This window comes from Acinetobacter sp. DMC2 (assembly GCF_056314305.1).
The window spans coordinates 1-41,402 of record NZ_JBQUYP010000012.1; the positions used below are offsets into that span (position 1 = coordinate 1).

The 41,402-nt window shown below is 39.8% G+C and carries 38 protein-coding genes and 2 pseudogenes; 7 read left to right on the forward strand and 33 right to left on the reverse strand.

Annotation, left to right across the window (positions count from 1 at the left end; all coding sequences use genetic code 11):
* Positions 1-220: pseudogene (locus tag ACT53H_RS18520) on the forward strand (acetyl-CoA C-acyltransferase); the annotation flags it as partial.
* A gap of 10 nt (positions 221-230) precedes the next feature.
* The gene (gene pcaD, locus ACT53H_RS18525) at positions 231-1,010 is read left to right on the forward strand and encodes a 3-oxoadipate enol-lactonase (protein WP_476009835.1); all 780 of its coding nucleotides are present in this window, start codon (positions 231-233) and stop codon (positions 1,008-1,010) included.
* 65 nt (positions 1,011-1,075) lie between these two features.
* On the opposite strand, the gene ACT53H_RS18530 is transcribed toward pcaD (ACT53H_RS18525), so the two are convergent.
* The 14 genes from ACT53H_RS18530 to ACT53H_RS18595 all read right to left on the reverse strand — a co-directional run bounded on the left by ACT53H_RS18530 (position 1,076) and on the right by ACT53H_RS18595 (position 17,041).
* The gene (locus ACT53H_RS18530; RefSeq protein WP_476009836.1) at positions 1,076-2,563 is read right to left on the reverse strand and encodes an NAD-dependent phenylacetaldehyde dehydrogenase; all 1,488 of its coding nucleotides are present in this window, start codon (positions 2,561-2,563) and stop codon (positions 1,076-1,078) included.
* Between the two features lie 43 nt (positions 2,564-2,606).
* Positions 2,607-4,214, reverse strand: a complete 1,608-nt coding sequence (locus ACT53H_RS18535; protein WP_476009837.1) for a GMC family oxidoreductase — start codon at positions 4,212-4,214, stop codon at positions 2,607-2,609.
* A 66-nt stretch (positions 4,215-4,280) separates the two neighbouring features.
* Positions 4,281-5,498 carry a hypothetical protein gene (locus ACT53H_RS18540; RefSeq protein WP_476009853.1) on the reverse strand — a complete coding sequence of 406 codons (1,218 nt, stop codon included), beginning with the start codon at positions 5,496-5,498 and terminating at the stop codon, positions 4,281-4,283.
* Between the two features lie 144 nt (positions 5,499-5,642).
* Complete coding sequence (tynA, locus tag ACT53H_RS18545) at positions 5,643-7,958, reverse strand: primary-amine oxidase (RefSeq protein ID WP_476009838.1); 2,316 nt, start codon at positions 7,956-7,958, stop codon at positions 5,643-5,645.
* 209 nt (positions 7,959-8,167) lie between these two features.
* Positions 8,168-9,082: a transcriptional regulator FeaR gene (gene feaR / locus ACT53H_RS18550; protein ID WP_004708584.1), complete on the reverse strand. Its 915-nt coding sequence runs from the start codon at positions 9,080-9,082 to the stop codon at positions 8,168-8,170.
* A gap of 198 nt (positions 9,083-9,280) precedes the next feature.
* Positions 9,281-10,237: a p-hydroxyphenylacetate 3-hydroxylase reductase component gene (locus ACT53H_RS18555; protein ID WP_416703706.1), complete on the reverse strand. Its 957-nt coding sequence runs from the start codon at positions 10,235-10,237 to the stop codon at positions 9,281-9,283.
* A gap of 45 nt (positions 10,238-10,282) precedes the next feature.
* Positions 10,283-11,236: a PDR/VanB family oxidoreductase gene (locus ACT53H_RS18560; protein WP_476009839.1), complete on the reverse strand. Its 954-nt coding sequence runs from the start codon at positions 11,234-11,236 to the stop codon at positions 10,283-10,285.
* Between the two features lie 34 nt (positions 11,237-11,270).
* A complete protein-coding gene (locus ACT53H_RS18565) occupies positions 11,271-12,008 on the reverse strand; it encodes an SDR family NAD(P)-dependent oxidoreductase (protein ID WP_312824721.1) in 738 nt (245 codons plus the stop codon).
* Between the two features lie 10 nt (positions 12,009-12,018).
* A complete protein-coding gene (locus tag ACT53H_RS18570) occupies positions 12,019-12,504 on the reverse strand; it encodes an aromatic-ring-hydroxylating dioxygenase subunit beta (RefSeq protein WP_009392089.1) in 486 nt (161 codons plus the stop codon).
* Positions 12,505-12,514: 10 nt separating this feature from the next.
* Entirely contained in the window at positions 12,515-13,792 is a 1,278-nt protein-coding gene (locus tag ACT53H_RS18575) for an aromatic ring-hydroxylating oxygenase subunit alpha (protein ID WP_476009840.1), read from the reverse strand.
* Between the two features lie 29 nt (positions 13,793-13,821).
* Positions 13,822-14,349, reverse strand: a complete 528-nt coding sequence (locus tag ACT53H_RS18580; protein WP_476009841.1) for a nuclear transport factor 2 family protein — start codon at positions 14,347-14,349, stop codon at positions 13,822-13,824.
* Positions 14,350-14,359: 10 nt separating this feature from the next.
* A complete protein-coding gene (locus tag ACT53H_RS18585; RefSeq protein ID WP_032068917.1) occupies positions 14,360-14,719 on the reverse strand; it encodes a hypothetical protein in 360 nt (119 codons plus the stop codon).
* 27 nt (positions 14,720-14,746) lie between these two features.
* The gene (locus tag ACT53H_RS18590; protein ID WP_238611589.1) at positions 14,747-15,895 is read right to left on the reverse strand and encodes an acyl-CoA dehydrogenase family protein; all 1,149 of its coding nucleotides are present in this window, start codon (positions 15,893-15,895) and stop codon (positions 14,747-14,749) included.
* A 36-nt stretch (positions 15,896-15,931) separates the two neighbouring features.
* Entirely contained in the window at positions 15,932-17,041 is a 1,110-nt protein-coding gene (locus tag ACT53H_RS18595) for an amidase (protein ID WP_476009842.1), read from the reverse strand.
* 149 nt (positions 17,042-17,190) lie between these two features.
* Here ACT53H_RS18595 and ACT53H_RS18600 point away from each other — a divergent pair, with 149 nt between their 5' ends.
* The 3 genes from ACT53H_RS18600 to ACT53H_RS18610 all read left to right on the forward strand — a co-directional run bounded on the left by ACT53H_RS18600 (position 17,191) and on the right by ACT53H_RS18610 (position 20,789).
* Positions 17,191-17,658, forward strand: coding sequence for a MarR family winged helix-turn-helix transcriptional regulator (locus ACT53H_RS18600; protein WP_009392094.1), 468 nt, complete (start codon positions 17,191-17,193; stop codon positions 17,656-17,658).
* A gap of 416 nt (positions 17,659-18,074) precedes the next feature.
* Positions 18,075-19,424, forward strand: coding sequence for a spinster family MFS transporter (locus tag ACT53H_RS18605; RefSeq protein WP_476009843.1), 1,350 nt, complete (start codon positions 18,075-18,077; stop codon positions 19,422-19,424).
* A gap of 108 nt (positions 19,425-19,532) precedes the next feature.
* Positions 19,533-20,789, forward strand: a complete 1,257-nt coding sequence (locus ACT53H_RS18610) for an OprD family outer membrane porin (protein WP_476009844.1) — start codon at positions 19,533-19,535, stop codon at positions 20,787-20,789.
* Positions 20,790-20,825: 36 nt separating this feature from the next.
* Here the strand turns inward: ACT53H_RS18610 and ACT53H_RS18615 are convergent, their stop codons facing one another.
* From ACT53H_RS18615 to ACT53H_RS18630, 4 genes are read right to left on the reverse strand one after another with little or no spacing between them, the layout of a single operon-like run.
* Positions 20,826-21,569 (reverse strand): SDR family oxidoreductase, encoded by a 744-nt coding sequence (locus ACT53H_RS18615; protein WP_476009845.1) that lies wholly within the window; start codon positions 21,567-21,569, stop codon positions 20,826-20,828.
* 15 nt (positions 21,570-21,584) lie between these two features.
* Positions 21,585-22,283 (reverse strand): histidine phosphatase family protein, encoded by a 699-nt coding sequence (locus ACT53H_RS18620; protein ID WP_476009846.1) that lies wholly within the window; start codon positions 22,281-22,283, stop codon positions 21,585-21,587.
* Entirely contained in the window at positions 22,280-23,401 is a 1,122-nt protein-coding gene (locus tag ACT53H_RS18625; RefSeq protein WP_476009847.1) for a phosphotransferase family protein, read from the reverse strand. Before ACT53H_RS18625 ends, ACT53H_RS18620 begins: the two co-directional genes overlap by 4 nt.
* 17 nt (positions 23,402-23,418) lie before the next feature.
* Positions 23,419-24,663, reverse strand: coding sequence for an acyl-CoA dehydrogenase family protein (locus tag ACT53H_RS18630; RefSeq protein WP_476009848.1), 1,245 nt, complete (start codon positions 24,661-24,663; stop codon positions 23,419-23,421).
* An 88-nt stretch (positions 24,664-24,751) separates the two neighbouring features.
* On the opposite strand from ACT53H_RS18630, the gene ACT53H_RS18635 reads away from it, so the two are divergent.
* A complete protein-coding gene (locus tag ACT53H_RS18635) occupies positions 24,752-25,672 on the forward strand; it encodes a LysR family transcriptional regulator (RefSeq protein ID WP_151743692.1) in 921 nt (306 codons plus the stop codon).
* 43 nt (positions 25,673-25,715) lie between these two features.
* Positions 25,716-26,528 (forward strand): IclR family transcriptional regulator PcaU, encoded by an 813-nt coding sequence (gene pcaU / locus ACT53H_RS18640; RefSeq protein WP_003652006.1) that lies wholly within the window; start codon positions 25,716-25,718, stop codon positions 26,526-26,528.
* 94 nt (positions 26,529-26,622) lie between these two features.
* Here the strand turns inward: pcaU and ACT53H_RS18645 are convergent, their stop codons facing one another.
* The 15 genes and pseudogenes from ACT53H_RS18645 to ACT53H_RS18715 form a co-directional block, all read right to left on the reverse strand.
* Entirely contained in the window at positions 26,623-27,489 is an 867-nt protein-coding gene (locus tag ACT53H_RS18645) for an MBL fold metallo-hydrolase (protein WP_353157215.1), read from the reverse strand.
* Positions 27,490-27,493: 4 nt separating this feature from the next.
* A complete protein-coding gene (locus ACT53H_RS18650) occupies positions 27,494-27,907 on the reverse strand; it encodes a DUF6691 family protein (protein ID WP_034596192.1) in 414 nt (137 codons plus the stop codon).
* 4 nt (positions 27,908-27,911) lie between these two features.
* Positions 27,912-28,325, reverse strand: coding sequence for a YeeE/YedE family protein (locus ACT53H_RS18655; protein WP_004792036.1), 414 nt, complete (start codon positions 28,323-28,325; stop codon positions 27,912-27,914).
* A gap of 135 nt (positions 28,326-28,460) precedes the next feature.
* Positions 28,461-28,919: a DUF6438 domain-containing protein gene (locus ACT53H_RS18660; RefSeq protein ID WP_080645698.1), complete on the reverse strand. Its 459-nt coding sequence runs from the start codon at positions 28,917-28,919 to the stop codon at positions 28,461-28,463.
* 651 nt (positions 28,920-29,570) lie between these two features.
* The gene (locus tag ACT53H_RS18665; protein ID WP_476009849.1) at positions 29,571-32,000 is read right to left on the reverse strand and encodes a glucose/quinate/shikimate family membrane-bound PQQ-dependent dehydrogenase; all 2,430 of its coding nucleotides are present in this window, start codon (positions 31,998-32,000) and stop codon (positions 29,571-29,573) included.
* A gap of 81 nt (positions 32,001-32,081) precedes the next feature.
* A complete protein-coding gene (locus ACT53H_RS18670) occupies positions 32,082-33,401 on the reverse strand; it encodes a carbohydrate porin (RefSeq protein WP_353157222.1) in 1,320 nt (439 codons plus the stop codon).
* A 69-nt stretch (positions 33,402-33,470) separates the two neighbouring features.
* Positions 33,471-34,925 (reverse strand): right-handed parallel beta-helix repeat-containing protein, encoded by a 1,455-nt coding sequence (locus tag ACT53H_RS18675; RefSeq protein ID WP_476009850.1) that lies wholly within the window; start codon positions 34,923-34,925, stop codon positions 33,471-33,473.
* A gap of 19 nt (positions 34,926-34,944) precedes the next feature.
* On the reverse strand, positions 34,945-35,772 hold the full coding sequence (aroD, locus tag ACT53H_RS18680) for a type I 3-dehydroquinate dehydratase (RefSeq protein WP_476009854.1): 828 nt from the start codon (positions 35,770-35,772) through the stop codon (positions 34,945-34,947).
* A gap of 69 nt (positions 35,773-35,841) precedes the next feature.
* Positions 35,842-36,471: a protocatechuate 3,4-dioxygenase subunit alpha gene (gene pcaG / locus ACT53H_RS18685; protein ID WP_151962971.1), complete on the reverse strand. Its 630-nt coding sequence runs from the start codon at positions 36,469-36,471 to the stop codon at positions 35,842-35,844.
* Between the two features lie 14 nt (positions 36,472-36,485).
* Entirely contained in the window at positions 36,486-37,211 is a 726-nt protein-coding gene (pcaH, locus tag ACT53H_RS18690) for a protocatechuate 3,4-dioxygenase subunit beta (RefSeq protein WP_016137964.1), read from the reverse strand.
* A 10-nt stretch (positions 37,212-37,221) separates the two neighbouring features.
* On the reverse strand, positions 37,222-37,635 hold the full coding sequence (gene pcaC / locus ACT53H_RS18695) for a 4-carboxymuconolactone decarboxylase (protein WP_004792026.1): 414 nt from the start codon (positions 37,633-37,635) through the stop codon (positions 37,222-37,224).
* 15 nt (positions 37,636-37,650) lie between these two features.
* Positions 37,651-39,006, reverse strand: a complete 1,356-nt coding sequence (gene pcaK / locus ACT53H_RS18700) for a 4-hydroxybenzoate transporter PcaK (protein WP_004792024.1) — start codon at positions 39,004-39,006, stop codon at positions 37,651-37,653.
* A 42-nt stretch (positions 39,007-39,048) separates the two neighbouring features.
* On the reverse strand, positions 39,049-39,834 hold the full coding sequence (gene pcaD / locus ACT53H_RS18705) for a 3-oxoadipate enol-lactonase (RefSeq protein WP_476009851.1): 786 nt from the start codon (positions 39,832-39,834) through the stop codon (positions 39,049-39,051).
* The gene (pcaB, locus tag ACT53H_RS18710) at positions 39,831-41,189 is read right to left on the reverse strand and encodes a 3-carboxy-cis,cis-muconate cycloisomerase (RefSeq protein WP_476009852.1); all 1,359 of its coding nucleotides are present in this window, start codon (positions 41,187-41,189) and stop codon (positions 39,831-39,833) included. The genes pcaD (ACT53H_RS18705) and pcaB overlap by 4 nt, the downstream gene beginning before the upstream one ends.
* A 2-nt stretch (positions 41,190-41,191) precedes the next feature.
* Positions 41,192-41,402 (reverse strand): annotated as a pseudogene (locus ACT53H_RS18715) (acetyl-CoA C-acyltransferase); the annotation flags it as partial.

The following is a 41,402-nucleotide window of genomic DNA, read 5'->3' on the forward strand; positions in this document are numbered from 1 at the left end:
TGTGACCCGTGATTTAGGTTTGCCAGATGATTCTGACAAGGTAAATCCAAACGGTGGTGCAATTGCATTAGGTCATCCACTTGGTGCATCAGGCGCACGCCTCGTGACTACAGCCTTAAACCAGCTTGAACAAACAGGTGGTCGTTATGCCTTGTGTTCAATGTGTATTGGTGTAGGTCAAGGCATCGCATTGATTATTGAACGTGTTGAAGCACTTTAAGGAGAAACAAATGCCATCTTTTCAATCTGCCGATGCACAAATTAACTATCAAACCTTTGGCGAGCCATCTTCCCCTGCTCTGGTGTTTTCCAACTCTTTGGGCACCAATTATGGCATGTGGCAAAAACAGTTTAATGAATTAAAAGATCAATTTTTTGTGATCTGTTATGACACACGTGGTCACGGTTCATCATCTACACCTGACGGCCCATACACTGTAGAGCAATTAGGTGAAGATGTTGTCCGTTTACTTGATCATCTAAATATTACTAAAGCTGCTTTTTGTGGTATTTCAATGGGCGGTTTAACTGGGCAATGGCTTGCAATTCACTACCCTGACCGCTTTAGTCATGTCATTGTGGCAAATACTGCCGCTAAAATTGGGCAAGAACAGGCATGGCTTGATCGTGCAAAATTAGTGCGTGAGCAAGGTTTACAACCGATCGCAGCTACAGCAGCTTCGCGATGGTTTACAGATCCCTTTATCCAAAGTCATCCTCCAATTGTCAACAACCTGTGTAACGACTTAAGTGCTGGCAGCGCAATGGGCTATGCCAATTGTTGTGAGGCTTTGGCTAAAGCGGATGTCCGTGAGCAATTAAAAGATATCAAAGTTCCAGTATTAGTAATTGCTGGAACTCAAGACCCTGTAACAACCGTTGCAGATGGACAATTTATGCAGCAACGCATTCCACAATCAAAACTTGCAGAAATAGATGCCTCTCATATTTCCAATGTAGAGCAACCAGAAGCTTTTAATAAAATCTTAAAGGATTTTTTATTAGGTTAGTTTTAATGATTCAAAAAAATGGCCTTTATAGGCCATTTTTTATATCTTATTTTTCATATTAAAAATTAATACCGAATCATGACCGATTTTAATTCGGTGTAATCTTCAATAAATGCATCTGAAAACTCTCTACCAATTCCCGAAGCTTTCACCCCACCAAAGGGAACAGATGGATCTAAGAACGTATGCATATTGACCCATAGAGTACCTGCTTCAATCTTAGGAATTAAACGCAAGGCTTTAGATAAGTCATTTGTCCAAATACTTGCAGTTAAACCAAAGCGTGACTGATTCATCAACTGAATAAGCTCTTCGTCAGTTTCAAATGACATTACCCCGACCACTGGACCAAAGGTTTCTTCTGAAAATAAAGGATCATCCGTATTTTTAAAGGAAATTAAAGTCGGTTGTACAAAATATCCGGTCTGATCTAAAGCCTCACCTCCAGCAATAATCTGGTTGTTGGCTTTTGCCATATCTAAATAATGTTTTACTTTATGAAAATGTGGCTGGTTAGAAAGTGGACCAAACATACTTCCCTCATCCATGGCCGATCCAATTTTGAAACCAGAGAGGGCTTTAGAAAGTTTTTCCACCAATTCATCGTATTTTGTATGATGTACAAAGAACCGTTCTGGGGATGCACAAACTTGGCCTTGATGTACAAAAGTTGCTTGCAATAAAGTCGGTAAAATCTCATCAATATTTGCATCGGCTAAGATAGCTATCGCATTTTTACCGCCCAACTCTAGACTAACACGGGTTAAATCGCTGCTCATCGCGAGTTTACCAATGGCAATGCCTGTTGGTACTGAACCTGTAAATGAGACTTTCTTAACGAGCGGCGACTCAATTAAATATTGCCCTGTATCACCCTTACCTGTTACTACATTAATTACACCCGCTGGAATACCTGCCTCAATGGCAAGTTCAGCTAAACGTAATAAAGATAAGCTGGCAAACTCACTTGGTTTAAGCACAATGGTACAGCCAGTTGTTAAAGCTGAACCAATTTTCCAAACACCGATCATCAGTGAAAAATTCCAAGGCACAATTCCTGCAACCACGCCAATTGGTTGTCTTAAAGTAAAGGCTGTATATTTCTCACCTTGCATAGAAGGAATAGAAGGTTGCATCGTTTGACCATTAATTTTAGTTGCCCAACCAGCAAAATATCTTAAGAAAATAACAGATTGTGCGACTTCAAGATGACGGGAAATATTGATAAGTTTTCCCGTAGACAACGTCTCGAGCTGAGCAAGTTCTTCACCATATTGCTCAATTAAATCTGCCAGCTTGTTCAGTTTAACGCCACGCTCATACGGTGTTGTTTCGGCCCAAGCATTTTGAAAAGCATGTTCAGCACTTTTTACCGCACTATCTACATCGTGTTGACTACCCATACTAATTTGAGCAACAACTTGTTCAGTCGATGGATTTACAATATCCACTTTATCTAAAAGCTCGGCAGCAACCAATTTTCCATTAATAAAATGTCCATGTTGTCGCGCCATAAATTGCTGTACGCTTTCTAAAATCTGAACTTCACTCATTTTCTTTTCCTCTTTTCATTTGTAAATATTGATATGACAGCAACTACGCGACCTGATTCAAAATAAAGTCTGCACCACGTTCTCCAATCATGATGGCAATTGCATTGGTATTACCGCTTGGAACTTGTGGGCAAATAGAACAATCCACCACACGTAAATTTTTAAAACCATGGACTTTTAGGGTCTGATCTGTGACGGAATCTTGCGGAGCATTGCCCATTTTGCAGCTACCTGCGGGGTGATAGACCGTTTTAATATTCTGGCGCATCCATTTATCAATCGCTTCAATATCATCAGGATCGATATTTGCAGGCTCAATCACTTCTTTGACAATCGCTTTCAATGCTGGTTGTTGTAATAGGCGAAGTCCAGCCTGTACCGCACGGATATTAGCGTCAATATCTTCTTGATGACCTAAATAATTAGGATCAATGACAGGTAAATCTTTAGGATCTTTACTGCTTAAACGTAAAGTCCCACGTGCTTTGGGCTGTACATGTCCGACTTTAATGGTAAGGCCATGTGCTTGAGCCACTGATTTTTCACCAGGGGTATTATCGAAATTATCCAGCACAGGTAAAAAATGAAACTGAACATCAGGCCGACCATTGTTGTTGGTGTCAATAAAACCACCACCTTCTAGAATATTGGTGGTCAATAATCCTGAACGTGTAAAACACCACTGTAAAAAGTGCCGTACGGCGGTTAAACCTTGGTCTTCACCGAGCAGACTATTATTGGTTGTTACCGTTGCATTCACCGACATATGCAAATGGTCGTGAAAATTTTCACCTACGGGTAGGTCACGAATACATTCAATGCCGAGCTCATCTAAATGCTGTTTTGGACCAATTCCCGAAAGTAATAAAACTTTAGGACTACCAATTGCACCAGCACTTAGAATGACTTCTTTTTGAGCCTGTACCGTAATCAGTGATTTTCCCCCAACGCTATAACTCACCCCAGTAACCTGATCACCTTGAGTTTCAATTTTATGGACTAAGGCATCAGTAATCACCGTGAGGTCTGGGTGGTTTTCGACTGACTTTAAATAGGTTTTTGAGGTACTCGCCCGAGAACCGTTTTGAGTAGTAGTTTGATAAAACCCTACACCCGCCTGATCCCAACCATTAATATCATTGACGTAATTCATGCCCATTTGTTGACCTGCTTTAATACAAGCAAGCGTCAAAGGATGGCGATATCGGTTTTCACTAACAGGTAAAATGCCATCTTGTCCGTGATATTCATCTGCAAGACTTTCATTTTTTTCTGCCTTCTTAAAAAAAGGCAGCACATCCTGATAGGACCACTGATTACATCCCCATTCCGTGGCCCATAAATCATAATCCTGTCGTTGGCCTCGGCAATAGATCATTCCATTGACCGAGCTTCCACCTCCCAACACTTTTCCTTGTGCAAGGATCATTTCACGATGATTACAATATTTCTGCGGAACGGTCATGTATTGCCATGATTTTTGCTGGAATACTTTAACTACCGTTGCAGGTATAGTATGAAACATACTGCTATCTCGGCTTCCTGCCTCTAATACAAGAACACGCCCTGCCTTGGCTTCTAATAGTCTTGCTGCGACTACACAGCCTGCTGAGCCAGCACCAACCACGATATAGTCATATTGTTGATTCATCTGATTTCATCCTAGTTTTATTTCTATGAATGTACCGCCAATAAATACGGTCTCCTTCGCTCTGATTTAATAGATGTATTGCAGAATCAACTGCGCATACACATTGGTCTTATCATCGTAATTTTGAGTACCGCCGCTATGGATATCCTGTTTTGGTTTATAGAGTCCTACTAGAGGAATAACGTTGAATTTTTTATTAACCGACCAGACCGAAAATACATCCAGCTCATGTCCATCCACATTGGTTAAAGACTTATTTACTTTTTTGAACTTATAGGCCAAAGCACCCAACATAAAATTTTCTTTCAAGTTCATCATGTAAGAGACTTGATGAATATCTGCATTTTTATTGAATGGACCAGCATAGTTTCCGGCAACTTCGCCTTGAAACCATGTACCAAAGCCGACGGTATTTCCATAAAACATCGGATCGTATTGGTCGGAAAAATGGCTAAAACGGTAGCCTAATGAGGGGGTATATTTTGAAGATAAAAAGTTATAGTTCAGCGCTAAGTAGCCAGCATTTTCGTGGCCATCTTTTTTATCTTGTACAACAAACTCAGTTTTAACTTGTAGCTCTGGTAAAGGTTGATAATTTAAACGTAAAGCATAATTTTTAAGATCTTTGCGCCCTGAAACTTGCTCAACATCTTCAAGGTCTAATACATTTAAGTAAGTAAATCCAACACCCTTATCTTTAAGCTGATACATCAGATCGGTTACAAAGAGTTCAGGTGAAAATTGTGCTTTATTATCCGACTTTAAATAAGCCAGTTTTAGCGTTGTATTCTCTTGCGGTTTGTATTGAAGCAAACTTGTAAAATCAAAGCTTCGACGAGCTGCCAGATAATATGCTCCGCCTCGATCAAGTGTGCCGTCCGCAGGCGTTTTACCGAGGTTTAACGCATCACCCGCAATAAAAAACCCGTCACCAATCATGATATTTTGTCGACCAATACTTAAATCATAGGTCGTTAACTCATCTTTATTGGTTCCATCTTTAAAACCAATAATCCATTCATTCACATCTGTTTTACGTTCTTTGCCATTACTATTTTGGCCTGCGTCACCATCGCCAAATGTTGCCGAGCTAATACCGCTCAAACTTGCATAGAGCTGATTGTTTTTGAAGGTATATTGCCCTTTACCGCCAGATTTAAAATGGCCTTCTTGCCAATTGATTCTTTCATCATCTAGGTTTTCGCCGTTATAGCTTTTACCGCTACTAAAAGCCCCAAAAGTTGCTTCAAAAGTCGGTTTAATTTCAAGCTCGCCTGCATGCACAGTTGAAAAAAATGAGACAAAGAGAGTCCCTCTCATAACTTGAGAAAGTAGAGTTTTCATACAAAATTCCTTTTTTGCGAATGGTCTACTAGACCCTAAGAATGGGTAATCAATAAGTTACCCATTCTTAGTTAATGTGCATTTTTAGTGATGGTCATGCTGCGTGTTTTGCTCTTCTTCACCCAAGTTCAAAGTCGGCGTATTGTCAAAAAAGTTCCACGGTTTGATCAGTGTATTCACCCACTCTGTCGGCATGATTGGCCATTCTTCTGCACGTGCCACATGGGTTGTGCCTGTTGTCATCCACACCACAAGATCTTTATTTTCAATATTTTCATTGTTGCCAATGAACTGACCTAAACCTGTGTCATGAGTCGAACGGTTTGAATATTTTCCTTCAGGATAGCGTTCGTCTGGATTGTACTGAGTCACCCAAATTTGCTTATCCATAAAGTTCAAACGTTTAAATAACCATTCATCTTTAGAAAAATTAGCACCCTTCGCCACAGGGTGTGTTCCACCTGCAAAAGGAATGAGCTGGTAAGAGACAGGATTACCTAATTTATTTTCCTTGTTGAAATTAGTCAGTAAACGAATGGTAGATGGATCAAATTTTTCAGCCGCATTCTGCTCATTGGTAATGACTTTACTGTCAATTTGCATTGTACTTGTACGCACACCGCCTCGATCATTGGTCTTCACCACAGGGTCCATATGCATGAAACTATTATTTTCGCCATCTACATCCATATCTAAGCGGAAGTTATAGATATGTTGATGTGTTGTACCCACAATATTATGGTCAATTAAGGTGCCATATTTGGTGTCTTCTTTCGCAGTACTGTCATGCATAGTACGTGCTTTAACGCCTTTAACCGCTTCAATCCCTGTAGCACCCGCATTAATCCCAATTACACCATTTTGGGCAAATACCCAGTCAAACATGTAATCGTAGTTTCCAACCGTACTAATCCAGCGCACGACAAGTTCACGGCGGGCTTCACTGGCATCTTGGTTACCAAAAATTTCGTGATGTTTATATTCAGGTCCTGCATAACGTTCAAATACAGCAATAGCATTTGGAATCACTTGTGGCTGGCCTTTGTAATCTGCAATCACGGCATCAAGTAAAACAGCGTTGTCGGGTGCATCAGTTCCCGGAAGAATAGATGAGGTAAGGGTTCCCATACCATATTCGCCAGAGTCCAAATAAGATTTGAAGTACCAACCAATATCAGGGTCGCCATATGGAACCACCATTCCACCCAAGTTCCCTTCATACATGACTTTCCGCTTCACGCCTTTATCTTTATAGGTCACTGTTGAAAGTTGTAAGCCAACACGAGAGTCTAAGGCCACATGCAAACACCAATTTCCCCAATGTATGGTTTGACCTGTAATGCTAAAGTTTTTGCCCTCAGGTTCAGAAATATTGAGTGGCTTTAGCTTACTTGCTACTGGCTTATTCGACATATAAGGTCGATTTGCCATCGGCACAGGAATAATCGCACCTTCTTCAATCTTAATAATTTTTTCTTTATCTAAATCGACTACAGCAACTAGGTTCTCAATAGGATGTGCCCAATAATTGCCATCGCCTACATCGAGATAAGCAACGACTTTTAATATATTGAGCTGTTTATCAAGTCCATCTTTGCCGCCAAAATATCCAACAGTTAGCGGTGTAGCAATCACTTTCTTCACATCACTAATGCCACGTTTGCGTAAAGCTTCCTGATATTCTTTACTCGTCTCAATTACACGCTGTACGGCTTCAAAATTATCGAGCAATACCATTCCATGAGTGTCTTTCAGTACATTCCATTTTGTGACTTGTTGAGTGTTAAGGTTAACTTCACCTTCAATCGCCTGACTCCCCTTTAATAAAATAAATGAGGCAATACGATCTTCTTTAAATTCTTTGTGATTAATAAAGTAATCCCACACTTTTGCTTTTTCTGGTTCTTTAAGCTTTAACTCGGCAAAACGCATATTTTTATAGGCGTATTTCGAGCGATTAATCACATCAAATGTTTTTTTAATTTCATCAGAGTTTAAGCTATTGAGCGGGTGAAACGTATTTTCAATTTTGAAAGTTTGATCTAACCCCGACTGGAATACTTCATTAAAAAAATCTTTTCCAATAACAGGTTTACCATCTTTGATTAATAAAGGCACGCTGAGCTTAAAAGGTTTACCATTCACCAAAACCTGATCTGAATTGGGTTTAGCTCGAACCAACATAGAACCTTTGGTGATCATATACGTATTGGTAAAATCGTCTTTAACAACTTTAGCGCCTTGCTCACTCATGCTTTGATAAAGTGAGACCATTTCAGCATGTCCACCATGAGCAAACGCTTGAGTATTGAGTCCCCAAAAGCTTGCAGCGATTGATAAGTTAAGTGCCAGTATTTTTTGTATGTCATTCAATAATCGTTGTTTACGCATTGGTTTCATCCTTTTCCTCTATCCCTGAACTATCTGCATCAGACAGTTAAAATGCACTTTCCTGTGAGTGAAATTCATTAGACCAACTTAATAGTTTTATGGTTATTAAGCTTATCTAACCTGCTCTAATGAATTTAATTTCAACACAGTTACATAGGGCTAGCTTGTTCAAGAATGACGTCGAACTTGTCTAAAAATGACATTGAGAGATGAAAGATTTAAACCGACATACCCTCTCTAAATTCTTTAGGGGAGATACCATAAGTCTTTTTAAAGATTTTTGAGAAATGAGCACCGTCCCAAAAACCCCATTTCAAGGCAACTTGGGTAATTGAGCTTTGTTTATTTCTTTTATCAAGCAAATCTGCTTTGACCTTTTCTAGGCGTTTGAGCTGTATATATTTGTTAATAGATAAATTTTCTTGAAGAAATAGACGGTAAAGATGACGCAGCGATACCCCAATATGTTCTGCAATTAATTTAGGGGTTAAATCTGGTTTTGCTAAGTTTTCTATAATATATCGTTCGGCTTTTTCCATGAGGTTATTTGAGCTATTAATATTTTTATAATTGATTGTGGGTTTGATTAAGGCGATCAGCGCATCTTCAAAAGCATTGCCATCTTCGGTTGCGTACCAAAGTTTGATGTTTTCAGCAGACATATTTTTCAAAATATTTTTGAGTAAAAAACCACTCATATTTTGAGTAATCAGTTTTCCAAAATATTCGGTACTAATATTTTCTTTAAGTAATTTTTCACGCGACAAGTGTACTGAAATCTGACTCACTAGGCCTTGCGGATACATCGAAATGGTTTCGACTGGATCTACCAACACAATATCACCTTCATTCAGGCTTAAAGTCTCATTTTTATACTCGAGCAGCATTTTCCCCGAATACTGCAAAATCAAAAAACAAAAACGATTATTCACTCGATCGATTTCATCGGCTTTTCGGACAATTTTATTGGCATTGTTTTTGATAAAAGCAATTTCGGTATCGCCCAATAAAAAACACTGAACTTCACCAATGAATAAATTACGGGTTCCGTCAAAATCGGTTTCAAAATTGCCGCACACACTTTTAATATGGTGCGTCCATGTGAGTAATGCATCGCTTACATATTGGTTCATCCTTTACCTCTCTATACATGTGCCACCGCTCAAAATTTTGCGTTTGTGGTGGTGCACTGTCTTGGCTTATTTACAATTTTGTTTTATTGATAAACAAATTGTGTGCCAAAAATTCCTTATCCTTGGAATTGTTTTGATGATAGTCAGCTAGATGTGAAGAAGCTGATAAATCAATTCAATTTATCAGCTTAATGGGACTTATGCTACTCCTGCAAAATCTCGCAGCATGGTAATAAAAATATCCTTTTGCTCATCAGAATACTTTTTAAACACTTCGTTTTGGTGGCTATCGGCAATATCAAACAAATATTGCGCCGTTTGTTTACCCTTTTCCGTTAGTGCGTATAAATTATCATGATCAACCAATAATCCTTCAAATTTTAGAATTTCAGCCGATCTTTCAACTTCCTGCATTGGCATAGCAATGTCTCGTGGTAAATCTTCTTTACTTGAAGCAGTACCACTGGCTAAAACGAGTAAGAGCCTTGATTCACTGGTACGGAACCCAGAAGCCATTTGCTTAGGAATATAGTCAGTTTGATAAGCTTTAAAAGCACGACTCATCAAATAGCAAACATTATTATATAAATGCCCATAATGTGTTTGGTCTATGCCGTTCTCTTCAGTTTGCTTAACTTGAAGGCTTGGATGCGGCATGACACAAGAATATGCGCCTTGATGGTAGACCAGTGGGCTTCGACCTTGATCATGGAAACGAACCACTTTACCAACAATAATCCAGTGGTCACCACCTTCAATCACTTGATAGCGTTCGCACTCAAACACCGCAGAACAATTTTCTAAAATGGGTGCACGTCCTGCACCGAGTTGAAAATTGGTGTCTGCAAATTTATCAATATTGCGTCTCGAAAACTTATTAGACAGCTCAATTTGCGTGCCCGATAAAATATTGACTGCAAAATGTGTCGCCTCTTCAAATACTGAAAAACTTGAAGATTTTTTATCAATGCTCCACAAAATAAGTGGTGGGTCGAGTGACACCGAGTTAAAACTATTTGCGGTTACACCGACTTTCTCACCTTGTGCATTTTGTGCAGTAACAATGGTAACGCCTGTTGCAAAATTTCCTAATGCTCGTCGGAACTGTAGTGGATCGACTGTAAACTCATCTATTTGTTGTAATACATTCATCATCTTTCTCCTAAACCTTCTCTTACATCCATATAAATCGCGAGAGCATTAGATATCTAAAACTAGTCTCGGTGTTTTAGAGCGCGAACAGCACACCAATATTTGTTCATTGCTGGCTTTTTCTTCATCAGTAAAATAAACATCTCGATGATCAGGTTCGCCTTCAATCACATCGCACATGCAAGTTCCGCATACGCCTTGCTCGCAAGACATTTCAATGTCGATGCCTTCTTTAGCCAAAGCCTGCAAAATGGTTTCGCCAGCCTCTACCATAATGATTTTTCCGCTACGCTCAGCCACCACCTCAAATGAACCTCCAGTTGTGTCGGTTTCGACTTGGAAATATTCTTTGTGGATTTGTTGCTCAGGAAAGTCGTGAGTCGTAGCAAGGTTAATCACCCAGTCCATGAAACCGACTGGACCACAAGTGTAAATATGGCTCTCAAGGTCAATATCTTTAATGGCAGATTCAAAAAACGCTCTGTGGCTTGCACCTTCGGATTTAAAATGGAAGGTTGTGTATTTTGCTAACTCACCATTTTTAATTTCATCAACAAAAGCACAGTTTTCAGCACTAGCGCCACAGTAGTGAAGTTCAAATGATTCACCTTCATGGGCAAGTTGATATGCCATTGTGATTAACGGTGTAATTCCAATTCCACCACCAATCAATACGCTGTGCTTGGCTTTTAAAAGTGGAAATAAATTCTTTGGCTCGCTGACCTGAATTTGCATGCCATCTTTGATTTCATCAAAAGCCGAGACTGATCCACCACGTGATTCAGGGTCACGCAAAATTCCGAGGCGGAACTTACCTTCGTCATTTGGATTTTGGCAAAGTGAATATTGGCGTACCATGCCATTCGGTAAGTGCACATCAATATGCGCACCCGCTTCAACTTTTGGCAATGTTGCAGAAGTTGCAGATTCAAATTCCATGACTGCAATATTTCCACCTTCAACATGGCGATTTTTAACGACAACATCATAAAGTGTAGTCATGATTCAACTCCCTTTTCATGATTAAGCAATTGGCTTAACGCATGAATAAACCACCGTTAATATCCCATGTTGCACCAGTCACAAACCCCGCATTTGGACTCGCGAGCAAGCCACAAGTTTCAGCAATAAAATGCATACTTCCTAAGGCTTTAACCGGAATATTCTGGATGAACTGTTCCATTTTTTCGTCTGGCACCACGCTATGAACGATTGGTGATTCCATTGGTCCCGGTGCAACCGCATTGACCGTCACACCTTTTGCAGCAAACTCTTTGGCAAAAATTTTGGTTAAAGTAACAATGGCACCTTTAGTTGCCGCATAGTGTGCACCTGTTGCCGTGCCACCGTTTTGCCCCGCTAAAGACGCCATATTAATGATGCGTCCATAGCCTTTCTTAGCCATATATTGGCCAATAATTTGGCAAGCTTGAAAGGTGCCGCGTTGATTGACTTGGGTCACCCAATCAAAATCGGCTGCGGTAATTTCTAATACTGGCGTTGCCTTGGTGACAGTAGCATTGTTAATCAACACATCAAGTTTAGAAAATTTCTCTTCAATCCATTGCACGGCAGCATGAAAATCTGCTTCAACCGAAATATCTAATTTCAAGGGAAACATATTTTGTGCATTTTGACTTTGTGCCTTGGCATTTTCGGCCTTTTCAAGCGTACTTGCCGACAAAATCACTTGATGGCCTTGGCTCGCAAAATATTCAGCAATCACATTACCGAGCCCAGAAGCAGCACCTGTCACTAAAACAACTTGTTTCATGTTACCGCTCCTAAAGAATGTAGCTAATACCAGCTAAGGTATCAGTTGAGTTAACCAAGTTAATGATTTTACGGTTAATCTTAAAGCCTGTAGCCGCATCACGAGTCAAATGGTAAGTAATATCTGCTGTGTAATGCTTGAGGTTTTCTTTACGAAATTCACGTAAGTTTTGAGCACAACGCAAAACGATTTCATCGTCTTGGTCTTGAATAACACGTACACGAGAAACACTACGCACGGTATTTGCTTTAGGTGCTGTAGAAATCGCTTCACCATTTTCCAGACGCTCTACACGCAAAGTACGCATATGATTATCGTCATAGGCATAATTTAAGTTGTTTTCGTAGTCCGTGAGATTTGGGTCAATCGGAATGATATAAACACCCTTTTCATTCCATAAATTAAGCCATTCACGATATTCGCTGTGATCTAACATATCTGCTTCAGCCCAGATGAAAGCAGTGACTTCATTTAATAATTGCAGATTCATATTCATTGCTCTCTCCTTAAGCCGTCATCATCTTTTTCCACTGCTGATATGCTGCACGCATACCTGTTTCAGCACTGACATCACTTTTTAAGCCATCTTCAGTTTTCACTTCGCCCGGTAAACCACGGTTCAACATGATCCATAAATCATTACCCGCATTGGCGCCGTGTTGTACGCGCTCCCAAGCTTCTGAGTCATCTGGCGTACCAAAGCCAAATGGACCTTGGAAATGTTCATGCAAACGTAAGCGATATTGGTTGGCAATTTGTGGTCCACCGTCCATGGTAATCACCGAGTGATGAATTTCTGTTTCAGCCACTGAAATTGGCTGTAAAACACGGAAGAACGCCATTGAGCATGCAATATTTGGGAATAAATTTAAGTTAAAGCCCGAACCACCGACTGCACGAACAATACGGCGTACTTCTAATTCTTCATGACCTTCGTCGCGCAAAGCTTGAGCCAAGTCTTCGAAACGTTCTTGAATTGGACGTTCCATGAGCTCTTCGTCTAAATCAACCAGTTCAGGAATCATCACCATGACACTGTGACCATTACCTAAGTCTTCAACAAAGCCTGGCTGGTTTTCGAAGTTAAAGAGTTCTTCGGTTTTTTCATCGACAGAACTTAAGAATGACTTGTGTACCAATGGGAAGTGATATGCATCAGTTGTATTTTCAAGCTGGATTTTCCAGTTACCTGGGAAGCGGAAACGGTGTTCACCTAACACTTTAATTGGATAACCTGCACCTTGTTTCATAAACAGGTCAATCCATTTTTTTGCTGGCCCAAGAAACTCTTCAAGCGGTTGAATGTCTTCTTTAAATGAAGCGAAGATCATGCCGTTATATTCTTCGACACGTAGACTCACCAATGGTAATTCAGACTTATCTAAACAATCACCGTAGCTTTCTGGAGATGGCACACCACGTAAACTACCATCAAGTGCATAACTCCAACCGTGGTACGGACATACAAAACTATTGGTTTTTCCTTTTTTATGTTCACATACGGTTGCTGCACGGTGACGGCAACGGTTTAAAAGTACATGGACTTTCTTTTTACGGTCACGCACCGCCACAACAGGCTGTTTACCGATGTTAATCGTTTTATAGCTTCCACCTTCTGGAATTTCGCTGGCATGTGCAACCCACACCCAAGTGCTATAAAAGATTTTTTCCATTTCTTCATCAAAAATTCGTTCATCTTTATAAAGAGAAGTATGAGCACGGTCACTTTGAACCAAAGCCTCGTAATCAGTGCCAATGTTATGCGTTGGGATAATACTGTTCATATCAATAGTCCTTTTAAATATGTCCTGGGTCATTCCTGGGAAGGTACCGGCAATTCGGCTTCACTGTGCCAATGCGATACGGGACGACTGAAAATATTCTGTGTTTGGAAATGTTTAATTTTCCATATTCCATCTGCTTGCTTTTGAAACTTCACATTCAGCTTTGCTGTATTCAGATGACTACGGCCATCTTTAAAGGTTGAAGTTTGCAACATGAGCCAAGAAGCATTTGCATCATTTTGATTTACATAAATTTGTTCTGAATTGACAAAGTGTGCATTCATCACAAAGTGAGATTCTTTTTGGGTATAGCTTTTAAACATGTCGTAAATCGACTGCCAAGAATCATAACGGCCAAAAGATTTGGCATATTTCTCGCCAATACCTTCCCAAATACAGTCTTGATCAAAAAGACTCATCAGCTCGTCAAGGTCTGTATTTGCATTAAGCTCGTCGCAGATCTCCATATAACGGTTCAGGCAGTTGCGAATAGCGTTGTGCGCTTCTAACTGTTCTATTAGCTCTAAGATTTCTGCAATATTCACTTTGTCAGTCATTGCGGTCGCCTTAACGTTGGATAATCAATTCGCGCCCAACACGAGCTTCAACTTTGCAATATTTCCAAAGTTTGTATGGGCCTTCACCCACTACCGTCGTTCTAAATAAGTTACAAGCGGCATGTACGGTTTCAATATCTGGAACATCGGCAAGCAAATAAGTTGTCCAAGGCCAGCCCGCACTTGGGCCAACCATACTTTGGTCATCATCAAGGTTTCCAAAAACATGCACGCCCGGTAAGTCATGAATGCCATTCCACATTTCACCAAATGCTGCCCAAACCGCTTTTGCTTCAGCAGGTTCTGCATCAAAAAAGTTCTGGTTAATACCCATGCAAAACAACACGCGTAATGGTTTTTTAGCTTCCATCTCAATATCCTTTTTAAAAATTAAAACTTATAAATAACCAGGGGTTGGCTTTAACCCGAAACTAATTGATCCTGCATTTTGTAAAGTCGCATCACCCATAAAGGCATGTTGGGTCACCACGTTGGTGTCATTTACAAAACGGCTAAATGGATTGTTGGTATAGATTGCTGTCATACCCGCGAGCATTTGCATTTTTCGGGTCACTTTGGCGCAAACTCGCGCTGCATGGGTACATGCCAGACGCATATCGCTAATCTGTTCAGCAGTGGCTTCACGCCCAGCAATAATTTCATTCCAGACAATATCCATGGTTTGATAAAACCAAGACTTTGCAGCCTGAAACTCTGCATCAGCTTGAGCAAATTCATATTGAGTCACTGGACGGTTTGCAATTTCTGACCCGCCTGTAATAGATGCTTTGCCTGGCGCTAATTTTTCAAATTCTTCTAGTGCAGCAGCTGCAACACCAATACCTACCACAGTTAATACTTGAGTCGCTAAAGACAGTGACGGATATTTAAAAAATGGCTCGCTGAGTTTTGAAGGTTCACCACGTACAAAGGTCCATTTCTTTTCGACCAATACATCTTCGACGACTAAGTCATGGCTTCCCGTACCTTTTAGGCCAACGGTGTCCCAAGTCATTTCGATTTTGGCTTTTTTGGCAGGCATAACAGCCATGCGTGGTAAGCCCTGCATTTCATTGTTTTTAAGTGGTGAAATCCCTACACCAACAATGTCGGCCCCCATGCAGCCACTTGAAAATTTCCAACGTCCACGAACCACGACACCTTCATCTGTAATTTCAGCTGGTTGTGGTGGAAAAATACCTCCGGCAAACACCACATCTGGTCCGTTTTGGTACAATTCTTTAAGTGTATCTTCAGGCAAACTTCCTAAATACGCAGGGCTCATGCCGAAACTTGCTACCCAACCGACTGAACCATCAGCTTTAGATAGGGTTTCGATCAATTCACAAAACTGTCGTGGTGAACATTCGTCACCGCCAAAACGTTTCGGAACCAATGCACGGTAAACACCGATTTGCTTAAGCTTTTCGATAATATCTTGGCTCACATATGCCTGATTATCGAATTCACCTGTACAGGCACGCTCACGTATTTCTTGGCACAAAGCATCTAAGTCAACTGCTTTGTCTTGAGAAGCAAACTCCATTTTAGACAACTTATTCATCATCTAACTCCTTGTAATTTATTGCATTGCATCAACACAAAATTTAGCTATAGCGCATAATTGCTCATCTTTTTGATGCTTTGATACGATCTGTAGGCCCACAGGTAACCCTTCACTGGTTTCAAGTGGCACTGAAATAGCTGGATGTCCTGATAAATTAAATGGTCGAACTAAACCCGTAAGATTTAAAAAAGCGACCGTGTTTTCAGCTTCAGAAACTTTCGGTGGAATTTGTGGAAGTGTCGGTAAAACCAATGCATCATATTTTTCTAGTAGTGCATCAAGTTCTTGGATCAGCTGCGTTTTCACAACTTCTGCTTGTTTCACTTGCTCTAAAGTTGTTGCGGCAGCTTTTAATAAACGACCATTTACATCAGAACCAACTAACCCTGTTTGAGTTAACTCACCAAAAGCTTGCCAATTTTCATAATTAATAATCTGCATGCCTGCATCAAAAGCAGCTTCAAAATGTTCAACTTTTTCTAAAGTGGTCTGTAAATTGGCTTTTTGAAGTGCTTGATAAATACAGTTCCAAACAACCTCATCTGCTTGTACATCCAGCACAGCGAGTTTCGGTGTGCTAATACATGGGGTAGGGTTAAAAGTTGGATCAATAATTTGCATGGCTTTTTCAATCATCTCGACTGAATTTGCAAAAGGGCCAACACAATCTAAAGAACTTGACGGTGGATAAACGCCTTTTCTGCTCACGCGACCGAAAGTTGGCTTTAATCCAAAAACTCCGCAGCACGCAGCAGGCATACGGATAGAGCCGCCCGTATCTGTACCTAAAGTAAAGTCAGCTTGTTTAGCAGCAACTGCCGCAGCCGAACCACTCGAAGAGCCGCCTGGAATAAGTTCAGGATATTTAGGATTGATGGGTGTACCAAAAGCGTGGTTAATGCCTGTAATACCAAAAGCCAACTCATGCAAATTTGTTTTCGCAATAATTTCACAGTCAGCTTTTAAAATGTTTTTAACCACCTCAGCATCATCTTGAGCAGCTTCAACATTTAATAAAGCTCGACTACCCGCAATGGTTTTTAGACCTTGAATATCAATTGTGTCCTTGACCATCACCTTGAGCTTGCCACTTCCTTTATGCACACTTTGGCTGATAATATTCATTCACTTTTCCATGTATTTTTATCTATTAATTAAAATATGAGAAAATTTAATGGAATTGTCAAGTATTTTTTATAATTTGTTCTCAAGGAAATATGCAAAATTTTGTTTATAATAGGATTACCCTTTTTTCACTAAGTTATTGCTTAGCTATGCTTGATCATTTAGAACAATTTCTTCCTAATAAAGAACCGTCGAGTATTCAAAACTTCCCTTTTTTTTGGGTTTCCCAAGTGAATGGAAAATATTCACAACTCATTGAAAAATCAATAAAAAAACTAGGCATTGATAATACACGCCGTAAAATCATTTTAAGTACTAATGCTTTGGGTGAAGCCAGTATTACCGATATCGCTAATCTTTCTACCTTAAAGTTAACGACAGCAACAAAAGCTGTATATCGATTAGTAGAAGATGGAATTGTCGAGGTCTACTCTTCTACCACCGATGAACGAATTTCGATGGTGAAATTAACGGCCAAAGGTGTTGAGCTGGTTGAACAGATTAATCAAATTAGTGTGGTCACCTTAGCAGGCATCCTGAATGCCTTTTCAGAAGATGAGCTTCACAATTTAAATCACCAGTTAAAAAAATTATTTGACCTCATGCCATCAAGTTAATTATTTGACTTGATATCGGGTTAGATACGCTCAAGAGCAGCATGGAAATAGTTCTTCCTTTCTCGCTGCTCTTTATCAAAAGACGTTTCAATATTAAAAAATAAAATAAAAATCAGTTTCTTAATTCAATAAATTATTACTATCTGTTTACTTAACATACTTTTTAGGTATTCTAACATACTCAATAAGTAATGGAATTTTACATATAAAAAGAAAATAATAATTCCATGATATTTAAAAACCCATTAACTCCTAATCGGGTTTAGACACACTCTTCCGGTCTGTACGAGACCAAACTACTCATTTCTAGCCTATTTATTATTCTTATCTAAAGGGGGAAATATCAAAAACTTCAGAGGAATAATAAAAGTTAGATATCAATTTCTTTAAGCGTTTTATACATAAGGATTAAGTGTATGAACCAAAGTAATATCGCTGTTGAAAGGACACAAAAGAAAAGCAATGCGTATGCATGGTATGTCGTCACACTTTGTATGTTGGCATATATATTTTCATTTATTGACCGCCAAATTCTGGCGCTGATGATTGAACCCATTAAAGCAGATCTCCAACTTTCAGATACACAATTTAGCCTGTTACATGGCCTTGCCTTCTCACTGTTTTACGCTGTTATGGGTTTACCCTTAGCTTATATTGCCGATCGTTTTTCACGACCAAAACTGATTTCAATTGGAATTATTGTTTGGAGTCTAGCCACGGCAACTTGTGGTTTAAGTAAAAACTTTATTCAACTTTTCTTGAGCCGTATGGCGGTCGGTGTAGGTGAAGCTGCGTTATCTCCAGCAGCTTATTCAATGTTCAGCGACATGTTTAGTAAAGACAAACTAGGACGTGCTGTCGGGATCTATTCAATTGGCGCTTTTTTAGGTGGTGGTATCGCCTTTTTAGTTGGCGGTTATGTCATTAACTTACTTAAAGGCGTAACGCTCATTGAAGTTCCACTATTAGGCGCACTCAAGGCATGGCAAATTGCCTTTTTTGTAGTAGGTTTACCCGGCATCATTATTGGTCTGCTATTTATTCTGACCGTTAAAGACCCTGCACGTAAAGGCCAACAGCTCAACCAAAATGGACAAGTTGACCAAGTTAAATTCTCACAATGTCTTCAGTTTATTAAAAAACATGCAAAAACATTTGCTTGTCATTATTTAGGTTTTACCTTTTATGCAATGGCACTCTACAGCCTGACTAGCTGGACGCCTGCATTTTATATTCGAAAGTTTCAACTCGCACCGACTGAAACAGGTTACATGCTCGGTACGATTCTGTTAATAGCAAATACATTAGGCGTGTTTTGTGCAGGTTGGCTAAACGACTGGTTTATAAAAAAAGGTCGTCAAGATGCACCGATGTTCACAGGTGTGATTGGGATTGTTGGCCTGATTATTCCAATCGCGTTTTTTACCCAAACAGATCAGCTCTGGCTTTCAGTCAGCTTATTGATTCCTGCAATGTTCTTTGCATCTTTCCCTCTAGTAATTTCGGCCACAGCATTACAAATGTTAGCCCCAAACCAATTTAGAGCACGCCTTTCTGCCCTATTCCTTTTGGTGAGTAACTTAATTGGACTCGGTATTGGTACAACATTGGTCGCAATTATCACCGATAAAGTTTTTGGTAGTCCGTTAATGGTGGGTTCTTCTTTATCTATTGTGGGTGGTTTGTCGTGTGTACTGGCTCTAATTCTGCTTTTTAAAGGCTGCAAATTCTTTAGTGAAAGCATGAAACTTGAAAAATTAAATTAATAGGTCTCACAAATTGCAAAATGTACTCTCTAACTAAACGCTTAGAGAGTACCGAAATATTCAAAATTACGTAGTGCCGAGGACTGGCATACATCTGGGAAATGGATTATGGAATTATTTCACCGTTTTAAACCACACACTTTAGCTGTTGCTACTTTATTACTTATGTGCAGCAGCTCATGGGCTGCAAATCCGAATCAGCAAACTGAAGATGAATGGAAATTCACTTTAAAAAATGCATATATCAATCGTGATTTTGATAACGATGCACTCAAAGATACCGGCAGTTGGTCTCAGGCAGCGTCATTATTTTATAAATCAAAAATGCATGACACTCCCTTAGTCATAGCAGATAAGCCAATCACGATTGGGGCTGATGCTTCTGTTCAATACGCCGTGCGCTTAAGTTCAGACAAACATGTCGCCGACACAGTTTTGCCTTTTAATAAAGAAACACAATCTCAGGCATCAGACTATTTAAAATACGGCGCGACTTTAAAACTTGGCTATGACAAAACCCTTTTAAGTGTCGGTGAACTCTGGCTCGATTTACCTGTAACGGCGGTAGATGCTAGTCGTCAGCTACTCACTTCTTATTGGGGAACTAACTTAAAGTCGCAACTTTCAGATCAGCTTTACGCAGAAATTGGCCGAGTGGAAAAAGTATCTCCACGTAATGAAGAAGACTTTAAAAAGTTTTCATTTACTGCAAATGGAATTACCAAAGAATCTGATGGCCTTAACTACATTGACCTGCGATATCAATTCACGCCGTCTTTAAAGGGTGAATATTACTTCGGTAATTTGGAAGATCTGTATAACAAGCATTATGTTGGACTTGAACATACGTGGAAGCAGCCAACTTTTGCCCTCACCTCTAAGTTTAAGTACTTTAATGCAAAAGATGACGGCAATACTTTTGATATTGATGCGCAGAACATCGGATTACTTGAAACCGTTAAAGTAAAAAACCACACCTTTGGTTTAGGTTACCAACAAATTATTGGTGAATCAGCTTACCCTCTACCAGATGGCTTCTTACCAGAAACCTATTTCATCAACTGGAACGCTACCGGATTCTTTAAAGAAGATGAAAAGTCTTACCATGTGATGTATGGCTACGACTTTAAAGACTATGTACCGGGCCTAAATGCGGTGGTGAAATATGTTTACGGCCATGACTTTAAAGCAGCCAATGGTGAAAAGAACCATGAAACTGAGTCTAATGTGATTTTAAACTATGCATTTCAGCAACCATTCTTAAAAGGTGTTGCCCTGCAATATATTCGTATTGATTACAACGTAAAACATGGCAATGACTTTGGTGAAGACCGTTTATTCGTCAATTACACCAAAAAATTCTAAATAAAAATTACCCCCTAAAATTTAGGGGGTAATTTTTTACCCTAATTTATTGACCAATCTTAAAGGCAAAACTTTCATAGCAATACTCATTGGTAACCATGGCCACTGCGGTACGTAAGCTTTCACTGGTTGTTTTTCAATGGCTTTGACCAAAGCTTTACATCCTGTTTTGGCATCTACCTCAAAGGGTAAATGTTTAGCACCTTCGTTCATTTCAGTACGAATGTAGCCTGGGAAAATGGTTGAGACTTTAATTGGTGTATCCAATAATTCAGCACGAATGCCTTCGGCCAAGTGAGCGACCGCGGCTTTACTTGCAGCATAAGTCGATAAATGTTTTGGTAGTCCGCGCATAGCACTCATGGATGACATCACCACTAAATGACCGGCATTTTGTGCTCTAAAAATTTCAACCGCTGCTTCACATTGCGCTAAAGCAGAAATAAAGTTCGTTTCAGCGGTTGCCTTATTAATTTCAAAATTACCCTTACCAATACGGCGACCATTTCCGACTCCCGCATTTACAATAATTCGGTCTAAATAACCAAATTCTTGTTTGAAGGCGCGAAATACTTCAAAAACCTGATCGTAATTGGTGACATCTAGACTTTTTGCAATCACCTTAATGCCATACTCATTTTCAAGTTCAGTTTTTAAAGTATCTAAACGGTCTAAACGGCGTGCACAAATCGCTAAGTTATAGCCTTTCGCTGCAAATTCATGAGCCATGCCCGCACCCAAACCAGAACTTGCACCTGTAATTAAAATTGTCTTTGCCATGTTTTTATCCTTTTTTTAAATCCATGTCAGTAAATCTGGACGCTCAGCTTTTATAAAATGATGTTCATTTAAACTTAAAACCTGAGCTTCATTTCCAACCAAACGTAAAGTTGTGAGGCTTGTATTGGTAATTGCCCAATTCAAAGCAAAAGTTCGATTGGGACTGAGTTCAAGCAGTTTTCCAATTGCTACAGAAATCACACCACCAGAGGTAAAAACAATTGCATAGCGAGGTTTGGTTTTTGCTAACTCATCACAAAGTTGCTGCAATGCTGTTTCGACTCTTTCTTTAAAATGTGGCCAAGACTCATCATATTCATGATGAAAATCGCCATCTGTCCATCGTCCAATGGCACCTTCGAATATTTTGGCAAGATATGCGCGAGGGTTCTGTTCTTGCGCCACGTCAGCTTTTAACAGTTCAGGCTGTTCAAAACGCGGTTCATAACGGGCAAAAACTTGTTGGTGGTTAAACTCATTCCATAAATTATTATGATGAATCACCGCATCTGGAAAGCATTCATTTAGTGCAAGCTTTGCAGTCTGCTCATGGCGCTGCATAGTTCCTGCCACCACATACGGTTGTTCTTTCAATATTTGCTTAAAATAACGGCCTAACAAATTCGCCTGAGCCTCGCCATTTTCAGACAGCTCATCATAGTTACTTTTACCAAATGATGCCTGTCCATGTCTTACCAGATAAATTGTGGTCATCTTCTTAAAATACCCTGTATTTTCTGTAGAGATTGCTGAGCAAATTCAGATTCTTGCAATTTTTGCTGTGCGATAAGTTTTAAAGCTCTGATATGTAGCGCATGAATCACGATCCAGAAATCTTTAAATGCAGGATTTCGGGTTTGTTTATGGTAATAACGGTAATAGATTTGCTGGGCAATCACTGCTAAACGGAATACCCCAAACACTTCATAAAAAGCCCAGTTTTGAGGCTCCAATCCTGTTTTTTGCAAATAATAGTCAACGACTTCTTTTCGAGAGAACATTCCCTTTAAGTGAGTCGGCTGACGGCGTGTTGATCTAAAAATCATGTTATCCGTTGGCTCAACCCAATAGGCCAAAGCACTGCCCAAATCCATTAATGGATCACCCAAGGTCGCCATTTCCCAATCGAGCACGCCAATCACTTCTGTTGGATGTTCTGGATCTAAAATCACATTATCAAAACGCCAATCATTGTGAATAATACAAGTCGTAGAATCTTGAGGGATATTATCGTTTAGCCATTTTCGAACATATTTAAATGAAGGAACGTTGATTGTACGGACTTTTTCATAGCGCTTATCCCAACCTTCAACTTGTCTACGGCAATATCCCGCACCTTTGCCTAGTTCAGCTAAAGGCGTGTTCTCATAAGGAACTTGATGTAGCTCAATCAGCTTATCAATAACATTTACGCAAAGCTCATGAACATTTTCTTCATTAAAGCCAAGCTCAGGCGGTAATTTTGCACGAGGAATAATGCCTTCAATGCGTTCCATGACATAAAAATCACAGCCAATGACCGATTCATCCTGACAAAGTGCCACCATTTTAGGAAGCACGGGATAATAAGGCGCAAGGTTTTTTTGCACCATATATTCACGGGCCATATCGTGGGCCGACTTCGCTTTTGTTCCTTTTGGAGGACGACGTAAAATTAAATCGGTATTTTCATACTTTAAACGATAAGTCCAATTCGACGCTCCACCTGTATATTGAGTAACGACGGCTGGGCCAATCAACTCAACACCTTGGCTTTTTAACCAGTTTTCAACTGCCCCAATATCAAGCTCTTCACCTTCACGTACTTCACCGCCTACATCAATTACCGACATATTCACTTCCTTTAAACTTATACTTTCTTATGACGACCGAAATAACCACGTTTGGCCAACTCTAATTTGGCAATCATGCCTTTATGTACTTCATCTGGACCATCAGCTAAACGTAAACTGCGTGCTTGAGCAAAGAAACCTGTTAATGGTGTATCTCTTGAAAGGCCCGCACCGCCATGTAACTGAATCGCCATGTCGACTACTTTTTCTAAAACACTCGGAGCCACTACTTTAATTGCAGATATTTCTGTTAAAGCAGCCATATTTCCTAAAGTATCCATTTTATAAGCAGCATACAAGGTTAAAAGTCTAGCTTGATCTATGGCTACCCGCGCATCGGCTACACGTTCGAGGTTTCCGCCAAGCTTTAAAATTTCTTTGCCAAACGCCGTTCTAGACATGCCTCTATCAATCATAAGCTCTAAAGCTTTTTCAGCAGCCCCAATACAGCGCATGCAATGGTGAATACGCCCCGGCCCTAAACGACCTTGTGCAATTTCAAAACCTTGGCCCGCTCCACCAATAAAGTTTTCAAGAGGCACTCGAACATTATTAAAGTGAACCTCACCGTGTCCATGTGGCGCATCGTAGTCACCAAACACAGGTAACATACGTTGAATTTCGACACCCGCCGTATCAATCGGTACTAAAACCATAGAATGTTGATGATGACGGTCTTTGGTTTCATCTGGAGTATGTGCCATAAAAATAATGACTTTAGCATTTGGGTCACCTAAACCAGACGACCACCACTTTTTGCCATTTAAAACAATTTCATTACCATCGATGAGCGCAGTCGCTTGCATATTGGTTGCATCGCTTGAAGCAACATCCGGTTCAGTCATACAAAAAACCGAACGGATTTTGCCGTCCAATAAAGGCTGTAGCCATTGCCGTTTTTGTTGTTCACTACCATAGCGCCATAACAATTCCATATTTCCCGTATCCGGTGCATTACAGTTAAAAACCGTAGGTGCCAATAAACTACGACCAGTTAATTCGGCTATATGAGCATATTCTTGAACAGTTAACCCAGCACCCAGCTTTTCATCGGGTAAAAACATATTCCAAAGACCGGCTTGTTTAGCTTTAGATTTCAGAGTTTCTAAGAGCTCTGGCCATTGCCATTTTTTCCAGTTTCCATCTGGATTTAACTCATGAACTTCTTCCCAAAATTTTGCTTCAACAGGTTCTATTTCTTCTAAAATAAATTTTCTAGTTCGCTCGGTGAAGTCCTGAGCTTTCTTTGAGAGTTCAAACATTCTTTTTCCTTTACATCATTATCTTGTCTTTACATCAACATAACTTGAAACTTAATATGAATGAAATGATTTTATTAAATAACACCTCATGAATAATATTCATAACCTGCATGGACTAGACTTAAGTTTTTTTCATCGAATTGATATCAATTTATATCCGCTATTCATCGCGATTTATGAGCAAAAAAGTATTTCAAATGCAGCAAGTAGTCTTAATATTACGCAGTCGGCGGCAAGTCACGCTTTGCAAAGATTACGTCAGCAGCTTGAAGATGATGTATTTATACGAGTAGGCAATAAAATGTCTGCCACTCCTTTTGCAGAACAAATTTATCCGACAGTGAAACAGGCACTTTTAACGATTCAAAATATTAGCCAGCAAAAACATGTCTTTGATCCCACAAGTTTAAAAAACTTAAAAATCGCCGTTCATGATGAGATTGAACCAATTATTCTTCCAAGGCTGGCTCAACATTTTCAGAATCTTAATTTAGATTTACAGTTTGTCAGTATGAAGCTAGATCGAAAACATATTATGGCGGACTTGGCGACGCAGCAGCTCGATTTCGTGATTGATTTGGAACAATACTTATCTCCAAAAATTACCTTTGACCATCTGGTAACAGATGAGTTTGTCATTTGCAGTCAACTTAAAGAAGTCGATTTATCTAGTTATATCAGTGGACGGCATATTGGGGTTTCTTCACGCCGTACAGGTGCTTTACTTGAAGATATTTATTTAAACCAACATCAAAAAATTTCAAGAAATGTATTCATGCGCTGTCAAAACTACTCAACAGCGTTACAAGTTTTGGGAGCTCAAGCTAACGCAATATTGACTATGCCCCGAATGATTTTGCAGCATTTATCCTATAGTTCGGAAATTCGTTTGCATTCACTCCCATTTGAGATGACCAATATCAAAATGGGGATGTTTTGGCATGAAGATTTAAGGGATAATTTAAGGCATCAATTTTTGCGACATGAAATTATTAAACTTTTTCAGTAAAGCAAATTGATCTACTAACACCTACATCGTACAAGGACCAGTCATGAGTAAAGATGAACGAATAATCCAGAATCAGGACAACAAGAAAACTATTCGTCATGAAGATTACATTGCTGGCATCGGTAAAGGCATGGCAATTTTAGATAGCTTTAGTAGCAATCAACATCGCCTAAACATTTCTATGGCCGCTGAAAAAACTGGGCTTACCCGAGCGGCAGCAAGACGCCATTTATTAACCTTAGAATATCTAGGTTATCTTGAGTCAGATGGCCACTATTACTATTTAACCCCAAAAGTCCTGAAATTTTCAGGAGCATATTTGGGCGCTGCTCAACTTCCAAAAGTATCGCAGCCTTTATTAAACTTATTAACTAATCAAACCTCTCTTATTTATTCTGTGATGGTACTTGACGGTTATGAGGCCATTACCATTGCGCGTAGTGCGGCGCACCAACAAACTGACCGTGTAAATCCATACGGCTTACACTTGGGTAATCGCTTACCTGCTCATGCGACATCGGCGGGTAAAATTTTACTGGCACATTTAAGCCAAGAAGAACAATTGGACTGGCTTCAAAAATACCCGCTACAGCGTTTAACCAAATATACGCATATTGAAAACGATAAATTTTTAGAGTTACTACAAGAGATTCGAGAACAAGATTGGTGTTATTCACGTGAAGAACATGAATTAGGCGTTCACGCACTCGCCGTACCTATTTATGGGCAAGACTTTAAAGTCGTTGCGGCTTTAAACATTGTTTCTCCAACCATGAAAACAACTGAAGAATATTTAATTCAACACATTTTGCCTTTATTGCAAGAGACTTCGCGGGATTTGAGACAAGTTCTTTAAATCTTACTTAGGCTATTTTGATAGGATAAATTTCATTATTCGCTTAGGCTATTTAGAGCATGAATACGATTCAAAATAAATGCTTAGGCTATTTCTAGAAGTAGTTGAAAGGAATTTTCAAATAACGAATGCCGTTTGATTCTGGCTCCGGAAAATTCCCACCGTTCATATTAATTTGAATTGAAGGCAGAATTAATTTTGGCATTGCCAAAGTTGCATCTCGTTCTTGACGCATTTTTATGAATGAGTCTTTGGAAACACGTCGGTTTAAATGAATGTTGCTTTGCTTTTGAGTTTTAATATCTGTTTGACAGACATATTCATCACGGCCTTCGGGTTTATAGTCATGGCATAAGAACATACGCATGTTATCAGGAAGTGTATAAAGCTTTTGTACCGAATCATAAAGTGCAGCCGCACTTCCTTTCGGAAAGTCGCATCTCGCTGAGCCATAATCGGGCATAAATAGAGTATCACCCACAAAAACAGCATCACCAATTACATAGCTGAGACAAGCTGGTGTATGTCCTGGTGTAGGAATGTTATATGCTTCTATATTCCCTATTTTAAAGTGCTCATTATCTTCAAATAGATAGTCAAAAGGCTGATTTGCATTGATTTGTTTAAAGTCAAAATTATAGATAGCCGAAAATGTTTCCTGTACAACAGAAATTTTCTTGCTAATTGCAACTGTACCGCCCAATTTAGATTTTAAATATTGGGCTGCGGTCATATGGTCGGCATGGACATGAGTTTCTAAAATCCATTGCACTTTAAAGTTTTGAGCCAAGACATAATCGACAATCAGATCAGCATTGGTTGTTTTTGTAGTTGCTGAAGCTGCATCGTAGTCAAGCACACTATCAATAATAGCGCATTGACGAGTCGCTAAATCCGCAACAACATAGCTAAAAGTATTGGTATTTTCATCAAAAAAATCTTTTACTAGAGGTTGTTGCATAGGTTTAATTTCCTTTATTTAAGACTCGGTAAATAAACATTCCCGATAACATGGCCACAATAAAATAAAGCGCTTCAAAATGTCCTAATCCAACAAGCGTTAAAGCGGGCGCTGGACATATCCCTGCTATTCCCCAGCCTATACCGAAAATAAAAGCACCAACAATTAACCTTTGGTCAATCTGTGTATTCATTGGTAATTGAATTTTCTCATTAAAAAGCGTTTTAGGGCTTTTCATCGCCTTTTGAAATGGAATAAATGCTACAGCAATCGCGCCTAGCATCACAAACATTAAGCTGATATCCCACTGCCCAAAGATATCTAAAAAACCTAATACCTTTTCAGGATTCGACATGCCCGAAATCATTAAGCCTAATGAAAACAAACCACCAAATATAAAAGCTAAAATGTTTTTCATAGGATTACCCCAATACATGACGAATGATATAAACGGTTAACATGCCAGCAAACATAAAAACTGCTGTCGCTATCATTGAGCGTTTTGATAGCCTGCTCATCCCACAAATACCATGACCACTTGTACAGCCTGATCCTAGTCGTGTACCAAAGCCAACAAGTACACCTGCTAAAATAAGTGCAAATGTATTGGCTTTAATTTCAATTTCAGGCTGATAAAAATAGCCATATATGAAAGGTGTAATGACGAGTCCGGCAATAAACCAGAATGCAGAATTTTTAAAAGTATCTTTAGTAGGATTAATGACTTGAGCAAGTAATCCACTAATTCCAGCGATACGGCCATTTATATATAAATAACCAACTGTTGCGATTCCGAGTAACAAACCACCTAAAAAGGCATAGACAATATTTGACATATAACCACTCTTAACAATATATGTTTTTATAATGTGTATTATACGCTTATTCCTTTAGAAATACTTAAAATAAAACTTTTGAGTTTATAATTCTTCTTAACAAGAAAAAGCCCCAAGGTTTTGGGGCTTTTGTCATTAAATTAGATCTTTAATGCCTAATTGTTCTGGCAGTTTTTCCATGACTTTATTTAATCTATTATTTGCAGGAGACATACAACCTGTGTAATGGCTTAATTTTGTTTCCGTGCCATTTGGTTGAATCCATGAAATGTAATAGCTAGACATATCAGTTGCTGTTTGCTGACAACCCGCAGTTTTAGATTGTGTGCCTGTTTCAGGACGATAAGCTTTTAGATCATCTGCAAGTTTTTTATAGTCTTTTACGCTACCTTGAATTTCTTTAACACCAATAGCTTTAGTGTATTGCTTGCCTTCAAAACGAATTAAACCTGTAGGTGTTACTTCTACAGAATAGATTGGGCATGCACCAAAGCATGGGCTAGAAGCATAACGAATTGTTTCTTGTGTATTCGGTGCTTGCTGAACAGAAGCACAACCCATCAAAGCTAAACCAGATAAAGTTGCAAGAACCAAAAATCTCATTACATCACCTATTATTATCAAGTAGGTTTAATTTAACAAATCATACACTTCTTGTCATTAAAGACTATTTTATGTGATTGTTTTCATAAATTTATATGTCTTAATGCTTAGACTATTTTTATAATAATCAAATATTACGATTTCAATCACATAAAAAAAGGCCCATCTTGCGATGAGCCTTAAGCCAATAAAAGCTTAAATTCCTGAAATACAAATTATTACTGGGTAGTAATAACCTGCGATGACTATTCTAACGTAATGCTATAAATTATATAAATATAATATAAATATATATTTACGCTTGTTTTTTCAGCAAAAAAATCCTACTTTTCAGGACTAAAAAGTCAATAATGTTTATTTCTAATTAAAATTCACAACTTTAAGTTAAACAAAACTTAACAAACAAAGAAGATTTATTTATAGGTAAAACATTGTGAAAAAACATCTAATCGTTCGGCTACATCTAGTGTTCAAGCATTATCAATCTGAGGAATATTTTAGGTTTTGCAATGAGTTAAAACACTTTTTTACTATTTGGTAAAGCTATCTAGTTAAAACAATAGAATTTACTCAATCATTTTAATATAAAAAATATATTAAAGTTAAAGGCAAAAGAAGAATACTCTTCTTTTGCCCATTAAGTTACTTCTCTAAACTATAAGCGATTACATAATCACCATGATCAGGTGATTGACGTGCTCCGCCCGCCGTAACAACAACAAATTGTTTACCTGTTTTCGGTGAAACATAGCTTATTGGAGTTCCTTGACTGCCTACTGGCATACGTGATTTCCACAGTTCTTTACCTGTAGATGAATCAAATGCACGTAAGTAATAATCTTGTGTTGCAGCAAAGAAAACCAAACCACCTTGAGTTGCCATCGGCCCACCAATTGTTGGCATACCGATCGGTGCTTTTAAGCCCATTTTGATGCCCATAGGTCCTGTGTCTTCAACCGTACCCAGTGGGACTTGCCATGCGACTTGACGAGTTTTCATGTCAATTGCAGTCATAGTACCGAATGGTGGTTTCTGACAAGGAATGCTTAAAGCAGACATAAAGCGGTTTTTATTCACTTTATATGGTGTACCTTTCATTGGTACAGCACCCATACCTGTATTTACTTTTTCACCGCCACTCGCCTGAATCTTAATATCTTCAGGAGTTTGCTCCATCAATTGAACCCATAAGCCAAGGCGCATATCGTTCACAAACATATAACGATGAGTCGGATCAAAAGCAATGCTACCCCAGTTCATGCCACCCAAAGAACCTGGGAAGCTTAATGAAACGTCAGTACCCGGTGCAGTAAATAGACCTTCGTAACGCATTGACTTGAAGTTAATACGGCACATAAGTTGATCAAACGGCGTTGCACCCCACATATCTGATTCAGTTAAAGTCTGATTACCAATTTGAGGCATTTCAACTGAACGTGGTTGAGTTGCACTGTATTGCTCACCCGGAATATTGGCAGGCTTAACTGGCTGTTCAATTACTTTAGTCAGTGGTTTACCAGTTACGCGGTCAAGCACAAAGAATTGACCTGATTTGGTTCCAATCACAACAGCAGGTTTAGTCGTACCATCTTTCAATGGGAAATCAACTAAACTTGGTTGCATTGGTAAATCAAAGTCCCATAAATCGTTATGAACAGTTTGATATACCCACTTTTCTTTACCTGTTGTCGCATCAAGTGCCAAAACAGAAGTATTGTATTTATGATCTAACGGATTACGGTTACCACCCCAAATGTCGACAGATGAGCTACCCATAGGTAAGAACACCGTATTCATTTGCGGATCATATGACATCGCAGCCCAAGAGTTTGCCGAACTACGTTTATAGGTTTCACCCGGTTTAAGAACATAGTTAGGATCTGGATTACGTGCATCAAACGCCCAGCGAAGTTTACCCGTAATAACGTCATAACCACGGATAACACCACCCGGCATATCTGCTGCTACGTTATCGGCAATACGGCTACCCACCACAATGGTTGTTCCAGCAATAGTCGGTGCAGAAGTCACTTCAAAACGTGGAGCTTTAGTTCCAGCTCCCAGACCTTCTAACAGATCAACCGTTCCATTTACACCAAAATCAGCACAGCGCTGACCGTTATCTGCATTCACTGCAATTAAACGACCATCTGGTGTATTGGTATATAAACGGCGTGGGCATGCTGTATTGGTTGCAACTGTGGTTACTGCATTTGCACCAGCCAAAGTTGGTTGTACAAGTGGCTTGGTTGAATCAAAGTATGCAACCCCACGGCAACGTTCCCAAGCATCAGCTTTAGAGTTCACTTCAGCTTTCCAGAGTTGTTTGCCCGAGTCAGCATCTATCGCAAAAATGTTGTTATGTGGTGTACATAAAAAAACTTTATTTCCAACTTGTAGCGGGGTCATTTGGTCTTCAGCACCATTACCACTACCTGTTGTAAAATCACCTGTTCTAAAACGCCAAGCTTCTTTTAGTTTATGAACGTTATCTCGGTTAATTTGATCGAGAGCAACAAAGCGACTACCACCCGCATCATTACCATAATTTTCCCAATTTACCTGTTTTTTAGCAGGGTCAACTGGCACTAAAGGTAACTTTTCACCTGAGCTTGCTACTGTCGGATGCGGTTGGAACATTTGATAGAACGCAATCAACATACCGACAACAACTAACCCACCCACTGCATAAGATGAAGAGGCCAAACTAGTTTGAAATTGGTAACGTCGAATTGAAGGCAAGGTAAATAACAATGCGGCAAAAAGACCAGCAGGAAACATTAACCGCGAGAATAACGGCCAGAATTCCCATCCTGCATCAACAAATGACCAAATTACGGTGCCAACAAAAACAGCCGCAAAAATCCAGACACCAAGTGTCTTTTTACGAAAAATACTAAACGCAGAAATAGTAATCAACAGTCCTGCGACTAGGAAATACCAAGACCCACCTAGAGACACCAGCTTGCCACCGCCTACGATGTAAAAAACACCAGTAGCCAATAAAACTAGGCCTAATAGAAAACACCATATTTTGAATAAGATATGAAACTTAGAATCTGACTCAGACATAGATCCTACTCCACATATACTGAACACAATAGTTCAAGCATTTGGGCCAGTTAAACCATGTCTAACCAGCCATCAATATTGTTAAAAATTGACTTTTACGCTTAAGCCCGCCACCCAAGCATCATCAACTGCTTTTACACCAGCAGGTTGATGGATATATTGAATGTTTGGACGTAACATAACGGCCGGAGACCATTGATAGGTATAGTTCAACTCAACATTTAGTTCGTCGTCTTGAATTGGAATATAGTCAGATGCAAGTGCATCGTAGTTATAATATCCACGACTTTCGTTTGTTGCGATCTGCTTATCTTTAGCGCGATCATTGACCACATAATTGGCAATACCAAAACCAATCGAGTCATTTGGACGGCTATCAAATGGCCCCTTATACCAAAGAGCAAGTTGTTGCGTACTTTGGACAAAGGTGGTCGCTTTATCGTTCACCACACCGTTCACACTGATATATAAACCACGCTTAGGGTCTTCGCCTTTATGCGTAAGTTGTTGTTGTGCATTAATCCAGAAACTTTGTTTCCCGTCATGAACTTTATCCGCAGTTTTAATATCATTCGCTTCTGCGGTTGAGTACAGCGCACCTACTTTATATTCACCCGGTAAGCCATTAAATGCAGCAAGTTTTGGTTTCCATGCAAGCTCAACGGGTATGGTTGCACCCTTCACGTTGTTCATATCCAGATTAAAACCATCACTATTTGATTCGGTTTTAATGTTATCTGGGTTTACTTCATACACACCAACACCCAGAGTCCACTCAGGGGCAAATTGATATTTAACGTTTGTCGCCCAAACACCGACTGGCGAGTTGTACCAAATTGAACCGATTGATTTTCCTAACTGCCCACCGCAAAGCAATAAATTCTGGAACTCGCATTGAGAACCATTAAAGTCTTCTGACATACCCATACGACCAAATTTGACCTGTACGGTGTTATCAGCGAAGCCTTTTTTCACCCATGCTTGAGATAAACGCCAGATTTTACCTCGACCATAAATTTCTTGAGCATTGCCTAACTGGCTAGAACGTGGGTCTTTAATACGTTCTAGCGTAAGTGCATTACCGTCACGTTTAGTCACGACTAGGCTCGCTGTTGTATCTTTCCATCCAGCAATCTTTTCTAAATCGAAGTTTGCACCTAAAGAAAGCTGCGCAGCATTTTCAAAAGTATTACTGTCGTTGTATCCACCATCTAAATTTGTGGCCGCTTGGCTCATGATAGAAGCTGTAAATTTATAGCCCTGTTGTTCTAGCTGCTGGCGTTCACCATTCCAGTCACCTAGCAACCATTGTCTGTCTTGTGACCATGGTTCATTCGCAAGCGCAAATTGGCTGCCTATTACAGCGATTGTTAACACACTCAGTTTCATTACATTTGGCATTTCAAGTCCCTTTTATCATTTCTATATTTCTATGCTGCGCCTCGGTTTGAGGCGCTTCCCTTATAGTTGTTATTTAATTTGTACGGCCGAACTAAGTTCAGACGTCGCTCCAAAGCGATCAGTGATATTCGCTGTAATTGAGGCAACTTTTACAGTCGGCTTCCAATTCGCTTTTGCATTGCCTTCGGCATCTGTAGCAACGGTAACAGCTCCTAAATATTGCTCAGCTTCTTTTGATGCAGCATTTTGATTTCCAAAGAACTCAACTTGATAGCGTTGGTTTGGTAAACCATTAATTTCTATAGCAACTGAACTTTTAGTAGCGGTTAACTTAGGTGCTTTAATGCCCTGATTCGGCTGAGCATTACAGTTTTGTTGATTTGGTTGAGTACATGTCTTTTGTTGCTTAGATGGATCAACAACTACACCGCCGCCACGAGAACCGACAAAACCTTCATGCTCAAGTGCAGGTACACCAAATACAATTGCACCTAAACGCTGATTTGGTACACATGAACCGCCAGCTTCACAGCGTTTAATATCTTTACCATTGTCCCAAATTAGATTTTTAGTCAATGTAATTTTTGCGTTTGCATCTTTTTCCGAACGAATAGCAACACCAATACGGTTACCATGCACTCTATTGCTATCAAGAATGTTGCCATCGCCTGTCATGTTGAAACCAATCGAGTTATTGGTCATTTCGTTGTAGGCAATATAGTTACGCTTACCCCAGTTAATCTGTAAGCCATCCGAGTAGTTTTCGAATTTATTACCAACTACGGCATTGTCATTACCCCACAAAATTTCAATACCTTGTGATGGCTCTGGGTTTGCTTTCGTTGAAACAAAATGGTTATTCGCAATTAAGTTAAATGCTGCACCACGGGTCAGTTCTAAGCCATCACCATTGTCTTGGAAAATGTTGTCTAAGACTTTGTTGTTATTGGTCGTGGTTGCAGTTGGGTTACCTTGTCCGTCATCACCAGTAAGCATGACACCAGCACCACCATAATTATTACTAATACGGTTATGTTGAATAAGGTTATTGCTTGAACGGTTAACCAATACACCAATACAGAAACGATGAATGTCTAAACCTTTTAAAGTGACATTGTTGACGTCACGTAGTACCAATCCGGGTAAAGTCATGGTACGGACATTTGTTCCGTATTGTTCAGGGTTTGCACCTGGGCAAGCTTTTGCCCCTTCGCCTTTAATGTAATTTGATCCATCAATTGCGATGTATTCACCCGTTTTATCCCACTGGGTACCAATAATTTTGACAGGTACTTTAATTTCAGGAAGTGCGCTATTTAATTTAATCGCATATGGTGCTTTACCTACCGCCTGAATCAAGATCTCGCTCGCTTCGCTTGAATTTGCATTGGCTTGTTCAATTGCCCAGCGTAAAGAACCTTTATTGCTATCATCCTGATAACGGTCAACAACATAAGTTTGTGCCGCTGCCATTCCTGAAACCATCAAACCTAATGCAAGAGTAGTTAAACGTAATGTATTCATTTCATCATGTCCTTATGATTTATGGGTTTGCTGGTTGAACGGTTTTTAAAATCTGTTTGAGCTTGGTTACATCAATTTGACCCGGTGCAGATGCTTCACCAATCATGCCAAAACTATAACTTCCACCCATATTGGCTGTGGCAACACGAGAAATCGTACCTAATTGCCCCATCGACATCGTTAACAATGGTTTAGTTGTTTGCTGACTTACTTTTAAAGTTGCGTTCATTAAAGTGAAAACGTCTTGTTTAGATTTTGGCATTACGGCAATTTTTAGAATATCTGCGCCCATTTGATCTTGTTTTAACAAGCGTTTTTCAATTTCATCTTGGCTTGGCGTTTTTTGGAAGTCATGATTAGACATCACCACTAACACTTTCTTTTGATGTGCTTTTTGAACAATCTCTGAAACTACTTTTTGATCACGGAACATTTCAACATCTAACCAGTCCATGAACGGATTTTTTAAATAAGCCTGATAAGTCTTGCCATAATCAGCATCACTAATTTCAAGCTGTCCACCTTCGTTTTTAGTACGAATTGTGGCAATCATCGGCTTATTGCCTAATATCTTTTTCAATTCATGACCCAAAGCAATCACTTGTTTTGTATCACTCGCAAAACTGAGTAAATCGATACGAAACTCTGCCAAATCAGCATCTGCTGTATTTGCAATGACTTGAGCTTGCGCTAAAGCTTGTTCTTTAGTTTTTGCTGTAATCGGAACAATCGTTTTAACAGCTGTAGTCGCAGGTTGTGTTTGAGTAGCTAAAGCAACAGGTTCAGCATTTACCTGTGCTGTAGAAAATGGGAGTGCAAGCAAACTTAAGCTTAATAATGTTTTCATGTTCATATCATTCATCCTTAAAAAGGCTACACGCATCCTTGAATAATCAGGTGTAGCCTTAGGTGTTTCTTAAATATCAAAAAATACTGTTTCGTTATCGCCTTGAATACGAATATCAAAGCGGTAAACAATTTCACCATTTTCTTCAAAGCGTTTTGCAATAAGAGTTTGACGACGAGGTGCCCACTCAATACTATTTAGAATTGCATCATTGCCATTTGCTTCGGCTTCATCTTCAAAATAAACACGTGTGTGAAGACCTAAGTTAATACCGCGAGCGAAAATCACTAATGCAATATGAGGTGCCTGAGTTGAACCTTTGCGACCTGCTGTAGCACCCGGTTTAATTGTATTAAAGCTCCATATACCTGTTTCAAAGTCAGCACCAGTACGGCCCCAACCCTGAAATGCAGGATCAGCTTTTTGCTCACGCGTATCTGCCTGACTTGGGTAAATACCATTCGCATCGGCTTGCCAAATTTCGATCAGCACGTCGCGCAGCGGTAAACCTAATCCGTCAAATACTTGACCTTCAAGACGAATACGCTCGCCTTTAGTTTGGTCTTGTACCAACTGGTTATTAAAGTTGTTTTCAAACACTTCAATATTTGCTTGTTGTGGCAATAAACCAATGTGGACGTAAGGACCACCTGTTTGAGATGGAGTTTCTTTTAATTCCTGAAAATTCCAGTTATTCATGCTCGTGCTCCCGATTAAGTCAAATCATTTTCGAAGTAAGTCGCTCGACGACCACGTAACGTGATGTCAAAACGGTAACAACGGCTATCAGCTTCGATAAAGTTGTTTTTATCTTCTAGTGCAATCAATGCACGACGTTGATCTTCAGAAGGAATCGTTTTTAAGATCGGGCAAGTATCAATGAGCGTATCGCCTTCAAAATAAAACTGCGAAATTAGGCGCTGAGCCCAACCATCAGCAATTAAAGAGAAGTGAATATGAGCTGGGCGCCATTCATTGATACGGTTACGCCATGGATATGGACCTGGTTTAATGGTACGGAAGATATAAAAACCATTTTCGTCAGTCAATGTACGACCACACCCACCGAAGTTAGGGTCCATTGCACCAATAAACTTATCGTTTGGATGGCGATAACGACCTGAAGCATTGGCCTGCCATACTTCTAAAAGTGCATTTTTTACAGGACGACCAAACTGGTCACGGACATAACCATGAACAATGACACGCTCACCAATTGGTAAACCATCTTTGGCATAGTTCAAAATCAAATCGTTATCTTTTGGGCCAAACAAATTTGAAGAAAAATGCGGTGAAGTAACTTCAGTTAAAGTCTCATTAATAGAAATCAATGCATTTTTTGGCGAACGTAAAACACTTGTCTTATAACCTTCTGCATATGCAGGTGGATGATCTTCTGTATTACGTTGGGCGTAAGCACCCCAGCTATGTTGTGACATCTTTATCTCCTTAATCCTGTTCTTTCGCTGCAACTGAGTTGACTTCTATTCCCAACTCTTTAAAGACTTCTTCAGCCATATGCATTGCAGCGTTTGCAGCAGGTAAACCCGCATAGAGTGAACTGTGTAAGATCAACTCTTTTAAATCGTCTTTGGTTACGCCATTGTTGAAGCAAGCACGTAAATGCATGCGCAGTTCGTCTTCACGGCCAAGTGCCAATAAAATTGCGATCGTCACTAAACTACGTGTATGACGTGGCAGGCCTGGACGAGACCACACCTCACCCCATGCGTAACGGCTAATAAAATTTTGGAAATCTTGGTTAAAGTCATTTAGGTTTTGCAAAGACCGACCAACATGCTTTTCACCCAAAACTTCAGTCCGCACTTCAATGCCTTGTTTATAGCGTTGTTCATCATTCATTGTGATAGACCTCTATTAAGTTGCATCGGTATGCGCAACAAGTGATTTAACAAATACAGCAACAGCCGCAGCAGTCGCTGGAATTAGTAATAAACTGAGAATGGCAGTAAACGACCAATCATTGCCAAGTAATACAGCCCCAATCCAAGCACCAAATACCGCGCCAAAACGCCCAATTCCGGTCATCCAAGACACACCCGTTGCACGGCACTGCGTTGGATAAAAACGAGCACTTAACGCTGGCATTGAAGATTGCGCCCCATTAATCGCGATACCTGCGCAAAGAACCAATACAGCAAGTAATGTTGAGTTTCCTAAGCTTTGACCCACAGCAATTGCGAACAGACCGGCAGCAAAGTAGAAAATGGCAATCACTCGGTTCGGGTTAAATTTGTCCATAGCCCAACCAATAAACAACGCACTCACCACACCACCAAACTGGAACAATCCACCGATAAATGCAGCACGCTCCATTGAAGCACCTGTTTCACGCATGAGGGTTGGCAACCAGCTTGTAAGCAAGTAAACAACCACTAAGCCCATGAAATAGGTCAACCAAAGTAAAAGTGTTCCTTTTGCATATGGTTTAGAAAACATAATTCCAAAAACATTTTTCTTTTGAGCTGTTTCAGTTTTCTCTTCAGGTACATGGAATGCAGTCGCATTTTGAACTTGAGTTGGCGCGATATGATTTAAGATTTTGCGTACTTTTTCAGGGTTCTTACCTTTAACAATTAAAAAGCGGTAAGACTCAGGTAATACAAAAATCACTAAAACCATTAAGATCAAAGGTGACCAGCCGCCAAGTAAAAATAGACTGTGCCAACCGTAGGTCGGGATGAGCCAACTACTAATAAAGCCACCTGTTGCCATACCTAAGTTGTAGCCACAGAACATACATGTCACCAACAGTGAACGAATGCGTGTTGGACAGTATTCAGAGAATAATGTGGTGGCATTTGGCATCGCTGCCCCCAAACCAATACCTGTCAAAAAGCGTAAAACGACAAGACTATCTAAGTTGGTTGCATAAGCAGACGCTAAAGTAAAACCACCAAACACAAGCATCGAAAAAGCTAAAACGATTTTTCGACCAAAACGGTCAGCTGTTGGGCCAGAAACCAAAGCTCCAATAATCATTCCACCAAGGGCAGCACTCATCACTGGGCCTAACTGAGAGCGATCAACGCCCCAGTCTTGAGCCAAAGCTGGAGCGATAAAACCCATTGCAGCAGTATCGATACCATCAGTAAAAATAATTAAGAAACAGATGATTGCGATCATCCATTGATATTTACTCAGTGGAGCATCATTAATTAATGCTTGAGCATCGATACTTTTATTTGGTGCAGCGTAATCCTGAGACGCCATATTTGCCTCCTTAAGGCCAATTCCTTTTAAACTACTAAGCTATTAGATTTGCTGAATAAACTTAGTCAATTCCTGAGTAAATCTTTGCGGTTGCTCAATATTAGAAAGATGAGATGCTTCCAATTTAGCAATTTGACTGTTCTTAATAGCATTCTGCATAAACTCAGCATCTACTACTGTTGTCACTGGATCTGCCGTTCCTGCAATGAGCAATATCGGAACTTGGATTTGCGTAATTTCATCTCTTAAATCAGCATGTGCTAAAGCACGACACGCATTGGCATAACCTTGTGCTGGTGTGTTTGCCAAACTTTGAATCGTCGTTTGTGCAACCACATTATGTTGATAGTCGAATTTTTCACTAAACCAACGCGTATGCGTGGTTTTAACCAATTCAGCCAGTCCATTTTGTTCTACTGATTCTGCGCGACTCAACCACGCCTCAGCCTGTCCAATTTTTGCCGCTGAATTTGCGACAGTAATGCTTAGAAAGCGCTCTGGGTAATGGATAGCTAACCAAAGCCCTGTAATTCCGCCCATTGAAATGCCACAAAAATGAGCTTTTTCAATATCTAAGGCATCTAAAATATCGACTACATCTTCACCTAAATTTTGTAAAGATGTTTCAGCGATCACATCACTTTCGCCATGACCACGTGTGTCGTATGTAATGACATTAAAATGACTTTTAAGCTCATCTACTTGTGGCTGCCACATTCCATGATCTGTTCCTAACGAGTTAGATAACACAAGTGCTGGAGCATCTTTTAATCCGTCGGTATATACAGCGAGCTGTTTACCTTGTCGATTGGTTATAAGCTGTTTCACTTTATGTCTCCTCCTTGTGCTTCTTGCAGAACAGCATCAATTTGAGCTTGAATGTTGCCCAAATAGTTTTCTGCTTTAAATATTTCCAAAATTTCTGTTTGACTAAAATGTTCTTTTACTTCATCTAACTGACTAACAACTTCAGATAAATGCTGGTTTTGTGCTACTGCTGTTTTACAAGCCGCTTCAACGACATGATGTGCATTTAAACGTCCAATTTTTGGAGCAAGCGCCATCATGACAGCTTCCGCCATAATCAACCCGTTGGTACATTCAAGATTACGTTGCATATGCTCAGCATTAACTTCAAAACCTTGTAAAACTTCACCAGTACGACTTAATGCTCCAGCACAAAGCTGAAAAATTTCAGGAATTGCTAACCATTCTGCATGCCATGCACCTAGGCTACGCTCATGTTCCTGCACCATGCTTTGATAAATGCTAGACATAAGCGCTGGTACACGATTTGCTGCTGCAAGTACTGAAGCCGCTGCGACTGGATTACGTTTATGCGGCATGGTCGATGAACCACCACGACCTTTCGCAGTTGGCTCAAACAACTCGGCAATTTCGGTTTGCATCATGAGTGACCAATCACGTGCCATCTTGCCGGTATTCCCGACAATCATGCCAAGCACGCTTGCAATTTCTACAATACGGTCGCGCTCACCATGCCATGTGCTTGTCGGTACAGTCAGATTCAGTTGCTGAGCAAATGCACTCACTACAAATGAACCTTGATCTTGCAAAGAAGCTAATGAACCCACAGCACCCCCTAGCTGAGCAGTGAGTACACGTGATTTCATTGCTTGAATACGGTCTAAATCCCGTTTAAATGCAGAAGCCCAGCGAGCAAGCTTATGCCCTAAAGTAATTGGTAAAGCTTGCTGTAACCATGTACGTCCAATCATGACTTGATAGCGATATTGCTTAGCTTGTTGTAATGTAGCGGTGTAGCACTGTTGAAGTTGTGCTTCCACAATATTTAACGCATCGCGGCATTGCAAAATACAAGCTGTGTCTAAAATATCCTGACTTGTTGCGCCCCAATGCACATAACGTGAAGCATCTTCATCTACATCTTTAACAATTGCCGTAAGCTGCTTTACAAATGGAATTGCGATATTTCCAGCTAAGCCTGTGGCTACAGCCAACGCTGAAAAGTCAAACTTTTCTATTGCCTGCTCAGCTACTTGGGCAATGGTATTAGCCGCATTTTGAGGAATCACGCCAACTTTTGCCTGTGCTTGAGCTAACGCAACTTCAACCTGAATCATATATGTGATTAAAGATGAGTCACTAAAGATGTCAGTGACGTCTTTTTGATAAAACAAGCTGGCATATAACTGGCTCATGATTAGACTCTCTCAATAATCAATGCGATGCCTTGACCTACACCAATACACATTGAACACAAGGCATAACGACCACCTGTTTGCTCAAGCTGGTTTAAAGCTGTAGTTACAAGGCGTGCACCTGATGCACCGAGAGGATGGCCTAAGGCAATCGCACCACCATTTGGATTTACCTTGTCAGAGTCATCTGGCAAACCTAAATTACGAGTAACT

Excerpts from the sequence above, each read along its gene's own strand:
- ACT53H_RS18610 (WP_476009844.1), top strand. The coding sequence starts at position 19,533 with ATGGAATTATTTCACCGTTTTAAACCACACACTTTAGCTGTTGCTACT.
- ACT53H_RS18670 (WP_353157222.1), bottom strand. The coding sequence starts at position 33,401 with ATGCCAAATGTAATGAAACTGAGTGTGTTAACAATCGCTGTAATAGGC.
- ACT53H_RS18675 (WP_476009850.1), bottom strand. The coding sequence starts at position 34,925 with ATGAATACATTACGTTTAACTACTCTTGCATTAGGTTTGATGGTTTCA.
- ACT53H_RS18665 (WP_476009849.1), bottom strand. The coding sequence starts at position 32,000 with ATGTCTGAGTCAGATTCTAAGTTTCATATCTTATTCAAAATATGGTGT.
- pcaD (WP_476009835.1), top strand. The coding sequence starts at position 231 with ATGCCATCTTTTCAATCTGCCGATGCACAAATTAACTATCAAACCTTT.
- pcaG (WP_151962971.1), bottom strand. The coding sequence starts at position 36,471 with ATGAATAACTGGAATTTTCAGGAATTAAAAGAAACTCCATCTCAAACA.
- ACT53H_RS18535 (WP_476009837.1), bottom strand. The coding sequence starts at position 4,214 with ATGAATCAACAATATGACTATATCGTGGTTGGTGCTGGCTCAGCAGGC.
- ACT53H_RS18585 (WP_032068917.1), bottom strand. The coding sequence starts at position 14,719 with ATGGAAGCTAAAAAACCATTACGCGTGTTGTTTTGCATGGGTATTAAC.
- ACT53H_RS18635 (WP_151743692.1), top strand. The coding sequence starts at position 24,752 with ATGAATAATATTCATAACCTGCATGGACTAGACTTAAGTTTTTTTCAT.
- feaR (WP_004708584.1), bottom strand. The coding sequence starts at position 9,082 with ATGAACCAATATGTAAGCGATGCATTACTCACATGGACGCACCATATT.
- ACT53H_RS18560 (WP_476009839.1), bottom strand. The coding sequence starts at position 11,236 with ATGACTACACTTTATGATGTTGTCGTTAAAAATCGCCATGTTGAAGGT.
- tynA (WP_476009838.1), bottom strand. The coding sequence starts at position 7,958 with ATGAAACCAATGCGTAAACAACGATTATTGAATGACATACAAAAAATA.
- ACT53H_RS18605 (WP_476009843.1), top strand. The coding sequence starts at position 18,075 with ATGAACCAAAGTAATATCGCTGTTGAAAGGACACAAAAGAAAAGCAAT.
- ACT53H_RS18595 (WP_476009842.1), bottom strand. The coding sequence starts at position 17,041 with ATGAATATTATCAGCCAAAGTGTGCATAAAGGAAGTGGCAAGCTCAAG.
- ACT53H_RS18650 (WP_034596192.1), bottom strand. The coding sequence starts at position 27,907 with ATGAAAAACATTTTAGCTTTTATATTTGGTGGTTTGTTTTCATTAGGC.
- ACT53H_RS18570 (WP_009392089.1), bottom strand. The coding sequence starts at position 12,504 with ATGAATATGAATCTGCAATTATTAAATGAAGTCACTGCTTTCATCTGG.
- pcaB (WP_476009852.1), bottom strand. The coding sequence starts at position 41,189 with ATGAGCCAGTTATATGCCAGCTTGTTTTATCAAAAAGACGTCACTGAC.
- ACT53H_RS18615 (WP_476009845.1), bottom strand. The coding sequence starts at position 21,569 with ATGGCAAAGACAATTTTAATTACAGGTGCAAGTTCTGGTTTGGGTGCG.
- ACT53H_RS18590 (WP_238611589.1), bottom strand. The coding sequence starts at position 15,895 with ATGGAGTTTGCTTCTCAAGACAAAGCAGTTGACTTAGATGCTTTGTGC.
- ACT53H_RS18630 (WP_476009848.1), bottom strand. The coding sequence starts at position 24,663 with ATGTTTGAACTCTCAAAGAAAGCTCAGGACTTCACCGAGCGAACTAGA.
- pcaK (WP_004792024.1), bottom strand. The coding sequence starts at position 39,006 with ATGGCGTCTCAGGATTACGCTGCACCAAATAAAAGTATCGATGCTCAA.
- ACT53H_RS18655 (WP_004792036.1), bottom strand. The coding sequence starts at position 28,325 with ATGTCAAATATTGTCTATGCCTTTTTAGGTGGTTTGTTACTCGGAATC.
- ACT53H_RS18625 (WP_476009847.1), bottom strand. The coding sequence starts at position 23,401 with ATGTCGGTAATTGATGTAGGCGGTGAAGTACGTGAAGGTGAAGAGCTT.
- ACT53H_RS18575 (WP_476009840.1), bottom strand. The coding sequence starts at position 13,792 with ATGAACAGTATTATCCCAACGCATAACATTGGCACTGATTACGAGGCT.
- ACT53H_RS18645 (WP_353157215.1), bottom strand. The coding sequence starts at position 27,489 with ATGCAACAACCTCTAGTAAAAGATTTTTTTGATGAAAATACCAATACT.
- ACT53H_RS18620 (WP_476009846.1), bottom strand. The coding sequence starts at position 22,283 with ATGACCACAATTTATCTGGTAAGACATGGACAGGCATCATTTGGTAAA.
- ACT53H_RS18600 (WP_009392094.1), top strand. The coding sequence starts at position 17,191 with ATGCTTGATCATTTAGAACAATTTCTTCCTAATAAAGAACCGTCGAGT.
- pcaH (WP_016137964.1), bottom strand. The coding sequence starts at position 37,211 with ATGTCACAACATAGCTGGGGTGCTTACGCCCAACGTAATACAGAAGAT.
- ACT53H_RS18555 (WP_416703706.1), bottom strand. The coding sequence starts at position 10,237 with ATGATGAATGTATTACAACAAATAGATGAGTTTACAGTCGATCCACTA.
- ACT53H_RS18580 (WP_476009841.1), bottom strand. The coding sequence starts at position 14,349 with ATGACTGACAAAGTGAATATTGCAGAAATCTTAGAGCTAATAGAACAG.
- pcaC (WP_004792026.1), bottom strand. The coding sequence starts at position 37,635 with ATGAATGATGAACAACGCTATAAACAAGGCATTGAAGTGCGGACTGAA.
- ACT53H_RS18565 (WP_312824721.1), bottom strand. The coding sequence starts at position 12,008 with ATGAAACAAGTTGTTTTAGTGACAGGTGCTGCTTCTGGGCTCGGTAAT.
- ACT53H_RS18530 (WP_476009836.1), bottom strand. The coding sequence starts at position 2,563 with ATGAGTGAAGTTCAGATTTTAGAAAGCGTACAGCAATTTATGGCGCGA.
- aroD (WP_476009854.1), bottom strand. The coding sequence starts at position 35,772 with ATGAAAACATTATTAAGCTTAAGTTTGCTTGCACTCCCATTTTCTACA.
- pcaU (WP_003652006.1), top strand. The coding sequence starts at position 25,716 with ATGAGTAAAGATGAACGAATAATCCAGAATCAGGACAACAAGAAAACT.